Below are 55,204 nucleotides of genomic sequence, written 5' to 3'. Positions count from 1 at the left end.
GCGAGCGGGCTGAAGTGGGCGGTGGCGAGCGAGGCGGCCAGACCGGAGTTCTGCATCCCGACCTCGAACGCCATCGCCCGGCTCGCGGGCTTCCCGAGCCGGGCCGCCTTGCCGGCACCGTAACCGAGCAGCAGGCCGAGGCCGTTGTGCAGGACGACGGCCAGCAGCACCATGGCCGCCGCGGACTTGATCGCCGCCGCGCTGCCCGAGACCACGATCACCACGATGACGGCGATGGCGGCGGCCGAGAGCCAGGGCAGGGCGCTGAGCACCCGGTCGACGTACCGGCCGGCGAAGTACCGTACGGCCAGACCCGCGAGGACGGGCAGCAGCACGGTCTTGAGGATGTCGGTCACCATCGCGCCCGCGTCGACGTGCAGGTACTCGCCCGCGAGCAGCAACGTCAGCGGCGGAGTGACCAGCGGCGCCAGGACGGTCGAGACGGTGGCCACCGAGACGGACAGGGCCACGTCACCGCGCGCGAGATACGTGACGACATTGGACGCCGTGCCGCTGGGAGCGCAGCCCACCAGGATGACGCCGGCGGCCAGTTGGGGCGAGAGATTCAGCGCGTGGGCGATGAGCCAGCCCAGGCCCGGCATGATCACGTAATGGGCGACCAGACCGAGCCCGACGGCCCACGGGCGCTTCATCACGCCCTGGAAGTCCACGGCGGTCATCGTCAGTCCCATGCAGAACATGACGACGCCCAGGAGGTACGGGACGGAGGTCTTCCACCCCGCGAAGGTGTCCGGGGTGGCCAGGCCCGCCGCCCCCGCGGCGAGGACGAGGACCGGGAAGACGGTGACCGCGCGGCGGGCCGCGCGGTCGGTGGAGTCGGGGGCGGTACGGGGTATCGCTTGATCAGTCTGCACGGCGCGATGCAACGCCTCCGCCCTACCGCCGCGCAACCGCGTCTCGTTATGTGGTCCCTACACCGACTGCTCGGCGGCCGGGGGAGTGGGCGGCAGCGGAAGCGGCAGTCCCGGGAGGCCGTCGATGCTGGTCGCGATGTACTCCTTCTTCTGGAAGTACGCGTCCAGCTCGGCGTCGTCCCGGCGCGCGAAGTACTGGCCGTGCAGATCACGGTCCTCGTCGTACGACATGAAGGGCACGGCGTAGCCACAGGTGTCCCTGACCAGCTCGGCGGTGACGACGATGATGGCGCGCAGCCCGTTGCGGGACGTGTCGATGCCGGGGAAGCGGGCGAGCAGCTCCGGGAAGCGCGGGTTGTCGCGGAAGACCGGCTCGCCGCGGCCGTGCACGCGCACGATGGTCGGCGGACCGTCGAAGGCGCACCACATCAGAGTGATCCGCCCGTTCTCGCGGAGGTGGGCCACGGTCTCCGCGTTGCTGCCGGCGAAGTCGAGGTAGGCCACGGTGAGTTCGTCGAGCACGGCGAACGATCCGTTGAGGCCCTTGGGGGAGAGGTTGACCGTGCCGTCGCCCGACAGGGGCGCGGTCGCGGTGAAGAATATGTGCTGCGCCTCGATGAAGGCGCGCAGTCGTCCGTCTATGCGCTCATACGTCTTTCCCATGCCTGGGATTGTCCGCCCTCGGGGTCCCGGGTGATCGACCGTCCCACTCCGTGGAATTGACGAAACATACGGAGGAGTGCATAGTTATGCCTATCGTTGAATGCATCGTACGGAGGAACCCGCTGTGAGCAGCAACACCGGTGACGTCAGGCTCTGGGGCGCACGCTTCGCCGACGGTCCGGCCGAGGCGCTGGCCAAGCTGTCCGCCTCCGTCCACTTCGACTGGCGGCTCGCTCCGTACGACATCGCGGGCTCCCGCGCCCACGCCCGCGTGCTCCACAAGGCGGACCTGCTCACCGCGGACGAACTGACCCGTATGCTCGCGGGCCTCGACCAGCTGGAGACGGACGTCGACGCCGGTACGTTCGTCGGCACCGTCGCCGACGAGGACGTGCACACCGCCCTGGAACGCGGTCTCCTGGAGCGGCTCGGCGCCGACCTCGGCGGCAAGCTGCGGGCCGGCCGGTCTCGCAACGACCAGGTCGCGACACTCTTCCGGATGTACCTGCGCGACCACGCCCGGACCATCGGCGGTCTGATCGCCGACCTCCAGGACGCCCTGGTCGGCCTCGCCGAGGCCCACAAGGACGTCGCCATGCCGGGCCGCACCCACCTCCAGCACGCCCAGCCGGTGCTCTTCGCCCACCATGTCCTGGCCCATGTCCAGGCGCTGTCCCGGGACGCGGAGCGGCTGCGGCAGTGGGACGACCGGACGGCCGTATCCCCTTACGGATCCGGTGCGTTGGCGGGTTCCTCGCTCGGCCTGGACCCGGAGGCGGTCGCCGCGGACCTCGGTTTCGAGCACGGTTCGGTCGGCAACTCCATCGACGGCACGGCCTCGCGCGACTTCGTCGCCGAGTTCACCTTCATCACCGCGATGATCGGCGTCAACCTCTCCCGGATCGCGGAGGAGGTCATCATCTGGAACACGAAGGAGTTCTCCTTCGTCACCCTGCACGACGCCTTCTCGACCGGCTCCTCGATCATGCCGCAGAAGAAGAACCCCGACATCGCGGAGCTGGCGCGCGGCAAGTCGGGCCGTCTCATCGGCAACCTCACCGGACTCATGGCGACGCTGAAGGCGCTCCCGCTCGCGTACAACCGCGACCTGCAGGAGGACAAGGAGCCGGTCTTCGACTCCTGCGACCAGCTCGAGCTCCTGCTGCCCGCCTTCACCGGCATGATGGCCACCCTGACCGTCCACCGCGAGCGCATGGAGGAACTGGCCCCGGCCGGCTTCTCGCTCGCCACCGACGTCGCCGAGTGGCTGGTCAAGCAGGGAGTGCCGTTCCGTGTCGCGCACGAGGTCGCGGGCGAGTGCGTCAAGGTGTGCGAGCAGCACGGGATCGAGCTCGACCAGCTCACCGACGAGCAGTTCGCGAAGATCTCGGAGCATCTGACACCCGAGGTGCGTACGGTGCTCAACGTTCCCGGCGCCCTCGCCTCGCGCAGCGGCCGCGGCGGTACGGCACCCTCGGCGGTCCGGACCCAGATGGTCGAGATGAAGGCGAACTTGATCATCCAGCACGCCTGGGCGACCGCCAAGGACAAGAAGTAGCCCGTACGGAAACAGCTGAGGGCCCGGACGCGACCGCGTCCGGGCCCTTCGCCGTACGTCAGCTCCTGGCGCGCTTGCCGCCCGCGTAATTGCCGAGGTCGAGCAGCAGCCCGAGGATGACGAACAGCCAGCCGATGCCGCTGACATGGAAGACGGGGCTCCAGGAGAGCACGTACATCAGCGTCGTGAACGGCAGGAAGGCCAGCCCGATCAGCGGCACGATCCAGCTGTCGAAGGGCCGGGTCACCATGTTGGTGAACAGCCACAGGAAGAGCAGAGCCAGACGCGGTGCGAATGCTCCGAGCAGGACGACGAAACACATGACCCAGTCGTAACACCGGGCGGCGCGTTCCGCGCGCGGAGAAGGAGACAAGCGGAGACAAACGGAACCGCCCCGGCGAGACCGAGGTCCGACCGGGGCGGTGACGTACGGCGTGAGGTCAGGCGAGCGTCGCGATGGCCTGGTTGAACGTGGCCGACGGGCGCATGATCGCGGCCGCCTTGGCCGGGTCGGGCTGGAAGTAGCCACCGATCTCGGCGGGCGAGCCCTGGACCGCGATCAGCTCGGCGACGATGGTCTCCTCCTGCTCGGCCAGGGTCTTGGCCAGCGAGGCGAAGGACTCGGCGAGCGCCGCGTCGTCCGACTGCTGCGCCAGCTCCTGCGCCCAGTACAGGGAGAGGTAGAAGTGGCTGCCGCGGTTGTCGATGCCACCGAGGCGACGGCTCGGCGACTTGTCCTCGTTGAGGAAGGTCGCGGTCGCCCGGTCCAGGGTGTCGGCGAGCACCTGGGCGCGCGCGTTGCCCGTGGTCTGCGCGAGGTGCTCGAAGCTCACCGCGAGCGCGAGGAACTCGCCCAGGCTGTCCCAGCGCAGGTAGTTCTCCTTGACCAGCTGCTGGACGTGCTTCGGGGCGGAGCCGCCGGCGCCCGTCTCGAAGAGGCCGCCGCCGTTCATCAGCGGGACCACCGAGAGCATCTTGGCGCTGGTGCCGAGCTCCAGGATCGGGAACAGGTCGGTGAGGTAGTCACGCAGCACGTTGCCGGTCACCGAAATGGTGTCCTCGCCGCGGCGGATGCGCTCCAGCGAGAAGGCGGTCGCCTCGACGGGGGAGAGGATCTCGATCTGCAGGCCCTCGGTGTCGTGCTCGGCGAGGTACGTCTTGACCTTGGCGATCAGCGTCGCGTCGTGCGCGCGCGTCTCGTCCAGCCAGAACACGGCCGGGACGCCGGTCGCTCGGGCGCGGGTGACGGCGAGCTTGACCCAGTCCTGGATGGGGAGGTCCTTGGTCTGGCACATGCGGAAGATGTCACCGGCGCCGACCGTCTGCTCGAGGACGACGTTGCCGGCGGCGTCGACGACCCGCACCGTACCCGTGGTCTGGATCTCGAAGGTCTTGTCGTGGCTGCCGTACTCCTCGGCCTTCTGCGCCATCAGACCGACGTTCGGGACGGAGCCCATGGTCGAGGGGTCGAAGGCGCCGTGCGCGCGGCAGTCGTCGATGACGACCTGGTAGACGCCGGAGTAGCTGGAGTCCGGGAGGACGGCCAGGGTGTCGGCCTCGCCGCCGTCCGGGCCCCACATGTGGCCCGACGTGCGGATCATGGCCGGCATCGACGCGTCGACGATGACGTCGCTCGGGACGTGCAGGTTGGTGATGCCCTTGTCGGAGTCGACCATCGCCAGCTCGGGGCCCTCGGCGAGCTCGGCCTCGAAGGAAGCCTTGATGGCCGCGCCCTCGGGCAGCGCCTCGAGTCCCTTGAGGATGCCGCCGAGACCGTCGTTCGGGGTGAGACCGGCGGTGGCCAGCGTCTCGCCGTGGGCGGCGAAGGTCTTCGGGAAGAAGGCGCGCACCACGTGACCGAAGATGATCGGGTCGGAGACCTTCATCATCGTGGCCTTGAGGTGCACGGAGAAGAGGATGTCCTCCTCCTTCGCGCGGGCGATCTGCGCGGTGAGGAACTCGCGCAGGGCGGCGACACGCAGCACGGAGGCGTCGACGACCTCGTTCGCGAGGACGGGTACGGACTCACGCAGGACGGTGGTGGAGCCGTCGTCCCCGGAGAGCTCGATGCGGAGCGAACCGGCCTCGGTGATGACCGCGGACTTCTCGGTGGAACGGAAGTCGTTCTCGCCCATGGTGGCGACATTGGTCTTGGAGTCGGCCGTCCAGGCGCCCATGCGGTGCGGGTGCGTCTTGGCGTAGTTCTTGACCGAAGCGGGGGCGCGGCGGTCGGAGTTGCCCTCGCGCAGGACCGGGTTGACGGCGCTGCCCTTGACCTTGTCGTAACGGGCGCGGACGTCCTTGTCCTCGTCGGACTTCGGGTCCTCGGGGTAGTCCGGGAGCGCGTAGCCCTGCGCCTGGAGCTCGGCGACGGCTGCCTTCAGCTGCGGGACGGAGGCCGAGATGTTCGGAAGCTTGATGATGTTGGCGCCGGGCGTCTTGGCCAGCTCGCCGAGCTCGGCGAGGGCGTCCTCGATGCGCTGGTTCTCCTGGAGACGCTCGGGGAAGCTGGAGATGATGCGTCCGGCCAGGGAGATGTCACGGCTCTCGACGGTGACACCTGCCGTCGAGGCGTAGGCCTCGACCACGGGCAGGAACGAATACGTCGCCAGGGCCGGGGCCTCGTCGGTGTGCGTATAGATGATGGTCGAGTCAGTCACCGGGTGCTCCGCTCCAGGTCTGCAACATTGCTTGACATCAAGATATCTCCTGCGCGGCCCGGCGGGGACAGGGCCCTGCCCTCCCTTGCCCGAGGGGCTTGACGGTGGGGCTGCCGGAGCATGTGTGAGACATCAGTGTCTCATTCGGGCTATGGTTGTCTCATGACAGTCGACCGGGACCAGGTGCTGCGCGCCGCCGCCGTCCTTCTCACCCGCAAGGCGACGTCCACCATGGACGAAGTCGCCAAGGCGGCGGGGATCGGCCGCGCCACCCTGCACCGCCACTTCGCCGGCCGCGAAGCCCTGGTCAGGGCCCTGGAGAATCTGGGGATCCAGGAGTTCGAGGCCGCCATCGGCGCGGCCCGGCTCGACGAGGGCCCCGCGGGCGACGCCCTGCGACGGCTCATCGGCGAGGTGGAGCCCGTCGCCGGTCTGCTCGCCTTCCTTGTCACCGAGAACCAGCTGTTCGAGGGTGCGCAGATAAACGACGGCTGGGCCCGGCTCGACGCCCGCGTCGCCACCCTCTTCAAGAGGGGCCAGGAACAGGGCGAGTTCCGGATCGATCTGACCCCCGCCTGGCTCACCGAGGCGCTGTACGGACTGATCGGCAGCTGCGCCTGGGCCATTCAGGACGGCCGGGTCGCCCCCAAGGACTTCCAGTACATGATCGCCGAGTTGCTGCTCGGCGGCGCACGACGGAGCGTGGAGCAATGACCAGCACAGATCAGCGGGCCAACGACAGCGAGGCACTGCGCAGCCCCGGCCGCTGGCTGGCGCTCGCCGTGCTCGTACTCGCCGTGCTGCTGGTCGCCGTCGACGCGACGGTGCTCGGACTCGCCACGCCCTTCCTCAGCGAGGACCTCAAGCCGTCCGGCACCCAGCTGCTCTGGATCGGTGACGTCTACTCGTTCGTCATCGCGGGTCTGCTCGTCTCCATGGGCAGCCTCGGCGACCGGATCGGCCGCAAGAAACTGCTGCTCGTCGGCGCCGTCGCCTTCGGCGCGGTCTCCGTACTGAATGCGTACGCATCGAGCCCCGAGATGATGATCGCCGCGCGGGCGCTGCTCGGTGTCGCCGGCGCGACCCTCATGCCCTCGACCCTCGCGCTGATCCGCAACATCTTCCACGACCCCAAGGAGCGCAGCCTCGCCGTCGGCATCTGGGGTGCCGCGGCCTCCGCCGGCGCCGCGGTCGGTCCGGTGGTCGGCGGATTCCTCCTGGAGAACTTCTGGTGGGGATCGGTCTTCCTGATCAACCTTCCGGTGATGGCTGTCCTGGTCGTCGTCGGCATCAAGCTGCTGCCGGAGTCGCGCGACCCGAACCCGGGACCGTGGGACCTCATCAGCGTCGTGCTCTCCCTGGTCGGCATGGTCGCCGTCGTCTATGCCGTGAAGGAGGCGGCGGTGGACGGCTTCCGCTGGGACATCGCCGCATCCGCGGTGGTCGGCCTCGCCGCCCTGCTCTGGTTCGTCAGGCGGCAGTTGACGCTCAGATCACCGCTGCTCGACATGCGGCTCTTCCACCACCGGGGGTTCTCAGGAGCCGTACTGGCCGATCTGCTGACCATCCTCGGCCTCTCCGGACTGGTCTTCTTCCTCTCGCAGTTCCTCCAACTGGTGCAGATGCGCTCGCCGCTCCAGGCAGGACTGATCGAACTGCCCGCAGCGGTCGGTGCGGTGGGCGCGGGGCTGGCGGCCGGGTACATCGCCCGGCGGGCATCGGTGCGCAGCGCGGTCTCCGGCGGACTCGCCGCGGTCGGCTTCGCACTGGCCGCCTGTATGGCGCTCAGCGCCTCCACCGGCATCTTCGCCCTGGGTGCCGCGCTCTTCCTCGGCGGTCTGGGCGCGGGTCTCGCCTTCACCGTCACCGCCGACGTCATCCTCTCCAGCGTTCCCAAGGAACAGGCGGGCGCGGCCTCCGCGGTCTCCGAGACGGCGTACGAACTGGGCGCGGCCCTCGGCATCGCCCTGCTCGGCACCGTGGTGACCGGCATCTACCGGGGCTTCACCGTCCCGGCCGGAGTCCCCGCCGACACCGCGGACGCGGCCCGCGACTCGCTCGGCGGGGCGGTCGAGTCGGCGGCGCAACTCCCCGCCGACCAGGGAGCGGCCCTGATCTCCTCCGCCCAGGGAGCGTTCACCGACGGTTTCCAGACAGCGGCGGGTGTGGGCGCCGGGGTGCTGTTCGCCACGGCGATCGCCGCCTGGTTCCTGCTGCGGGGCCAGAAGCTGGAATCGTAGACAAAGCCGTCGTACGCCGAAGGGCCGCACCCCCGACCGGGGTGCGGCCCTTCGGTGAATTCCCTCTGCCTCAGGCGGCCTTGGCCTTGGTGGCGTACATGTCGACGTACTCCTGGCCGGAGAGCCGCATGACCTCGGCCATCACCGAGTCGGTCACCGCGCGCAGGACATAGCGGTCGCGGTCCATGCCCTCGTAGCGCGAGAACTCCATCGGCTCGCCGAAGCGGACCGTGACCTTGCCGGGGCGCGGCACGCCTGCGCCGCCCGGCTGGATCTTGTCCGTACCGATCATGGCGAACGGCACCACCGGCGCGCCCGTCATCAGCGTCAGGCGCGCGATTCCGGTGCGCCCGCGGTAGAGACGGCCGTCGGGGGAGCGGGTGCCCTCCGGGTAGATCGAGAAGACCTTGCCGTCGTCGAGCACCTGGCGGCCCGTCATCAGCGCCGCGACACCGCCGCGTCCGCCGTCGCGATCGACCGGGATCATACCGACGCCGGTGAAGAACCAGGCCATGAGGCGGCCCTTGAATCCCTTGCCCGTGACGTACTCGTCCTTGCCGATGAAGTAGACCCGGCGGTCCAGGCAGATCGGCATGATCATCGAGTCGATGAACGTGAGGTGGTTGCCCGCGAGGATGACCGGTCCCGTCCCCGGAATGTTCTCGGCGCCCTCCACCCGGGGGCGGAACATCAGGCGCATGACCGGTCCGAGCACTGCCTTGATGAGCGCGAGACGGGACAACGGGTCCTCCGGGGTCGTGGGCAGTGCCGTGGATGCGGGCGGGGAGTGTCGGGAAGTGTGCAGGTGAGGACGATACTCGCGCGTCCTCCTCGATCGCACATCGGGTTCATCAAGTGGATACGCAGTGTTGACGTGCGCTTGCACTGTGTTCCATCCAGTCAACCCGGGTGTCATCCGTTTCGGTAGGGATCGGACCGGGTGAGCAGGGTCACCCCGAAAGCTTGTCAAAGGGGGTGAGTTGTCCATGACTTCTCGCAGGCATGTGTTCGACACCTGGGAGCCGCGCCGTGTTGTGTCCACGCTCTCCCGTACGTAAGGCGTGGCTGCCTACCATCGGGCACTTCGCTTTGACAGGTGCGGGACATCACACGAGGAGCGGTTATGACACAGGGCGCGGAGAAGAACCCCGGCCGGCGGACCGTACTGGGAGCGGCAGTGCTCTCCACAGCCGTACTCGGTCTGCCAGCGGCGGCGGCAAGAGCCGACGAGCGCAGCGGTGGCCACGGGGCCTCGTACAAGGAACTGCCCCACCCGACGGTCATCGGGCACCGCGGGACGGCCGGGTACCGCCCGGAACACACCTTCGGCTCGTACGAGCTCGCCCTCGAACTCGGCGCGCACCTCATCGAGCAGGACCTGGTGCCGACCAAGGACGGGCACCTCGTCTGCCGTCACGAGAACGACATCACGGCCACCACGGACGTCTCCGCCCACCCGGAGTTCGCGGCGCGCAAGGCCACCAAGACCGTCGACGGTGTCGCGATCACCGGCTGGTTCACCGAGGACTTCACGCTCGCCGAGCTGAAGACGCTGCGCGCCAAGGAGCGCATCCCGGGCAACCGGCAGCGCAACACGCTCTACGACGGACGGTGGGACATCCCGACCTTCGAGGAGGTGCTGCGCTGGGCCGAGAAGGAGGGCCGCAAGCGCGGCAAGCCGGTCTGGCTGTACGTGGAGACCAAGCACCCCACCTACTTCCGCTCCATCGGTCTCGGCCTGGAGGAACCGCTGGTCAAGCTGCTCCGCAAGTACGGCCGCGACCACCGCAACTCCCCGCTGATCCTCCAGTCCTTCGAGCCGACCTCCATCCAGCGGCTCTCCCGGCAGGTCTCGACGCCGGGCGTCGTGCTGCTCTCCGGCGCGGGCACCCGCCCGTGGGACTTCGTCGCGACGGGCGACCCGCGCACGGTGGACGACCTCGTCACGCCCGCCGGGCTGAAGTGGATCGCCTCGTACGCCCAGGGCATCGGGCCCACCCTGGACCTGATCATCCCCAAGGACGCGTCGGGGAAGCTCACCCAGCCGACGACGCTGGTGCGCGACGCCCATGCGCAGGGGCTGATCCTGCATCCGTACACGATGCGCAACGAGAACAGCTTCCTGCCCGCCGACTACAGGAAGGGGACCGACCCGAACGCCTACGGAGACGCATTCGGCGCCTTCCAGCGGTACTTCGAGACGGGTATCGACGGGGTCTTCTCCGACAACGCGGACACGGCCCTGCTGGCCGCCGCGGACTTCAACCGGCGTTGACCGGCTCTTCTCGTACGGGTGAGATGCGGCCCCCGCGGAAACCGCCGCCCGCGGCCGCCGCGTCCCGCCCGGCATGAACCTCGTAGAAGAACTGACTCCGCTTCTGTCCGCCGAGGCCGCAGCCGAGGCCTCGGCGGCCGGGATCGAGGCGGCCGACCTCGAACAGGCCGTCTGGGTACGGCTGCTGGAGCAGGCTCCGGCGGAGCCCAGGCGCTGGGTGCGCTCGGCGGTGCGGGCCGAGGCGCGGCGCGCCCGGCGCCAGGCCCTGCGGGAACTCCCGTACGCCGTCGAGCCGTCCACGGCGCCCGAGGCGGGCCCCGACCACCGCGCGCTCACGGCGGAGAGGCGGCGCGCGGTGCGCGCGGCCGTGCGCAGGACACCGGGCCGCTGTCCGGAACTGCTGGCCGCGATGCTGGCGCCGGAGGATCCCACCTACCGTGAGATCGCAGGGGAGTTGGGAATGTCACAGGGGAGTCTTGGCCCGGTTCGTTCCCGTTGCCTGGGATGCCTGCGCAGAATGCTGGCGGCGGAGGTTGCAGCTCCTGAAGTCCGGGGAATGGAGCGTTAGACAACCGGCGGACCAGGTGAGCGGGAGGCATGCACACATGGGCATGAGCGTGACCATCCATGCGGCAACTGCGCAGGACGCCGAACAGATTCTGAAGCTCCAGTACCTGTGCTATCAGAGCGAGGCAGAGCTCTACGGCGACTACGCCATCGAGCCACTGACCCAGACCCTGGAGGGCCTGCGGGCCGAACTGACCGACGGGTACGCCCTGGTGGCCCGCCTCGGTGACGAGGTGGTGGCATCGGTGCGCGGCAAGGTCGATGCCGCGAACACGGCGCAGATCGGCAAGCTGATCGTCCATCCGCGGATGCAGCGCCACGGCCTGGGAGGCCGGCTGCTGCACGCCATAGAGGCCCATTTCGCCGCAGAGCCGGCGGCCAAACGCTTCCAGCTGTTCACCGGCCACCGCAGCGAGCACAACCTGCGGCTGTACCGGAGCCACGGCTACGTCCAGATCTCCACGCGCGAGGCGAGCCCGGCCCTGACGATCGTGACCCTGGAGAAGGAGGCGGAGTCGGGCGCGTACGCGACGAGTGCCTAGGGGCGGATCAAGGCCCGCCGCCGACGACCTCTAGCGCTTGGCCCTCCGCAGCCACAGCATGCCGAGCACCGGCAGGATCACCGGGATGAACAGGTACCCCATCCCGTAGTCCGACCACACCGTCGCGTCCGGGAAGGCGGACGGATCGGCCAGCGTCCAGGTCCCGACGACGAGCACGAAGACCAGCTCGGCGGCACAGCACACCAGTGCCGCCCTGCGGGCCTTCTCGCCGCCCCGCACCAGGGAGTACGTGATGAATCCGTACACCACGGCCGCCACGGCCGACAGCGTGTAGGCGAGCGGCGCCTTGCCGAAGTCCATGATCATCTGGACGATCGAGCGGGATGCGGCGGCGACGGTGAAGACGCCGTAGAACCAGACCAGGACGCGTCCGGGCCCGGTGCCCAGCTGGTACGCCGGCTTCTCCTCAGCTGCGGTCATCGTCAGCCTCCCCAGATGTCGTAGAGCCGTACTTCGAGCACGGCGAGCACCACGGCCCCCGCGGCGACCGTCACCGAACCCCAGCGGGTCCGCTCGGACAGCGACAGCACCCCGGCCGCGGGAACCGCCGCGAACGCGCCGATCAGATAGGCGACGAAGACCGCCGTGCCCTGCTCCGGCCGCTCACCGCGCCCGAGCTGCACAAAGCCGATCACCATCTGCACCAGGGCGAGGACGGTGACCACGGCCATGCCGATGAAGTGCCAGTCCTTGGTGGGCTGGTCCCGGTAGGCGGCGAAACCGCACCAGGCGGCGAGTACGAGCGCGGCGACGGCGACCGCGATCGTGAGGGCGTCAAGCATGACGTCGAGGGTATTACGGGCCGAAAGACCCGATGCGCGCGGCCCCACGACCGCACGTAGGGTCGACGACCATGAAGATCTACGCCGATGCCCTGCTGTTCGACAACGACGGCACCCTCGTCTCCTCGCTGGAGTCGGTGAACCGCTGCTGGACGCAGTGGGCCCAGGAGTACGGCGTCACGGCGGACGACTTCGCCAGGATCGGACTGCACGGGCGCCCCGCCGCCGAAATCGTCGCCGATCTGCTGCCCGCGGACATCGTGCCCGAGGCACTCGCCCGTATCGAAGACCTCGAAGTCGCGGATGTGGCCGGGGGCGTCGAGCTCCTTCCCGGCACCGCCGCGCTCCTCGCCTCGCTGCCGGCGGACCGCTGGGCCGTCGTCACCTCGGCGGGCCGCCGCCTGGCGGAAGCCCGCCTCGCCGAGGTCGGCATCGCCCCCAAGGTGATGATCGCGGCCGACGACATCACCCGGGGCAAGCCCGACCCCGAGCCCTATCTGCTCGGCGCCGCCCGCCTGGGCGTGGACCCGGCACGCTGCGTGGTGTTCGAGGACGCCCCCGCCGGACTGCGGGCCGGGCGCGCGGCGGGTATGCCGACCGTGGCCTTGGCCACAACGCACGACCGCGCAGAGCTGGTCGCCGATGTCGTCCTGTCCGATCTCTCCGAGGTATCGGTGCAGGTCGTGGCGGGTGGGCTGGAGATCACCACGGCCGGCTGACGTGAGACGAGGATGTCCGCTATACGGACATCCTCAGCTGTCCCGTACTCACGTCTGGTTTACTTGCGAGCATGACCACGACGAGCAGCCGCACCCTTGCGACCGAGGCGATGATGACGCCCGGTGCTCGCTGTATGTGTCGAATGCGCGCCTTCTGAGGGCCCCCGCCTGAGCCTTGCGGCCTGAGCCTCGCGCCCCGAAGCGAGACGAAGAGCCTGCCCCGCGCACGATGTGCCTCCCGGTAGCAACTGCCGTGGCCGTGCTGCGTTTCCAGACGAATGCCCCGTGCCCGGCGGACATCGCGCCGTGCACTCGACAGTGACGGAATTTCTGTGATCACCACCACCGGCCTGACGAAGGTCTATGCCTCGCGCGGCCGTGAGGTCACCGCCCTGGACGGCGTCGACCTCCATGTGCGTGAGGGCGAGGTGTACGGCGTCATCGGCCAGAGCGGCGCCGGCAAGTCCTCCCTGATCCGCTGCATCAACCTCCTCGAGCGCCCCACCGCCGGCACCGTGAGCGTCGACGGCGTCGACCTCACCGCACTCGCCGGACGCGGTCCGCGCGCCGGCAAGGAGCTGCGCGCGGCACGCACCCGTATCGGCATGGTCTTCCAGCACTTCAACCTGCTGTCCTCGCGCACCGTGCAGGACAACGTCGAACTGCCGCTGGAGATCCTCGGAGTCACCGGCCGCGAACGCACCCGCAAGGCCCTCGAGCTCCTCGACCTGGTCGGCCTCGCCGACAAGGCGAAGTCCTACCCGGCGCAGCTGTCGGGCGGCCAGAAGCAGCGCGTCGGCATCGCCCGCGCACTGGCCGGCGACCCGAAGGTCCTGCTCTCCGACGAGGCGACGAGCGCACTCGACCCCGAGACCACCCGCTCGATCCTGCACCTGCTGCGCGACCTCAACCGCCAGCTCGGCCTGACCGTTCTGCTCATCACGCACGAGATGGACGTGGTCAAGACGGTCTGCGACTCGGCCGCCCTCATGCAGCACGGCCGCATCGTCGAGTCCGGCACGGTCGGCGAGATCCTCGCGACGCCCGGCTCCGAACTGGCGCGCACCCTCTTCCCGGTCGGCGGCGAAGCGTCCGGGACCGACCGCACGGTCGTCGACGTCACCTTCCACGGTGAGGCCGCCACGCAGCCGGTCATCTCGCAGCTCTCCCGTACGTACAACATCGACATCTCCATCCTGGGCGCCGCGATGGACACCGTCGCCGGCAAGCAGATCGGCCGGATGCGGATCGAACTGCCCGGCCGCTTCGAGGACAACGTCGTACCGATCGGATTCCTGCGCGAGCAGGGGCTCCAGGTCGAAGTGGCGGGCGAAGACGCGCCCGTGCTGGTGAAGGAAGGTGCCAAGTGACCTGGTCCGAGATGCAGCCGCTGCTGTCCGAGGGTTGTTGGGACACCCTCTACATGGTCGGCTGGTCGGCACTCATAGCCGTCGCCGTCGGCACACCTCTGGGCGTGTTCCTGGTCCTCACCGACCGCGGCGGACTGCTGCAGAACACTCCGGTCAACAAGGTCGTCGGCTTCGTCGTCAACGTCGCGCGGTCCTTCCCCTTCCTGATCCTCCTCGTGGCGCTGATCCCCTTCACCAAGATGGTCGTCGGCACCAGTCTGGGTGCCGAGGCGATGGTTGTTCCGCTCGCCATCGGCGCGATCCCCTTCTTCGCCCGGCTCGTCGAGACCGCGGTGCGCGAGGTGGACCACGGACTGGTCGAAGCCGTGCAGTCCATGGGCGGCTCCACCTGGACCGTCGTACGCAAGGTGCTGCTCCCGCAGTCCCTGCCCTCGCTCGTCTCCGGCATCACCACGACGATCATCGCCCTCATCGGCTACTCCGCCATGGCGGGCACGGTCGGCGGCGGCGGACTCGGCGCACTGACGATCAGTTACGGCTACCAGCGCTTCGAGACCGACTTCATGCTCGTCACGGTCGCCCTGCTCGTCGTCCTCGTGGTCCTGGTCCAGCTCGCCGGTGACCTCGTCGTGAGCGCACTGGCCCGGCGCGGCACCGGACGGGCCCCGACCCGGCTGCTCCGCCGCCCCCGCGGCGCGGAAGCCGAACCGGTCGCCTCCTAGAACGTCAACTCCCCTGAGCCCGGACCCTTTGCCGGGCGGATCCATCCCGCACCATCCGCAAGAAAGGCACTCTTCGTGCGTACTTCTGTCAAGCTCACCGCCTCCGTCGCCGCCGTCGCGGCCCTCTCCATCGGTCTGACCGCCTGCGGTTCGGACAAGGCCGGATCGTCCCCGGACGACGCCCTGATCGTGGGCGCGAGCCCCACCCCGCACGCCGACATCCTCAAGTTCGTCAAGGACAACCTCGCGGCCAAGGCCGGCCTCAAGCTGGAGGTGAAGGAGTACACGGACTACGTGACTCCCAACACCGCCCTCGAGGACGGCGACATCGGCGCCAACTACTTCCAGACGGCCGCGTACCTCAAGGACTTCAACGCCAAGAAGGGCACCCACATCGTGGGTGTCGAGAACGTCCACGTCGAGCCGATGGGTCTCTACTCCAAGAAGGCCGAGAAGGCCTCGGAGCTCAAGAGCGGCGACACCGTCGCCATCCCCAACGATGCCGTCAACGAGGGCCGCGCACTCCAGCTGCTCGCCGCCAACGACATCATCACGCTCAAGGACGGCGCGGGCGCCCTCGCCACCGTCTCGGACATCAAGGACGCCAAGGGCCTGAAGTTCAAGGAGATCGAGGCGGCCCAGACGCCTCGCGCCCTGGACGATGTGAAGGCTGCGGTCATCAACGGCAACTACGCCCTCGCCGCGAAGCTCAAGCCCTCCGAGGACGCCCTCGCCCTGGAGTCGGGCACCAACAACCCGAACGCCAACTTCCTCGCCGTCAAGAAGGGCAACGAGAGCGACCCGCGCGTCAAGAAGCTCGAAAAGCTGCTCAACTCCGCCGAGGTGAAGGCGTACATCGAGAAGACGTACGCCGACGGCTCGGTCATCCCCTCCTTCGGCGCCGTCAAGTCCTGACGCCCGCAAGGCTCTTGTGGCCGAAGGCCCCGTACGCCCCCACCACGGGCGTGCGGGGCCTTCGCCGTACCCACCCGCCCATGCACACCACCGTCCACATGCTGCATGCTGTGCCTTTACGACGCGACGGTCCCTGCCCCATGGAGCAGCACATGACGAGCACCTTCCCGGACATCTCCATCAGTACGGACCGGCTCGTGCTGCGCCCGTTCGAGGAGGCGGACATCCCGTCGCTGACCGACATGATGAACGACGAGATGGTCACCGCCTGGACCTCGGCCCCGCACCCGTACCGCCAGATCGACGGCGAACGCTGGGTCCGCAGGATCGCCCCCGCCGAGCGCACCGCGGGCCGCGGCATCGTCCTGGCCGTCACCGAGTTCCTCACCCAGCGCCTCGTCGGCACCGTCCACCTCCGCGCCACCAACTGGCGCACCCTGGCCACCGAGGTCCGTTACGTCACCGCCCCCTGGGCCCGCGGCGAGGGGTACGCCACCGAATCGGTCCTCGCCGTCGCCCAGTGGCTCTTCCGCGACCAGAGGTTCGAGCGCATCGAACTGCGCACCCCCGCCGACAACACCGCGTCCCAGCAGGTCGCACAGAAGATCGGCTGCATCAGCGAGGGGGTCCTGCGCAACGCCTGGATAGCGCGCAGCCGCACCGAGAACGGCACCGACGGCGGCTGGACCGACATCCGCACCGACCTCATCGTCTGGAGCCTGCTGCCCGAGGACCTCGACGGCGTCCCGGACCTGATGGCCGACGCCAACGGCTACGGAACCTTCCCCGACTGGAACTGACCCTGTGCACGGCCGCCGCCGCAGCAGGTAGTCTCACGGTCCTGCCCCGCCCCACCTGCGACGACTCCAGGAGACTCACGACGATGGCCGACCGTGTCACGGTGATCGGCTGGGACGGTTCGCCGCTCACCGACGCCGCCAGGTCCGCCCTCTCCGCCGCCACCCTGGTGGCCGGGGCCGCACACCACCTGGCGCTTCCCGAGGTCCCGCCGGGCGCCGAAAGGATCCGCCTGGGCAGCGTGGACCTCGCCGCGCGCCGGATCGCCGGACACCGCGGCAGCGCGGTCGTCCTCGCCGACGGGGACCCCGGATTCCACGGCGTCGTACGCACCCTGCGCGCCCCCGAGCACGGCCTCGAGGTCGAGGTCGTCCCCGCGGTCTCCTCGGTCGCAGCCGCCTTCGCGCGCGCCGGAATGCCCTGGGACGACGCTGAGGTCGTCGTCGCCCACCCGCGCACACTGCGCCGCGCCGTCAACGTCTGCCGCGCCCACGCCAAGGTCGCCGTCCTCACCTCGCCGGGCGCGGGCCCCGCCGAGCTCGCCCTCCTCCTCGAAGGCGTCCACCGCACCTTCGTGATCTGCGAGGAGCTGGGCACCGAGCGCGAACAGGTCACCGTCCTCACCTCCGACAAGGTCGCCGACCACGCCTGGCGCGACCCCAATGTCGTCATCGTCATCGGCGGTACGGGCCTGCGCGACACCGCGCCGGTACGCGGCTGGGCGCTGCCCGAGGCCGAGTACGGGGAGAACCTCGGCGAGGGCGAGTCGGCAGGACTGCGCGCCGCCCAACTGGCACGTCTGGGCCCGCGCACCGGCGACCTGGTCTGGGACATCGGCTGCGGCAGCGGCGCACTGTCCATCGAGGCGGCCCGCTTCGGCGCGGCCGTGATCGCCGTCGACGCCGACTCGGGCGCCTGCGCACGGACGGAGGCCGCCGCCCGGCGCTTCGGCGTACAACTGCAGGCGGTTCAGGGCCGCGCACCGCACGTACTGGAGCGGCTGCCCGAGCCGGACGTGGTCCGGATCGGCGGTGGGGGCGTGGCAGTTGTCACAGCCTGTGCCGACCGAAGGCCCGAGCGAATCGTGACGCACGCCGCCACGCGCGACGAGGCGGAGGCGGTCGGAGCGGCCCTCGCAGAGGGCGGATACACCGTCGAATGTGCCCTGTTGCAATCCGTCGACCTGGACACTCACGCCTGGACCGAGCGCGAGCGCTCCGTCGTCTTCCTGGTGTCCGGGCGTCGAGACGGTTCCTCCCCCTGACCCTGCCCCAGTACGGCGCGGGGTAGGCTGGCCGACTGTTGTACCGCGGCTGGACGTTCGGCATTTCATACGCCAATGTCCTGAAAAAGGGCCCCTATTGGGGTCCCGGTGTGGTACGGCGGTACTGAAAGAGCGCTAGTCGATGGGCGAGGGGTACGCATGACTGACACCGGCCAGATCCCGGGCGAGGGACAGCCGGAGAACGCAGGCATGGTGGAGCAGCCGGGCATCCCCGCCCCCGGCGCCTACACCTTCCTCGACCCCTCCGAGAACACCGCCGAAGACGACGATCTGCTCCTGATGCCCGCCTCGGCCGGCGCCTGGAGCGATCCGCAGCCCGTCGCCGCCGCTGCACCGGCACCCGGCTCCGAGTACGGCGCCCACGAGGCGGGCGGCCGGGACTCCGGCTCCGTGGACCTCAGCGACGTACGCGCCCAGTTCCAGGCGGTCGCCCCGGCCACCACCTCGGCGCCGACGCCTCCGCCGGCCCGCAGGCCGCTGCACATGGGCCCGCCGGTCCCCGACGCGTCCGCCGGTGTGGTGCGCTCGCTGGCCGACCGCGGACCCACCGCGACGCCGGCGAACCCCGTTCCCGTACGCAACCCGGGGCCGCCGACCACAGGACCGGAGTACTTCGACATCCCCGCCGAGGGCGAGCTCGGGCTGCCCGGACCGCAGCTCGGCGAGATCCCGTCGCAGGCCCCGGTCTGGACCCCTGAGCCGCAGCCGGTCCCGGCCCAGGCGCAGGTCCACACGCCCGCGCCGGTACAGGCCGCGACGCCGCCCCAGTTCACCGCGGACCCGGTGGTCACGGGAGTCCCGGCAGCATCAGCAGAAACGGTCGTTCCCGAACCGGTCATGGCCCGGACGCCTGTGCCCGTCGCGGCCGTGCAGCAGACGCAGACGCCCGCCGAGCAGCCCGCTCCGCTCGCGGCACCCGTGACACCGGTGGCCCCTGTGGTCCCCGAGCCGGCACCGGCCCCCGCAGCCGTAGCCGCTGTGGCGGAGACGCCGACGCCGTTCGTGGCAGAGCCCGTCCAGGCCCAGCCCCAGGCCCCGGCCCAGTCCCAGCCCCAGGCCCAGTCCTCGGGCCAGTTCGTGGCGGTCGAGGGATCGCTCCCGTCCACTCCCCACCTCGCCCCGACGCCGGTGGCCGTCATGACCATGCCGGAGCCCGAGCCCGTACAGACGCCGGAGCCCGAGCAGGAACCGATCGTCGAGCAGCAGGTGGCCCCGGCTCCCGAGCCGGTCGAGATGCCCGCACCCGCGGAAGCCCCTGTCGCCGCCCCCGCTCCTGCTGCCGAGCCCGACGCGGCAGCGACCGTTCCGGCGCCCCGCGACGGCGGCCCCGCGACCCAACTTCCCGTGGCCGAGGAGCCGGAAGCGGCGGAGGCGACCGCACCCGAGGCCGAGCCCGCGCCCGTCGAGCCCGAGCAGATCGCCGAACCGCCGGTGGCCGAGGAGAGCGAGTCCGTTCCCGCTCCCGCCCCTGCCTACGACGACGCCGAGCGCGAAGCGGTGCTGCGCGTCATGCGCGAACGCCGCGACATCCGCAACGGCTTCCGCAGCGACCCCATCCCGCACGAGGTGCTGCTGCGCGTCCTCGAAGCGGCCCACACCGCCCCGAGCGTCGGCCACTCCCAGCCCTGGGACTTCGTCGTCATCCGCTCCGCCGAGACCCGGCGCACCATGCACGAACTGGCCCAGCGCCAGCGCGATGCGTACGCCAAATCCCTCCCCAAGGGCCGGGCCAAGCAGTTCAAGGAACTGAAGATCGAGGCCATCCTCGACACCCCGGTCAACATCGTCGTCACGGCGGACCCCACGCGCGGCGGCCGCCACACCCTCGGCCGGCACACCCAGCCGCAGATGGCCCCGTACTCCTCGGCACTCGCCGTCGAGAACCTCTGGCTCGCCGCCCGTGCGGAAGGCCTCGGCGTCGGCTGGGTCAGCTTCTTCGACGAGCGCGAGATGGTGAGGTCCCTCGGCCTCCCCGAGCACCTCGAGGTCGTGGCCTACCTCTGCGTGGGCTACGTCGACGAGTTCCCCGAGGAGCCTGAACTGATGCAGGCGGGCTGGTCCAAGCGCCGCCCGCTCTCCTGGGTCGTCCACGAGGAGACGTACGGACGCCGGGCGCTCCCCGGCGAGGAGCCGCACGACCTCGTACAGGAGACGATCACCAACATCCGCCCGCTGGACGCCAAGGCGCTCGGCGAGGCGTGGGAGCGCCAGAAGCGGATGACCAAGCCGGCCGGTGCGCTCGGCATGCTGGAGATCATCTCCGCTCAGCTCTCCGGCCTCTCCCGGATGTGCCCGCCGCCGATCCCGGAGCCCGCGGCCGTCGCGATCTTCGCGGGCGACCACGGAGTGCACGCCCAGGGCGTCACGGCCTGGCCCCAGGAAGTGACCCAGCAGATGGTCGCCAACTTCCTCGGCGGGGGAGCGGTCTGCAACGCCTTCGCCAACCAGGTCGGCGCCGAGGTCTGCGTCATCGACGTGGGCGTCGCGGGCGAACTCCCGGCCACCCCGGGCCTGTTGCCCCGCAAGGTCCGGCCCGGCACCGCCGACTTCACCACGGGCCCCGCTCTCACCCGCGACGAGGCACTCTCCGCGATCGAGGTCGGTATCGAGACGGCCCGCGACCTGGTCGCGGCCGGCAACAAGGCGCTGATCACCGGTGAGATGGGCATTGCCAACACCACGGTGTCCGCAGCCCTGATCAGCGTCTACACCGGCCAGGACCCGAGCGAGATCACCGGCCGCGGCACCGGCATCAACGACGAGATGCACGCCCGCAAGGTGGACGTGGTCCGCCGCGCCCTGGAGCTCCACAAGCCGGACCCGGCGGACCCGATCGGCGTCCTCTCGGCGGTCGGCGGCCTGGAGCACGCGGCGCTGGTCGGCTTCATCCTCGGCGGTGCGTCTCTCCGTACGCCGGTGATCCTGGACGGAGTCAGCGCGGGAGCCGCGGCCCTGGTGGCCCGGGCGATCGCCCCCGAAGCCCTGGCCGCGTGCATCGCGGGCCACCGCAGCGCGGAGCCCGGCCACGTGGCGGCCCTGAACAAGCTGGGCCTGCGTCCCCTGGTCGACCTGGACCTCCGCCTGGGCGAGGGCACAGGCGCACTGCTGGCACTCCCGGTGGTGCAGAGCGCGGCGCGGGCCATGCACGAGGTGGCGACGTTCGACTCGGCGGGCGTGACGGAGAAGTAGCCTCCGCGACCGAGCCCGGCGCAGGGACAGAGGTGCCCGCCAGACCATCTCTGTACGCCTGCGCAATCGAGCGCGCGCCGGGCGAAATCCAGCGCACGCCAACCAAATTCAAGCCCCTCCGGCGATTGAGGAGCGGGGGCCCGGGGGGCTGTGCCCCGCCCCCCCGACCCTGGCCAGGGGGCCCGGGGCACAGCCCCCGGTTTCGGGAAGGGGCGGGCCAGGGGAGTCCTCCTCACGACCCGGCCCCACCCCACCGGAGCTCCCCGAAACACCGCGCCCACCCGGCCCCCGTAAGGTAAGCCGCACCGCCTCCCACCAGCACACAAACACACGCACGCACCCCCGCCCGAGGAGCCCCGCCATGGCCGACCACCCCGCCTACCCCGTCGGACTCCGCCTCGACGGCCGACGCGTAGTCGTAGTAGGCGGCGGCCAGGTGGCCCAGCGCCGGCTCCCGGCGCTCATCGCGGCCGGCGCCGACATCGTCCTGATCTCCCCCTCCGCGACCCCCTCGGTCGAAGCGATGGCGGCGTCGGCCGAGATCCGCTGGGAGAAGCGCCCGTACCAGGACGGCGACCTCGCCGACACCTGGTACGCACTGATCGCCTCCACCGACACGGAGGCGAACAACGCCGCCTCCGCCGAGGCCGAACGCACCCGCACCTGGTGCGTCCGCAGCGACGACGCCGAAGCGGCCACCGCCTGGACCCCGGCAACGGGCCGCAGCGAGGGCGTGACCGTCGCCGTCCTCACCGGCCGCGACCCCCGCCGCTCCGCCGCGGTCCGCGACGCGGTGGTCGAGGGCCTGCGCGACGGCACCCTCACGGCCCCTCACCACCGCACGCGCACCCCCGGTGTCGCACTGGTCGGCGGCGGCCCCGGCGACCCCGACCTGATCACGGTCCGCGGCCGGCGTCTCCTCGCCGAGGCGGACGTCGTCATCGCCGACCGCCTGGGCCCGCGCGACCTCCTCGACGAACTCCCGCCGCACGTCGAGGTGATCGACGCGGCCAAGATCCCCTACGGCCGCTACATGGCCCAGGAAGCGATCAACAACGCCCTCATCGACCACGCCAAGCAAGGCAAGGCGGTGGTCCGTCTGAAGGGCGGCGACCCCTTCGTCTTCGGCCGCGGCATGGAGGAGGCCATCGCCCTGGAGGCCGAAGGCATCGCGTACACGGTCGTCCCCGGCATCTCCAGCTCGATCTCCGTACCGGGCGCCGCCGGAATCCCGGTCACCCACCGCGGTGTGGCCCATGAATTCACGGTGGTCAGCGGCCATGTCGCCCCCGACGACGACCGCTCCCTCGTCGACTGGCCCTCCCTGGCGAAGCTCCAGGGAACCCTGGTGATCCTCATGGGCGTCGACAAGATCGGCGCGATCGCGCAGACGCTCATCACCCACGGCAAGTCGGCCGACACCCCGGTGGCCCTCGTCCAGGAGGGCACCACGGCCGCCCAGCGCCGCGTCGACGCCACCCTGGCCACGGTCGCCGAGACGGCGAAGTCCCAGGACGTACGCCCCCCGGCCGTCATCGTCATCGGCCCGGTCGTGAACGTCGGCCCGGCACACACCGAACCGCACCCCCACGCGTAACCCGCAGTAACCGACTCTGCTTCCCGCATTGGCACCACACCCAGGACAAGGCAGTATCACCCCGTGGCTGATCTCATCACTGTCGAGGACCCGGACGACCCGCGCCTGCGCGACTTCACGGGCCTGACCGACGTAGAACTCCGGCGCAAGCGCGAGCCCGTCGAGGGTCTGTTCATCGCCGAAGGCGAAAGGGTCATCAGACGGGCCAGGGACGCCGGCTACGAGATGCGCTCGATGCTGCTCTCCGCCAAGTGGGTCGATGTCATGCGCGACGTCATCGATGAGCTTCCGGCGCCGGTCTACGCGGTGAGCCCCGAGCTCGCCGAGCGCGTCACGGGGTTCCACGTGCACCGCGGAGCCCTCGCCTCCATGCAGCGCAAGCCGCTTCCCACGTCCGACGAACTGCTCCGGACGGCCCGCCGGATCGTCGTCATGGAGTCGGTCATCGACCCCACCAACATCGGCGCGATCTTCCGCAGCGCGGCGGCCCTCGGCATGGACGCGGTGCTGCTCTCCCCGGCCTGCGCGGACCCGCTCTACCGCCGCTCGGTGAAGGTCTCGATGGGCGCGGTCTTCTCGGTCCCGTACGCCCGCCTCGAGTCATGGCCCCGGGACCTGGAGACGGTACGGGAAGCCGGCTTCCAGCTCCTCGCGCTGACCCCCGACGAGAAGGCCTCGGACATCGACGACGCCGCCCCGCACCGCCTGGACCGGGTCGCGCTGATGCTCGGCGCGGAGGGTGACGGCCTCTCCACGCAGGCGCTGGTCGCAGCCGACGAATGGGTACGCATCCCGATGGCGCACGGCGTCGACTCGCTCAACGTGGGAGCGGCCGCGGCAGTGGCCTTCTACGCGGTGGCGACGGGCCGCCCCACCGCCTGAACGGACGGGCCGCTCAGAGCTTCTGAGCGGCGGCGATCCCCAGCAGCACGATCAGCGTCACCACGACGAACACGATCAGTCGCTGCCGCATCATCCGCGGGCTGGGCCCCGTCCGCCGCCCCGAAGCCGTAGGCCTGGTCGTACCCGGGCGGCTGCCGGCGGGGCGCGCCCCGGTGCGCGCCGAGGTGTCACGGGGGGCCGGCGGGCGGGCTCCGTTGCGGGACGAGGAGGGCCGCGGGGCCTGCGGCGCCTGCGAGCGGACCCCGGACCCGGACGTTCCGTTCGTACGCCGCTGCGTCTGCTGATGCTCTTCCGTGTAGCGCTCGGTGAGCCGCCCCGTGGGCCGGTCGAGCTGCGACTCGCGGCGCTGTGCCGGCGGCCGCGTCTCGGAGAGCCCCTGGGCCTCGCGGGCCGCGATCTCCTTGAGCCGCATGGAGAGTTGGAGCGTGCTGGGGCGGTCCCCGGGGTCCTTGGCGAGACAGGCGCGCACCAGAGGTTCGAGCGCGTCGTGGACCTCGTACAGATGAGGCTCCTCGTGCACCACCCGGTAGAGCATGACCTCTGAACTGCCGTGCCCGAAGGGCGAGTCCGCGGTGGCGGCGTAGGCCAGCGTGGCGCCCAGCGCGAAGACGTCCGTCGCCGGGGTGACCATGGCGCCGCGCACCTGCTCGGGCGCGAGGAATCCGGGAGAGCCCACGGCCGTGCCGACATGCGTCAGGGTGCTTGCCCCGGTCGCCCACGCGATGCCGAAGTCGATGATCCGCGGCCCCTTGGGCGACAGAAGAATATTGGACGGCTTCAGATCCCGGTGGACCACACCGGCCTCGTGCACCGCCACGAGCCCTTCGGAGAGCGCCGCCCCGATCGAGGCCACCTCGGCGGCCGACAGCGGCCCCTCGTCATTGACCTTGTCGTGCAGTGAGGGCCCGGGGACGTACTGCGTGGCGAACCAGGGCCGGTCGGCCTCGAGATCGGCGGCCACCAGCCGTGCCGTGCACCCACCGCGGATCCGCCGGGCGGCCGAGACCTCCCGCGCGAACCGCGACCTGAACTCCTGGTCCTCCGCGAGATCAGGGCGGATCACCTTCAGCGCCACCCGCTGCCCGCGCCGGTCGGAGCCGAGGTACACCACCCCCATGCCGCCCGCGCCCAGTCGTCGGTGAAGCCTGAACGAACCGACGACACGCGGATCCTCGCGCCGGAGCCGCATCATCGCCATGTCCATCCCCGCTGCCCGGTCCGTCTGACGAGGCACAGCTTACGTACCCGTGGCCCGGTGTGCTCATAGGCCGCGCCCTCACGTCCCGACCGATTGTCAGTGCCGGGTGGGAAACTTGAAGAGTGGTCAGGAGGCCGGGGATCCAAGGCCCCTTGACCCGGGCGAGAACTCAATGATGCGTCGCAGAAGGGGGATTGGGACGATGAAGGGTGACCGCGTGGAGATAGTGGTGGACGCCGGAGATACGACGCGTACGTACGAGGTGGTGGCCAGCAGGGCGGGACGCCGGGTGGAGACGGCGGTCCGCAGAGGGGTGGTGGAAGTGAGCGAAGTCACCCGCAGCGGCTCGGTGGTGCGCACCGCGCGCTTCATGGCCACCCGGGTGCTGGCCCTGGTGGAGCAGCCGGTCCCCAGGGAGGACTCCTCCGAGCTGGAGGCCCGACCCCTCAGGGAAGACCCCAAGTCCTAGCGCCCGCTCTCCACCCTGGGGAGTACGCCGGTAGTACTCGGCTCATCCTCCTGGAGGCCCGGGAATCGGTACGAGGGCATGACGCCCGGGGCGCACGGCGCGCCTAGATTTGAAGTCAAGCGGCGGGTGCAGCACTCGTCCCCCGAGGTCAGACACCCGCCGCTTGCCAACTCGACAGGAGAGGGACCATGGCCGACACGGCATCGCGGACGATGATCCGCACGCAGGGACGCAAGGCGTACGCCGCGTTCGGCACCCGCCGTTCCGGCACCCGCCACCCCTTGGTGGCGGCCGTCATGGTCCTTCCCCTGGCGGTCCTGCTCCTTTTCGTCTTCGGCGGCTGGGAAGCAGTGTCCACACAAGCGTCGTCCGTGGGCGTGATGCTCGGGCGCTGAGCGGCGTCCAGGATCCGGGAGAGCGGCCCGGGCCAAGAACATCCGGCCAACAACCCCGTGGGGACGGGGGTGCGGCGGACGGCAGCGTTTGTCCGGTCAGCTGGGGAGCTGACCGGACATCGCGCTTTCCGGCACCGTTTTTTTGATGCGGTGCTCGCACCGTGCGGCGCTGGCGCGCCTCACGGGCTTCGGCCCGCTGCGCCGGGCACCGTTTTTTGATGCGGACCTCGCACCGTGCGGCGCTGGCGCGCCCCACGGGCTTCGGCCCGCTGCGCCGGACTCCGTCCGGCGAGGGTGGGGCCCGGCGTCGCGCAGAGAGCCACCGCCGGGCAGCATGCCCGCCTGCGCGTACGCTCCCCCGAGGGGACCGCATCGCACCAGCACCGGGGGAGACCATGACCGCATCCGCCGATGCCCGCGCGCTGTACGCCGCCGCCGAGGCGGCCGCCCACCGCCCCACGCCGCACGTGCCCTGCCACGCCTGCGCGAACGGTGCCACCATCCTGGCCGACCGTCCCGACGGCGCGGTCGTCCGGCATGGCGACGCCGTGGCCAAGTCCCATGCCCCCGATACGGATCCCGGCGCTCTTGACACCCGCGTGGCCGTCGCCGCGCACCTCCTCCTCGCCGGCATCCTGCTGCCCCCACTGGCGCCGCCAGTACCGGCCGCCCGGCCCGTCACCACCTGGCCCTACGGCGCCCCCGTGGACCCGGCCGACCCCGAAGCCGCCCCTTGGGAGGAGGCCGCGGCCCTTCTGGCCCGCCTCCACGCCGTCGACCCGGCAGCCCTCCCCGGCCCGCTTCCCCCGATGCGGGGCCCCGCCAAAGCCGCGCGGGCTCTGGCCCGTATGGCAGCGGCAGGAGCCGACCTGTCCGCCGCCGAGCCCGTTCTGCGGGCCTGGCGGGCCCTCCCCGCCTGGGCCAGGGACGAGGTCAGGGCGCCCGGGCCCTCGTACCTCTGTCACGGTGACCTCCACCTGGGACAGCTCGTCAGGCATCCCGCACCCACCGGCCCCTGGCAGTTGATCGACATCGACGACCTCGGCCTCGGCGACCCCGCCTGGGACCTGGCCCGCCCGGCGGCCTGGTACGCCGCAGGCCTGCTCCCGCCGGACACCTGGACCCGTTTCCTGGACGCCTACCGCGCCGCCGGTGGCCCGGCGGTTCCCCCCGACGGAGATCCCTGGCCCCTGCTCGACGTGCCGGCCCGCGCGCTCACCGTCCAGACAGCCGCCCTCGCCCTGGCCAAGTCGACGGCCGAGCGGCGCGAACTCGACGAAGCGGAGCGGGCGATGCTCGCATCCTGTGTCCGAATTGCCGCTCTCCCGCCCGAGTTGGCGCGCGATCCGTCATCGTAAGGTGAGCAGGTCACGTACCGACGGCGAGGAGTTGAGCCGAGCATGCAGTGTCCCAAGTGCCATGCACCGATGCACACGTACAACCGCAATGGCGTCCAGATCGAGCAGTGCAGCGGCTGCCGGGGGATATTCCTGGACTACGGGGAGCTCGAGTCGCTGACCCGCCTCGAGTCGCAGTGGGGCCAGCAGGCGCCGCCTCCGCCGCCCGCCCCGCAGGCGTACCCGTCAGCGCCGGCACCCGCCTGGGGCGCCCCGCAGCAGCACGGCGGCGGCCACTACGGCGGTCACCACGGCGGGCACCACCGCAACAAGGGCTTCGGCCACATGCTGTTCTCCTCCTGACCGGGAGGAACGACGAAGCCCCGGCCGTCTGGGACGGCCGGGGCTCCGGTGCTTCACGTGCGCGATACTGGGATTGAACCAGTGACCTCTTCCGTGTCAGGGAAGCGCTCTCCCGCTGAGCTAATCGCGCGGGTGACCTGCGAAAACATCCAGGCTTTCTACTGAACTGCGTGCGCGATACTGGGATTGAACCAGTGACCTCTTCCGTGTCAGGGAAGCGCTCTCCCGCTGAGCTAATCGCGCGGGACGATCCTTGCGGACCGGTAATGCATCCTACTGCGTGCGCGATACTGGGATTGAACCAGTGACCTCTTCCGTGTCAGGGAAGCGCTCTCCCGCTGAGCTAATCGCGCAAAGAGGTGGAGACGGGATTTGAACCCGTGTAGACGGCTTTGCAGGCCGTTGCCTCGCCTCTCGGCCACTCCACCAGGAGTGAATACGGGGGTTCGGGAAGATCCCCCACATCGAGCGGACGACGAGACTCGAACTCGCGACATCCACCTTGGCAAGGTGGTGCTCTACCAACTGAGCTACGTCCGCTTGTCGTTTCCGTTTCGCTTGCGCGTCCCGGCGACGTGTTGAACTCTAGCGGATTCCGGGGCCAGTACAAAAACGCGTTTGTGCAGCGTGCTGCGGTGCGTTACCTCCGGAGCGGCAGCCCGGCGCCCGCTCTAGACTCTCACCCGTGCACGACCTCGCTCCTTTGGCCCGCTTCGGCGGCCGTGTCGCCTGTGACCTGCGTGATGTCACCAGCGACCCCACAGCTCTCGACTCCTCAGGCTTTTGGGCCGTCGCCGCGGACTTCGAGGGGCGTCTGGTCTGTGCCCGCTTCGGGGACGTTCGTACGGAAGCGGTGCCGGCCCCGGGACCGGGGCGCTGGCGCGGTCCCGCGACCGGGGACTGGGCGTCCTCGCTGGACCGGGACGCCTACATCGCCGGTGTCCGGACGATCCGGGCCCACATCGCGGCGGGCGAGGTCTACCAGGCCAACCTCTGCCGGGTGCAGAGCGCCCCGCTGCCCGACCCGGACCGCGCCGACGTCGACGCCCTGACCGCGCTGCTGGCCAGGGGCAACCCGGCGCCGTACGCAGGGACAATCCGGCTGCCCGCACACGGAGTGGAGATAGCGACGGCTTCCCCCGAGCTTTTTCTGCGCCGCGACGGCCGCACCGTCGAGTCCGGCCCGATCAAGGGCACCGGCCGGACCGCCGATGACCTGCTCGAAAAGGATCACGCGGAGAACGTGATGATCGTGGACCTGGTCCGCAACGACCTGGGCCGCGTCTGCACCCCCGGTTCCGTCACCGTCCCAGCACTCTGCGCGATCGAACCCCACCCAGGTCTCGTCCATCTTGTCTCGACCGTCCGCGGCGAGCTCGAGGAGAAGGCCGGCTGGCAGGACATCCTGGACGCCGCCTTCCCGCCCGGCTCGGTGACCGGAGCGCCCAAGTCCAGCGCGCTGCGGATCATCGAAGCGCTGGAGACCGCACCGCGCGGCCCCTACTGCGGGGCGATCGGCTGGGTCGACGCCGACCGGGGCACGGCGGAACTGGCCGTCGGGATCCGCACCTTCTGGATCGACCGCGCCGAGGACCGCGGACCGCTCCTGCGGTTCGGTACGGGCGCGGGCATCACCTGGGGCTCCGACCCCGTACGGGAGTGGGAGGAGACCGAGCTGAAGGCCTCCCGGCTGCTGGCTGTAGCGTCGGGCGCGTACACAGCGAGCGGGAGGACCACGGCATGAAAATCTGGGTCAACGGCGGTCTGCGGGACGCGGCTGCGGCGACGGTCTCCGTCCTCGATCACGGGCTGACCGTCGGCGACGGCATCTTCGAGACGGTCAAGGCGACCGAGGGCCGGACCTTCGCTCTCACCCGCCACCTCGACCGGCTGACGCGCTCCGCGCGCGGACTCGGACTGCCCGACCCGGACCTGGACGAGGTACGGCGCGCGTGTGCGGCGGTACTGGAAGCCAACCCCGTCCCGCTGGGCCGGCTGCGCATCACGTTCACCGGCGGGCTCTCCCCGCTCGGCTCCGACCGCGGCGACGCGGGCCCGACCCTCGTGGTCGCGGTGGGAGAGACGTCGCGCAGGCCCGACACCACCGCCGTGATCACCGTCCCCTGGACGCGCAACGAGCGCAGCGCGCTCGCCGGACTGAAGACGACGTCGTACGCGGAGAACGTCGTCGCGCTCGCCAGGGCGCATGAACAGGGCGCGTCCGAGGCGCTGTTCGCGAACACCGTGGGGCAGCTCTGCGAAGGGACGGGCTCCAACGTCTTCGTCGTACTGGACGGCGAACTGCACACCCCGCCCGTCGCATCCGGCTGCCTGGCCGGTATCACCCGTGCCCTGGCCGTCGAATGGGCCGGAGCCAAGGAGACCGACCTGCCGCTGGACGTCCTGGACCGCGCCGAGGAGATCTTCCTGACCTCGACCCTGCGCGACGTCCAGGCGGTCGTCCGCGCCGACGGACGTCTGCTGGAGCGGGAGCCGGGTCCTGTGACCGCCAAGGCGATGCGGATCTGGGACGAGCGCGCCGCGGACGACCTGGACCCGTAAAGCCGGGAATTTCAGATGACGCCTGGTTTCGGGGCGGGTACAACTTCCCTGATGACCACTACCCTGCGGCCGACCGGACCGCTCCAGACCGGCAACGACGGCACGAGGTCTCGTCGTTACGAAGTGTGCGTGAACAGCCGCTCCGTCGGGGCGGTCAAACTCTCCACCGACGGGGATTTCGGCCCCACTTGGGCCCGCATCAGCGGTCTGCGGATCAGTGAACCGGACCGCAGGCGCGGCCGCGGCACGGTCGCCGCGCTCGCGGCCGAGGAGGTGCTGCGCGGCTGGGGGTGCGGGCAGGTACGGATCACGGTGCCCGCCCACGCCGTCGCCGCGCTGCGGATGGCGGACGCCCTCGGCTACACCGAGCGCAATCGCGCGATGCTCAAGCAACTCCCGGAGCGGCCGCCCGAGCTTCCGCAAGGGACGCGGAGCCGGGGGATGACCGAGGAGGAGTTCGTGGTCTGGAAGGCGGCGGACCTCGTCACGTATGCCCGGACCTGGATCGAGCGCGGAGTGGCGGAGCCGCAGGCCAGAGCCAAGGCCGAGGCCGATCACCGCCGGTTCCTCCCGGACGGCCTGGCCACCCCCGGAGCCTCCATCACGGTGCTGGTCGCCGGGGGTGCGCCCGTGGGGCACGTCTGGAGTGCCGTGTCCCCGGACGGCACCGGCCAGTTTGTCTACGACATCGCGGTCGACGAACAGCACCGCGGCCGGGGCCACGGCCGCACGCTGATGCTCATCGCCGAACACGAGGCGCTGGCGGCAGGTGCGACCCGGCTGGGGCTGAACGTCTTCGCGGGCAACGACCCGGCCGTCCGGCTCTATGAGTCGCTCGGTTACGAGACGACCTCGCGCCACTTCACCAAGCAGCTGCTCTAGCTTTCCGCGAGCGCCCCGTCGACGATCTCCTCGATGCGCTGCCGCAGGCCGTCCTGGCTCTTTCCGCCGTCCAGCCGCTCCTCGCCGACGACGTACGTCGGGGTGCCGGTGACGCCGATCGCCTTGCCCTCGGCCTGGTCCGCGTCGACGATCAGCAGATGCCGGCCGTCGATCAGCGCGGTGTCGAACTCCTCGGCGTCCAGGCCGAGTTCACGCGCGATCTCCAGCAGCAGGGGCTCGCCCTTCGACGCGAGCTCCTCGGTGCGGGCGAGCACGGCTTCGACGTACGGCCAGCCCTGACCCTGTTCGAACGCCTCCTCGGCGGCCTGGGCGGCCGCGTACGCGTGCTTGTGCTTCTCCAGCGGGAAGTGGCGCAGCCGCAGCTCCACGCGGTCGCCATAGCGGGCGCGCAGGGCGCGGACGTCGTCCAGGGCGCTGTGGCAGTCGGGGCACTGGAGCTCGCACCAGACGTCGAGGACGACGGGGCGGGCGGGGGAGGCGGGGGTGGAGTCGCTCATGGGCCCAGTCTCCCAGTACCCGGGAAGGACGCCTCACCGGGACCTGAGGAGGATCGTTTCCCGGAGATGTCCCTGAGGTCGTACCGGAACGTGGCATATGTGCGGGCGGCCGGTGCAGGATGGAGGGACAAGACCCCACGGCTGGAGGAGACCGGATGATTGCCGAGACCGTCGCATCCGCGGTGTCCGTGGCCGGGCTGGGCATCGCCGCGGTCACCGCGTACCGCAAGCGCTTCCTGTCGGCGACGCGCATCGCCGCCTACTCCCTGGTTCCGATCGGACTGGTGATGACGGGCGTCGTCGGCTGGGTGTCCGACATGGTGTTCAAGCCGTCGGTCTGGGCGGGATTCGGCGTGCTGGGGATCGCCTGGCTGCTCTTCGTGGCGACCAGGGCCGTCGAGCGCAAGGACGGCGGTACGCGCAAGGAACGCAAGGCCGCCAAGGCGGCGCAGCGCGAGGCGGTCGCCCCCGCCGCGTCCGCGCCCTCGCTCGGACCCGCCACCCGGCCGGCGGCGCAGCCCGCACCCAGGGCGAAGGCCGCCGCACCGGCCGAGGACTTCACCGACATCGAGGCGATCCTCAAGAAGCACGGCATCTAGCTCCCGCAGGTCAGGCCCCCCAGCCCGCCTGGGTGCCGCCCACGCGCTCCGCCGCGATCCGCTCCTGGCGCCCCGAGGCCAGATAGGCGGCGAACGGGTCCGGATGCAGTCCGGACTCCTCGCGGATCCCGGCGAGCAGCGGCCGCACATCGGTGTTGTAGGCATCCATCAGCACGGCGTTCGCAGCGAGTACGTCGCCCGAGCGCTGCGCGGCGGACAGGGCGGCGGCGTCGACGAGCAGCGCCTTGGCGGTCGCCTCCTGGACGTTCATCACGGACCGGATGACCGCAGGGACCTTGGCCTCGATGTTGTGGCACTGGTCGAGCATGAAGTTGACGCCCGCCTCGGGGGCGAGCCCGCCGTTCTGTACGACCTCGTGCATGATCCGGAACAGCTGGAAGGGGTCGGCGGCCCCGACCATCAGGTCGTCGTCGGCGTAGAAGCGCGAGTTGAAGTCGAAAGCCCCGAGCCGCTTCGCGCGCAGCAGCAGTGCGACGATGAACTCGATGTTGGTGCCCGGCGCGTGATGTCCGGTGTCCACGACGACCTGGGCCTTCTCGCCGAGGTTGAGGCAGTGGGCGTAGGCCGTCCCCCAGTCGGGGACGTCCATCGTGTAGAAGGCGGGCTCGAACAGCTTGTACTCGATGAGCATCCGCTGGTCGTCGCCGAGTCGCGCGTAGACCTCTTCGAGCGCCTCGGCGAGCCGGTCCTGACGGGCCACCACATCGTCCTGCCCCGGGTAGTTGGTGCCGTCGGAGAACCACAGCTTCAGGTCGGCCGATCCGGTGGCATCCATGATGTCGACGCAGTCCAGGAGGTGGGCGACCGCCTTGCGGCGCACCTTCGGATCGGGGTGGGTCACCGATCCCAGCTTGTAGTCGTCGTCCTGGAAGACATTGGAGTTGATCGCGCCGAGGGTCAGCCCGCGCTCCTTGGCGTACGCGGCGAGCGCGGCGTAGTCATCGACCCTGTCCCACGGAATGTGCAGCGAGACCCTCGGAGCGACCCCGGTGAACGCGTGCACCTGCGCGGCGTCGTCGAGCTTCTCGAAGGGGTCGCGCGGTACGCCGGCCTGCGCGAACACCTTGAAGCGGGTTCCGGAGTTCCCGTAGCCCCAGGACGGCGTCTCGATCGCCTGCGCGGCCAGTGCGGCCTTCACGGCCCGGAGGTCAGACATGGACAGCCCCTTGGTGAACAGTCGTGAATCGATTCATTCCGCGGTGAAGCTAGCCCCGCCGCCCAGCTCCGTCAACCCTTGACGCACCGACGGGGACGATCTAGCTTCCAGCTGGTTTGCTCTGAATCAATTCACCGAACGAGAGGCCGGATGTGCAACGCATCTGTTTCGTCCTGAGGGTCCGCCCCGACCGGCTCGACGAGTACCGGCTGCGCCACCGCGACATCTGGCCGGAAATGCGCGAAGCCCTCGCGGCCACCGGCTGGGGCAACTACTCACTGTTCCTGCGCGAGGACGGCCTCCTCGTCGGCTATCTGGAGACCGAGGACTTCGACCGGGCCCGCGCGGCGATGGACGCCACCGAGGTCAACGCCCGCTGGCAGGCGGAGATGGCGGAGTTCTTCGAGTCGCTCGACGGCAGCGCCCCCGACGAGGCGATGGAACCGCTCAGTGAGGTCTTCCACCTCGCCTGAGCCCCGACGACCGTACGATGGGCCGATGTCCGACGGCCGCGCCGGACCCGTGAATCAGGTGGGACAAGGTGGCAGGAATCAAGGACGTGGCCCGTCGCGCGGGCGTCTCGGTGGGCACCGTCTCCAACGTCATCAACCGGCCGGCGTCCGTCTCGCCCGAGACCCGGGGCAGAGTCCGGGCCGCGATCGACGAACTCGGTTACGTACGCAGCGAATCGGCCCGCCAACTGCGGGCCGGCAGCAGCCGGATCCTGGCGCTGCTCGTGCTCGACATGGGCAACCCCTTCTTCGTCGACGTCGCCCGCGGCGCCGAGCGCGCGGCCCGCAAGGCCGGGCTCGGCGTGATGGTCTGCAACAGCGACCAGAACCCCTCCGAGGAGGCCGACTACCTCGCGCTCTTCGCCGAACAGCGGGTCGCAGGCGTACTCGTCACCCCCGCCGACCCCACGGGCCGCAGCCTGGAGGCCTTCGGCCGGCACTCCATCCCGTTCGTCCTGGTGGACCGGGTGGCATCGGGCGCGGCCTCCTGCGCGGTCTCGGTCGACGACGTCCAGGGCGGCACTCTGGCCGTACGGCACCTGGTCGCGGCCGGCCATCGGTCGATCGCGTACGTCAGCGGCCCGCCCGAGCTGCGCCAGATCCAGGACCGCCGCCGGGGCGCCCTCGCGGCCCTCGCCGAGGCGGGCCTGCCGGCCGACGCGCTGGTGGAGATCGCCACCCACCGCCTCGACGTGGCGGCGGGCCGGGACGCGGGCGCGCGCCTGGTCGGCCTGGTGCCCCGCCCGACCGCCGTGTTCTGCGCCAACGACCTGCTGGCGCTCGGCGTCCTGCAGTCTCTCTACGCGGCCGGGGTCAAGGTCCCGCAGGAGATGGCCATCGTCGGCTACGACGACATCGAATTCGCCGCGGCGGCCGCCGTCCCCCTCACCTCGGTGCGCCAGCCCGCCGCGCTCATGGGACGGATGGCGGCGGAACTCCTGCTCGAGGAGTCGGGTCACATCGGCGACGGCGAGCATCTGCACCGCAATGTGCTGCTCCAGCCCGAACTCGTGGTCCGCGCCTCCAGCGTCCTGCCCCGCTGAGATCCCGCTTCTCAACGCATACGCACGCACGTCCGGACACCCACGAGATCCGGCGAACTCCCGCGGATTTCACGCGTGTTGGTCACGGAAACCGTATGCCGTGCGTCATCATCACCCCGAGATGCTCGACACATCGCGGGACGAAGTCACCGCCCCCACCACAGCCCCCGACACCTCGGCCACCGAGCCGCGGGGCTGCCTCTACGCCCTCTCCCAGCCACCCCTGATGATCTTCCTGGGGGTGGTCGGCGGCCTGCTGCTGATGGCTGCCGTGCACGACCTCTTCATGCTGTGACCGGCGCTCCCGCCGTCGGCCGCCTCAGGCGGTCGCGGCCTTGCGCCGGGCCCGGTACGCCGCCACGTGGAGCCGGTTGCCGCAGGTGCGGCTGGAGCAGTAGCGGCGAGAGCGGTTGCGCGAGAGGTCGACGAAGGCGTGCCCGCAGTCCGGCGCCTCGCACCGGCGCAGCCGCTCCTGCTCGCCCGCCACGACGAAGAAGGCCAGCGCCATCCCGCCGTCGGCGGCCAGGTGGTCCGCCATCGAGGCGCCGGGCGCGAAGTAGTGCACATGCCAGTCGTAGCCGTCGTGATCGGTCAGCTGCGGAGTGGTGCCGGCCGAGGCGACGAGCTGGTTGACCAGGTCGGCGGCTTCCTGTGGCCCCGGCGCCGCGAACACCCCCGCGAAGCGCTCTCGTACCTCGCGTACCGCTTTGAGGTCCTGCTCTCCGAGGTCGCCGACGCCGCTGATGTCGAAGGCCTGCACAAAGCCGTACAGCGCCTTCAGGTCCATGAGATTGTCCGGCTCGTCGCTCAGTGGGGCGGTGTTCACCAGGCCGACCACTGCGTCGAGGGCAATGCGGGTGTCGTGGGGGATCAGCACGATTCGCTCCCTGGGCTGCAACGGGCGGCTACCCGCCCGGATGCTGGCCGACTCTAGCGGCTCGCCCCCACAGCGCACCGGCGCCGTCCGCACGGTGGATTCCGTGGGACGGCGCCGGTGACTGCCGTATGTGGTTGTCTGCGCGGTGCCGTCGCCCCGAGTCGGACGGCACCGAGCATCTCGCGTGCTGGCTCAGTTCTCGGCCAGGATGTGCGAGAGCTCCGTGTCGAGATCGAAGTGACGGTGTTCGGTGCCCGGTGGCACGGCGGCGTCGGTCCGCTTCAGGAACGACTCCAGAGCCCGTGCCGGGGCTTCGAGAAGGGCTTCCCCCTCCGGGGAACTCAGGGCGATGCAGACAACGCCCTGACCGTGGCTACGGGACGGCCAGACTCGGACGTCTCCGGTGCCCGTGGGCCGGTGCAGGCCCTCGGCGAGGAGATCGCGGGCGAAAACCCACTCGACAGTCTCCTCGGCTCCGGTGTGGAAGGTGGCGTGCACGGCATAGGGATCGGCCGTGTCATAACGCAGGCCCGCGGGTACAGGCAGTGAGGACTCGCTCGACACAACGAGGCGCAGGTGCAGCTCGCAGCTGACCGTGGTGTTCATAAGCGCCAGGGCCTTTCGCTCAGTGTGCGCTCGGGGATTCGCACGTCGGCGAAATCGACATGCCACCTACGGTGCCGTTGTAAACCCCTCTGACCGGTTTGTGCGTCTTCGGGCCACTCGTACGGCCGAGTATCACTTTGTGCAATGCGTCCATTCCAGCGACTCCTACCGGTCCGGTAGGTTGGGCCACATGAATGCGGAGAGTGACGAGCGGAAATCGGCCGCCGTACCGGCGCCCCGAGACCCCGCCACGGGGGACGTGGCCGGAGCCGAGCCGGAGCTGGGGTCCAAGGCGCCCCAGTTCATCAAGGCGTCCAGGGCGCTGCACCTGAGCTGGCAGGTGGGCGTCTTCGTGGTGGGGCTCGCGGTCGTGGCCGCAGGCATCGTGATGCTGCCCCTGCCGGGGCCGGGATGGCTGGTGATCTTCGGCGGCATGGCGATCTGGGCGACCGAGTTCGTCTGGGCGCAGCTGGTGCTGCGCTGGACGAAGCGCAAGGTCACCGAGGCGGCGCAGAAGGCGCTCGATCCCAAGGTGCGCCGGCGCAACATCATCCTGACCGTGATCGGTCTGGTGATCATCGCGGTGCTGGTCGGGATCTATGTGTGGAAGTTCGGGATCGTCATGCCGTGGAAGATCAACGAGTGACCTCGGGGTGGTCGGGGGGGCCTGTGGGCATGCGGTAATGTTTGCGCTGCACCCGGGCGATTAGCTCAGTGGGAGAGCGCTTCGTTCACACCGAAGAGGTCACTGGTTCGAACCCAGTATCGCCCACCACCCGGACCGACGGCCCGGAGGCTTCAAGCCTCCGGGCCGTCGGTGTTTCGCTTCCGTTATCGAAACGTTTCGATGAGTTCCGTTCCAGCCATTGACGCGCCCGCCGACGCTCTCTAGCTTTTCCCGGCAAGCGCTTTCCTAAAACGATTCAATGTGCACGTGGAGGTCGGACTGTGGGTACCACTGGGAGTGTTGACCGGCGCAGCCTGCTCAAGGTGGCGGGGGCCTCGGTGGCCACGCTCGGCCTGGCGGCCGCAGGCTGTGGGGGCGGGAGCGGTTCGGGCGACGGGCCGGTCACCATCCGGTACGCGTGGTGGGGTGCCGACGACCGGGCGAAGAAGATCAACCAGACCATCGCGCTCTTCGAGAAGAAGTTCCCGAAGATCAAGGTCAAGACGGACTTCCAGCCGTACGCGGACTTCTGGACCAAGTTCCAGACCCAGGCCTCAGGCGGCAACCCGCCGGACGTCTTCCAGAACGCGATCGGTTTCCTGCGCAAGTACAACGACAAGCACGTCCTGCTGGACCTCAACGCCCAGGTGAAGGCCGGGAATCTGAGCATGGACGGCTTCCGGGCCGGGCTGGAGAAGTTCGGCGAGGTCGACGGCAAGCTGCTCGGCATACCCGTCGGCTCCAACTCGATGGCGCTGGTCATCGACAAGGACGCGTACGCGAAGGCCGGGATCAAGCCGAGGATCGGCTGGACCTGGGACGAGTACTACGCGGGTCTTGAGAAGATCCACGCGGAGCAGAAGATCGCCGGTGACACCGGGCCGATGGGGATCATGTACCTCTACGACCTGGTGCTCCGGCAGAACGGCAAGGCGTTCTTCACCGACAAGGGGCTCGGCTTCACCGAGGCCGACCTCACCGACTGGTGGACCAAGGGGCTGGCCAGGACCAAGTCCGGGATCTTCGCCGACGCGAAGAAGGTCGACCAGATCAAGCCCAAGGCGGGGCTCTCCGACGGGCTTTCGGCCGGCGAGTTCACCTGGGACAACTTCTCGGTCCGCTACACCGCCGAGGGCAAGGGCAACTACGGCCTCGCGCCGATCCCCTCCACCGACGGCAAGACCACGGGCCAGTACCTCGGCTCCCTGATGCTCAGCGGCTCGGCACGCACCAAGCACCCCAAGGAAGTCGCCCAGTTCATCAACTTCATGGTGCACGAGCCCGAGGTCGCCAAGATCATGGGCTTCGACCGGGGCGTCCCCTCCACCACCGCGCAGTTCGACGCCTTCAAGCCGACCGACGCCGTCGCGCTCGGCATCCAGGCGTACGAGACCGAGATCGCCAACGCCCGGATCCTGCAGACCATCACCCCGCACCCGGCCGGCGCCGACATCTGTGAGGCCGCCCTCCTGCGCATCGCCGGTGACATCGCTCTCGGTTCGCTCTCGGTCGACAAGGGCGTCAAGCAGTTCTTCTCCGAGGCGAAGACCGCACTCGGTTCTTGAGGGGATCAGCTGTGACACACATCCAGGACGCTGCTTCCGAGAGGCTCGTGAAGAGCTCCGGTGCGCAGGACGGTCCGGGAGCGCCTGTCGTCTCCGCCGCGTTCAAGCGGCGGGGACGGCGGGAGAACCTGGCCGGTTTCCTCTTTCTTTCCCCGTGGGTCGTGGGGCTGGTGGTGCTCACGGCCGGGCCGATGCTCGCCTCGCTCTATCTGGCCTTCACGGACTACAACCTCTTCGACTCGCCGAAGTGGATCGGGCTGCAGAACTTCACCGACATGTTCGGCGACCCCCGCTGGCAGAAGTCGGTGCGCGTCACGCTGCAGTACGTGGCCATCGGCACGCCCCTGAAGCTGCTGCTCGCACTCGGGGTCGCGCTGCTGCTCAACCAGAACCGGCGCGGACAGGCCTTCTACCGGGCGGCGTTCTACGCACCCTCGCTGGTCGGGGCGAGCGTCTCCATCGCCATCGTGTGGCGGGCGCTCTTCTCGGACGATGCCGTCGTCGACCGTACGCAGCAGCTGTTCGGTATGCAGGCGGGCGGCTGGATCAGCAATCCGGACATGAAGATCTACTCCCTGGTGCTGCTGACCGTCTGGCAGTTCGGCGCCCCGATGGTCATCTTCCTCGCCGGTCTGAAGCAGGTGCCCGGCGAGCTCTACGAGGCGGCCGAGGTCGACGGCGCGGGCGCCTGGCGGCGGTTCTGGAACATCACCCTGCCGATGATCTCCCCGGTCCTGTTCTTCAACCTGCTCCTCGAGACCATCCACTCCTTCCAGGTCTTCGGCTCCGCCTATGTCCTCGGCAGCCAGGGCTCCAGCTGTGGTCCCGCGGACTCCGTCCTCGTCTACACCTGTTACCTCTACGACCAGGGCTTCGTCGGCGGCCGTATGGGCTTCGCCTCGGCCATGGCCTGGCTGCTGCTGGTCACCATCGGCCTGGTCACGGCCGTTCTGTTCTGGTCCCAGAAACGCTGGGTGCACTACGAGGAGGCCACCCGATGAGCGCGCTCACCGGCTACCGCAGGAAGAGTGCCGGCTCGCTGGTCTGGCACATCGGCGCGTTCGTCGTCCTGGCGGTCGTTCTGTATCCCGTGCTGTGGGTGATCGGCGGCTCGCTCAAGCCGAGCAGCCAGATCGTCGGAAGCCTGGACCTCTTTCCCACGAGCCCGATCACCAAGAACTACACCCGGCTGACCGAAGGCATCGCGGACATCCCGATCTCCACCTTCTTCGTGAACTCGCTCGTCCTGGCGGTCGGTTCGGTGGTCGGCGTGCTGATCTCCTGCTCGCTGGCCGCCTATGCCTTCGCAAAGATCAAGTTCGCCGGGCGCAACGCCCTGTTCGCCGTGATGATCGGCACCCTGCTGCTGCCGTACCACGTGCTGCTGATCCCGCAGTACGTGCTGTTCCAGAAGCTGGACCTGATCAACACCTACACCCCGCTGCTGCTCGGCAAATACCTGGCCACCGACGCGTTCTTCGTGTTCCTGATGATGCAGTTCATGCGGAACCTGCCGAAGGAGCTGGACGAGGCGGCCCGCCTCGACGGCTGCGGGCATCTGCGGACGTACTGGCTGATCGTGCTGCCGCTCTGCCGACCCGCCCTGATCACCAGCGCGATCTTCACCTTCATCAACTCCTGGAACGACTTCCTCGGTCCGCTGATCTATCTCAACGAGCCCAGCAAATACACCGTTTCGCTGGGCCTGAAGATGTTCGTCGACCAGGACGCGGTCGCCGACTACGGCGGGATGATCGCCATGTCGCTGGTCGCGCTGCTTCCCGTGCTCGCCTTCTTCATGGCCTTCCAGCGCTATCTGGTCGACGGCATGGCCACCTCCGGGCTGAAGTGAGGTCGCGCAAGGGCCGCGGCCGGCCCAACTCCGCCGAAGCCGTGCTCCATTCGCGGTTCGCGATCCTCGCCGAGTCGCTGCTCACCGGAGTCTGGCTGACCCTCGCCGCGCTGCCGCTGGTCACGCTGCTGCCCGCTTTCGCCGCAGGGTGCGCGCATCTGCGCCGCCACCTGGACAGCGAGCCTTCCGGCTGGCGGGAGTTCGTCGCCGATGTGCGCGAAGCGACGCGCACCGGGCTGCGGTTCTCGCTGCTGTGGTGGGCCGGCGTCGCCGTGCTCGCCTTCGACTGGCGGGTGGCCGGCAGCGGGCTGCTGCCGGGCGGGCCGCTGCTGGTGGCCGTGGCCGTGGTCGGGCTGCTCGCGCTGGCCGTCACCGGATTGCGTACGGCTGCGGCCTGGCGGCCCGGCGGTTCCTGGGCGCTGGTCCGCAGCGCCGACGTCGGCGGATCCCTGCTGCTGGTGGGGGGATTCGCCGCGGTCGCCGCCACCGCCTGGCAGATCCCGCCGCTCGCGGCTCCGGCGGCGGGCGCGCTGGCCGCTGCCGCCGTCGCTCTGGAACGGCGCGCCGCGCTGCGCTGAGGCGTACGGGCGCGCGGTCCTCTCTCACCCCCACACCTACCTCTGTCATGCCCATGTCCCTGTGAAGTGGAGTGCAGATGTCCCCGATTCCCCGTCGCAACATCCTCAAGGCGGCTGCCGCAGCAGGTGTCGCCGCCCAGTTCTCCTGGGCGCTGGGATCCCAGGCCCAGCCGGCCGCGGCCGCCGAGCAGGCCGCCGACAGCCCCGTCGAGCTCACCTGGCTTGAAGACGGTGGGCTCGGCGCCGCGCCCGGCTCCACCGTCGGAGTGCCGTGGCCGAGAGGTACGTACGCGAAGGGCCAGGAGTTCTCCGTCGCGACCGCCGACGGCAAGCAGGTCCCCGTACAGACCTGGCCCCTCGCGCAGTGGCCCGACGGGTCCCTGAAGTGGACCGCGCACGCCCTCGGACAGGGCGTCGGCGACGGGAAGCTCACCCTGTCCGCGGGGAGCCCGGCCGCTCCCGCGAAGAAGGTGAGCGTCTCCACGAGCGGCGGCACGGTCACCGTCGACACCGGCGTGGTCGTCACCAAGCTCGGGAAGTCCGGATCCACCCTGGTGAAGACGGTGCTCAGGGGCTCCACCGAGATTGCCAAGGACGGGCGGCTCGTGCTGCTGCGGCAGGGCGAGATCGAGGACGGCGACCAGGGCGAGCAGAAGTACGAGCGGTTCGAGAGCGTCATCGGCGAGACGGTGGTCGAGCAGGAAGGTCCCGTGCGTGCCGTCGTCCGCATCGACGGCAAGCACCGCAAGGGGAACCGGAGTTGGCTGCCGTTCTCCGTCCGCTTCTACTTCTACGCGGGCGCCGAGTCCTTCCGTATGGTGCACACGATCACCTACGACGGCACCCAGGATCCCGGCAAGGCGTCCGGTGACTTCATCCGCGGGCTCGGCGTGCGCTTCACCGTCCCGATGCGCGACGCGTCCTACGACCGGCACATCCGAATCGGCGGCGAGGGCACCGGCATGATCCGGGAGGCGGTCAAGGGCATCACCGGACTGCGCCGCGACCCGGGCGCCGCCGTGCAGGCCGCGCAGTTCGCGGGCGAGAAGCTGCCCGACCCCGCCACCTGGGACCAGCGCGTCACGACGCGGCTGCAGTACATCCCCGAGTGGGGCGACTACACGCTCTCGCAGCTCTCGGCGGACGGCTTCACCCTCCGCAAGCGTACGAAGCAGGGGCACGGCTGGATCGCCGCGGGCGGCGGGCGCAGGGCGAGCGGATTCGGCTACGTCGGCGGACCGAGCGGCGGACTCTCCTTCGGGCTGCGGGACTTCTGGGAGAAGCACCCCTCGGGCCTGGACATCCGCGACGCGCACACCGACGAGGCCGAGGTCACGCTCTGGCTCTGGTCGCCCGAAGCCCAGCCCATGGACCTGCGCTTCTACCACGACGGCATGGGCCAGGACACGTACCCCGAGCAGGCCGAAGGCATCCAGATCACCTACGAGGACTACGAGCCGGAGTTCGGCACGCCGTACGGCATCGCCCGCACCTCCGAACTCCTCTTCTGGGCCAACGAGTCGACCCCGGCCCCCGAAGCCTTCGGCCGGCAGGTCGATGCCGTACGCGTGCTTCCCCAGCTCGCCGCGCCGCCCAGGCAGCTCATCAAGGCCGGCGTCTTCGGCCCCGGTCTGTACTCCGAGCCGGACCGCTCCACACCCGCCAAGGCCAAGATCGAGGACCACCTCGACTTCCTCTTCACCTACTACAAGGACCAGGTGGAGATGCGTCGTTGGTACGGCTTCTGGGACTACGGCGATGTGATGCACTCCTACGACCCGGCGCGCCACCAATGGCGCTACGACGTAGGCGGCTACGCCTGGGACAACTCCGAGCTCTCGCCCGACATCTGGCTCTGGTTCGCCTATCTGCGCTCGGGCCGCGCCGACATCTTCCGCTTCGCCGAGGCCATGACCCGCCACACCGGCGAGGTCGACGTCTACCACCTCGGCAAGTGGGCCGGGCTCGGCACCCGGCACGGCGTACAGCACTACGCGGACAGTGCCAAGCAGCAGCGCATCGCCAACACCACCTACCGGCGCTACTACTACTTCCTCACCGGCGACGAGCGCGTCGGCGACCTGATGGCCGCCAACGTCGACTCCGACGAGACGTTCCTGGTCCTCGACCCGCTCCGCAAGATCCGCACCGAGCCCTACACCCCCGACCGGCACGCACTGTCCATCGGCTTCGGCACCGACTGGAGCGGACTCGTATCGGCCTGGATGACCGAGTGGGAGCGGCGCGGACCCAAGTGGGAGAAGGCGCGCGACCGGGTCCTGTCCACCATGGAGACCATCGCCGCCCAGCCCAACGGCTTCGTCCAGGGCAGTGGCCTCTACGACCTGGACACGGGCCGTTTCGCGGTCGCCACGACCCCCGTGGTCGGCGTGTCGCACCTCTCGGCGGTCTTCGGCCTCAACGAGCTCTGCGCCGAGCTGATCGACATCATCGACATGCCCGCCTTCAAGGCGGCGTACCTCGACTACTGCCGCTACTTCAACGCGAGCAAGACCGAACAGGCCGCCCGCTACGGCAGCAACTTCGGCTCGCTGCTGCTCTTCCAGGGCCACTCGCGCCTGGACGCGTACGCCGCCGTGCAGACCGGGGACGCGGCGCTCGCCGCCCGTGCCTGGACGAAGTTCTACAAGAGCGACGGCTACACCGAAGCCTCCCCGTGGGTCACCGAGAAGCTCAGCGGCCCCGTCACCCTGGTGCCGGGCAGCGAGGCCAACTGGGTCTACACGAACGACACTTCGCTCTACGGGCTCGCGGCGATCGAGAACCTCGCCCTGCTCGGGGACAAGATGCCCGGCTGAACCTGAGCGTGTGAGGTCAGCGCATGCGCGCCAGCCGCTCCCGCAGCCGGCGCGCATCGCGCATCCGGTGCTCGTACGTCGCTCCCACGGCCAGCAGCAGCAGACCGGCGAGGGCGGGCACCACCCAGCGGGGGAGTGCGTCCACGACCTGGACGATGTACGGGGCGAGCTCGTGCAGCGCGTCCAGGGCCAGGACGCTCCCCCCGATGACCAGCAGCGCCTGCAGACGGGAGCGCGCCCCGAGCAGGGTGACGGCCAGCGCCGCGGCTCCGAGCAGCAGCGGCCGCAGCCAGTGACTGTCGCCCCAGACCGCGACGAGGCTCGGCAGCATCGTCGCGGCGAGCCCGGGGGCGTACGCCGTCCAGGACGAGGTCTTGGGGTCGCGGCGCCGCCGCAGCACACCGATGGCCAGGGCGGGAACGGTCACCGGAAGCGTGTACGCCTCGGGCGTGGTCACGTCCCAGGCCGCCAGCCGCGCCCAGGAGGCCAGCACGAACAGCACAGGTGCGGCGTAGCCGACGGCCCGGCGCTCGGGGCGCAGCGCGGTGCCCGCGGCGATCACCCCGCACAGTGCGAGCACCAGGGCGAGCGAGGTGATGTCCATCGCCGCCATCACGACCGCGAGGACCGCGGACGCGGCGGAGGTGATCTCCAGAGGGACCGCGACGGGGTGGCGCCGCAGCCGGGCCCCGATCAGGGCGATCACGGCGGGAACGGCCAGGACGAGCAACGCGGTCCGGTACAGCGGCAGTTCGCGCGCGGCACCGGTGGCGCAGGCCAGCGCGGTCGCGTAGACGACGGCAGGTGCGGCCGACACCGTACGGACCAGACCGGCCCGGGCGGCACAGGCCCCGGCGAACAGGACGAGCAGCGCGCCGAAGACGGCGAAGGTCGCCGCCTCGGTCGCCAGCGCGAGCAGCGAGACGCTGACGGCCCCCGTCAGCGCGCAGGTGAGAGCGGTCGTGCAGAGCGCACGCTGCGAGCGCACCGTGTAGGCGGCGGCCACTGCGGTGGTGGTCAGAGCGGTCTGCACCGCGACCGCGGTGGCGAAGGGGAGCCCAAGAGCCGCGGGAGCCACCAGGATCGCCGCCCACATCAGGGCGAGGGCGGCGCACGCCGCCGGGCGACGCCAGGAGGCTTCCGCGTCCGAGACCCGGTGGATGCCCGCGACGACCCCGGCCAGCAGCGCGAGCGTCACCGGCACCGCGGACGGCTCGGGCCACGGCAGGTCCATGGACCCCGGGCCCCCCGACCACGCCTTGAACGCCCAGGCGCCGGGCGCCACCAGTGCGAGGGCCACCGCGGGCAGCGCCCAGATCGCGGCCAGCGCGTGCACCGCGCCGGACGCGGCGGCCAGGCCCTGCCGCAGCGGGCGGGGCAGTGACGTACGGAGCGAGAGCAACACGGTGGAGGCGCAGAGCAGTTGGGCTGGCACGGCCCAGGCGTCGGGCAGTGCGGTGCGTACGACACCGGCGACCGCCGCGATCGCGGCGAGGCCCGCGACCGCCGCGGGGACCGGCGAGAGGCTGCGCCAGGCGGCGAAGAGCGCGAGCCCGGCCGCTGCGACGAGCAGCGCACCGGGCGCGGCCGCCCCGGCCGGCGTGCCGGCGGTCACCGAGAGCGGGGCGGCCGTCAGCAGAGCGGCCCCGCCCGTGGCGCAGGCCCCGGCCCAGGCGACGACGCGCACCACCCGTCCGGGTCCCCACAGCGCGAGCAGCACATCGAGCCCGGCGGTCAGCAGGAGCGCCCAAGCGGTGGGCAGAGCGCCGGCGTCCGAGGCCAGGGCCGCGAGCGGCAGCGGGAGTTGGGCGAGGATCACGGCGGCGGGCAGCGGCAGCCGCAGCCGGCTCACCGCCATCCCGTACGCGGCCCAGAGCCCTGCCAGCACGGCGGCGGCACCCGCGGTGTACGCCAGCGGATCGGTGTCGGCGGCGGCCACCTCGTGCAGGGCGTACGCGTCGAGCACCGTCAGCACCAGACCGAGCCCGGCCACCGACTCCGCCGTCGACGCCAGGGATCGGCGCAGCAGCACGACCGGAGCCCCCAGGGCGGCGAGCGTCACGGCGGCGAGCACCGTCGCCCGCCCGCCGATGCCCAGATGGCCCCAGCTGACCAGGGTGAAGGCGAGGGCGGCGACCGTCAGCAGGACGGCGCCGAGCGTGAGCAGGACGTTCTGCGCGCCGGGCGGCGAGGTCTCCGCGCCGGGAGGCGAGGGCTCCGGGTGCGAACGGGGCTGCGGAGCGCCCCAGGGGTGCGGCGGAGGCGGCTGCAGCACACTGAGCAGCCAGGCCCTGCGGGCCAGCAACTGGTGCCTGCGCGTTTCGATGTGAGCGAGCTCGCGGTCGAGGAGCGTGAGCTCTTCGGCTGGCGGCGGAACGTGTCCCATGAGCAGGAGTGTGGTCGCGGACACGGCTGCGGGGATGCGCGCGGATACTCAGATCCGGCGTGAGTACGCGCAGACTCGGAGGATGGACTGGAGTCTCTACCGCTTCCGCAGTGTCTGGGATCTGCCCGCCGACCCCGACGCGGTCTACGCCGTACTCGAAAAGGCCGACGCCTATCCGCAGTGGTGGCCGCAGGTCAGGTCCGTCACCCCGGTCGACGACCGCACGGGCACGGCCCGCTTCCGGTCGGTCCTGCCGTACGAACTCGTCGTGACCGCCCGCGAGAAGCGGCGCGATCCCGTGGCCCGGGTGCTCGAAGTGGAGATGACGGGAGACCTCCAGGGCTGGGCGCGCTGGACGGTCGGGGGGCGCGGTGAGGGGGCGCGTGCCGTCTACGAACAGGAGGTGGAGGTCCGCAAGCCGCTGATGCGGCGCCTCGCCGTACCCGGGCGCCCCGTCTTTCTCGCCAACCACGCGCTGATGATGCGCGGCGGCCGGCGCGGACTGACTGACCTGCTGCAAAGAGTTTGAAAGCACCCGGCGAAGCCCTGTATGGTTCAGTCCGTTCCCGGGCGATTAGCTCAGCGGGAGAGCGCTTCGTTCACACCGAAGAGGTCACTGGTTCGAAACCAGTATCGCCCACAGGGGAAGGCCGGTCCGTCACAGACGGACCGGCTTTCTTGTTGCGCGCGTACGGATCAGGCCGCCGCGCTGAGTGCCGGACGGGGGCGCAGCGGCCACGACTGGTCGACCGCCTCCGGGGTGCCCTGCCGGGCGAACCACGCCTGCAGGCCACGTGCCTGGGCCGCGTGCCAGCCGGTCTGCAGCGAGTGCAGCTCGGTCGGCGAGAGCCGCTCCAGACGGGCGGAGAACCGGCGGCCGATCGCCCGTACGACCTCCAGCGATGCCGCCGCGTCCGCCGCCGCGTCGTGGGCGCCGTCCAGGACCACCTCGTACTGCGAGCAGAGATCGGTGAGCGTACGGCGGCCCTTGCGGTAGCGGTCCAGATGCTTGTCCAGGACCCGCGGGTCCAGGACGCGGAGCGGCGTGCCGCCCAGGTAGTGCTCCAGGGACGAGGCGCGATGGCGCCTCAACTCCCGGTCGAGCAGCGTCAGATCGAACGGCGCGTTCATGACGACCAGCGGCCGGCCCGCCGCGCACTGCTCGGCCAGGGCCTTGGCTATCTCCTCCACCACAGGGGCGGGCCAGCGGCCGTTGCGCTGCAGATGCAGGTCGGTGAGCCCGTGGATCTCGGTGGCGCCGGGCGGCACCGGGATGCCCGGGTTGACCAGCCAGCGCGTCGCCCGCGGCCTCATGCCCGAGCCGTCCTGGACGACGATGGCGGCCGAGACGATCCGGTCTCCCTCGACGTCGACGCCTGTCGTTTCCGTATCAAATGCGGCCAGGGGGCCTTCGTACCAGCACGGCATGTTCCAACTCCTCGCGCTCACATGGCAGATGGTGTGCGTCCCCTGCCCGATTCGGTGATACCCGGGCTGTTTGCGACATACGCCGGAAGGAGACAACACAGGTGACGGGCTTGGAAATTGTTTGCCCGTCGCGGGGATACTGATCAGCACAGTCCGGAAGGCGCACCACAGCCATGGCGCTTTCGCAGCCCGACCCGGCCGTGCCGGGAGGCAGCCTGCTGCCCGAGCGGATCGCACCGCTGCGCGGCTCACTCGCCACCACCGCCTGTATGGAAACCCTTCAGGTGGGTTACCTCCATGCCGTCGCGGCAGCGGCGGGATGCTCGTTGTCGCAGCCTTTTCCGGACAACGGCATCGACTGGCATGTGAGCCACGGAGCTCGCGCGCACACCGTTGATGACGAAGTGACGATAAAAGTGCAGCTCAAGTGCACCTACCAGATACCGCCGCATCCGCCGGGCGGAGCCTTCTCCTTCACGCTCGACAACCCGCACCTGGAGAAGCTCGCGCGCACACCGGTCTCGGTGCACAAGATCCTGGTGGTGATGCTCGTACCGAGAACGCAGGACGAATGGCTGCGCGCCGGACACGACCGCCTCGATCTGCGGCACTGCTGCTACTGGACCAATCTGGCCGGCCACCCGGTGACGGGGAGGCGCAGGACCACCGTACGGATCCCGACCTCGCGGATATTCGACGACCGAGCGCTCTGCGAGATCATGACCCGTGTCGGGGCGGGAGGGAGACCCTGATGCAGCACCGCCCGATCGACGAGCCCGTACGTGCCCATCCGAGCGAGCTGCCCGGAGTGTGGGACGGCGGCGAGGGCCCCGATCCCTCGCGGGTCGACCCCGCCGTGCTCGGGGCGCTCCTGGAGAGGCACGGCTGGCGGCGGCGCGGCGGCGCGGCCGGGCGCTACGCGCGCTGGACGCCGCCAGGGCCCGGGAACGGCTCCGTGAGCCTGCTCGTGCCGGAGAGCCGCGCCTTTCCCGACAGCGACGAACTCCTCGGCGAGGCACTCACCGCACTCCAGCGCTGCGCGGCGCCGTCGGCCCGCGAGGTGCTGGTCTCGCTGGCCGTGCCGAGCGACGAGATCCGCTGGTGGCGCGATGTGCCCGAAGGTCCTTCGGGGGCCGCCTCGTGGACCGCCCAGGAGCAACTGCGCGGCGCGGCACGGCAGATGCTGCTCGCGGGCGCCCTCGCCGCACGCGGCCAGGCCGGCTACCACGGAGCACGCCACCGGCGGCAGGCGCAGGCCGCGCTGGAGGGTGTGCTGGTCGGCAACGCTCCGGGCGGGCGGGGGCTGACGGCCTTCGTGCCGGTGGAGCGGGGACGTACCGCTGTCGTACGGCTGCACCACGCACTGCACGCCGCCCGCGAGGCGGCCGACTACCAGCGGGCGACCGGCGGCATGGAGGCCTTCGACGCGGCGGTCGACGCGGGCGTGAGCCGGGAGCTGACCGAGGCGGTCATCGCGCTCGTACGGGGCTCGGAGGGCGTCGCCGTCACCCTGGCATGGGCGCCCGCCGCCGGAGTCCCCGACCACTGCGCGGCCCGGCCCGAGCCGGTGGAGTTCTCGCCCGGCGACCTGCCCGCGCTGCGGGAGGCGGGCGCCAGGTACATGCAGGACGAGCCCTCCCTTCCGGTACGGATCACGGGCGCCGTGGTGCGGCTGCGGCGCTCGTCGCCGCGCGGACCGGGGACCGTGCGGCTGCGGGTGCTGGCCGGGGCCGAGATCGCGCACGTGCGGATGGTGCTCGACGAGGAGGCGTACCGGATCGCGGGCCATGCCCATCTGGTGGGGCTGCCGATCCGGGTGCACGGGAGGCTGGAGAGCCGGGGCGGATTCCGCAGGCTGACCGGGGCGGACGGCGTCGTGCCCGTACAGGTGGACGAGGCGGAACGCGACCGGCTGATGAAGTCGCTGCACGAGAACCTCGACTTCTTCGAGGAGGCGTGCAGCGGCGAGGACTGAGGACCAGGGGCCGGAGCCGGGGCTGCGGCAAACCGTTTCGCGTCGGGCCCGGCAGGCTCGGTAAGCTGCGGGGCGTACGCAGCGAAATGCTGCGCGACCCCCTCAGTCAGGAGAGACCGGTGTCAGACGTCCGTGTGTTCATCCATCGCGATTCCGAGCGGGAAGAGCGCGTGGTGACGACGGGCACTACGGCAGCGGAGCTCTTCCCCGGCGAGCGCACCATCGTGGCCGCCCGGGTGGCCGGCGAGCTGAAGGACCTCAGCTACGCCGTGGCCGACGGCGACGAGGTCGAGCCCGTCGAGATCACCTCCGAGGACGGCCTGAACATCCTGCGCCACTCCACCGCGCATGTGATGGCGCAGGCGGTCCAGGAGCTCTTCCCCGAGGCGAAGCTGGGCATCGGTCCGCCCATCAAGGACGGCTTCTACTACGACTTCGACGTCGAGAAGCCGTTCACCCCCGAGGACATCAAGGCCGTCGAGAAGAAGATGCAGGAGATCCAGAAGCGCGGCCAGCGCTTCTCCCGCCGCATCACCACCGACGAGGCGGCCCGCGAGGAGCTCGCGGACGAGCCGTACAAGCTGGAGCTCATCGGCCTCAAGGGCAACGCGGCCCAGGCCGCCGACGGCGCGGACGCGGAGGTGGGCGGCGGAGAGCTGACCATCTACGACAACCTCGACGCCAAGACCGGCGACCTGTGCTGGAAGGACCTCTGCCGGGGCCCGCACCTGCCCACCACCCGCAACATCCCGGCCTTCAAGCTGATGCGCTCGGCGGCTGCGTACTGGCGCGGCAGCGAGAAGAACCCGCAGCTCCAGCGGATCTACGGCACCGCGTGGCCGACCAAGGACGAGCTCAAGGCGTATCTCGACTTCCTCGTCGAGGCCGAGAAGCGCGACCACCGCAAGCTCGGTGCCGAGCTGGACCTGTTCTCCTTCCCCGACGAGCTGGGCCCCGGCCTCGCGGTCTTCCACCCCAAGGGCGGCATCGTCCGCAAGGAGATGGAGAACTACTCGCGGCGCCGTCACGAGGACGCCGGGTACGAGTTCGTGAACACCCCGCACATCTCGAAGGAGCACCTCTTCGAGACCTCGGGGCACCTGCCGCACTACGCGGAGGGCATGTTCCCGCCGATCGAGTTCGACGGACAGAACTACCGCCTCAAGGCGATGAACTGCCCGATGCACAACCTGATCTTCAAGTCCCGCGGGCGTTCCTACCGTGAACTGCCGCTGCGGCTCTTCGAGTTCGGCACGGTCTACCGCTACGAGAAGTCCGGCGTCGTGCACGGCCTGACCCGCTCGCGCGGCTTCACCCAGGACGACGCGCACATCTACTGCACCAAGGAGCAGATGGCGGACGAGCTCGACACGCTCCTGACCTTCGTGCTCGACCTGCTGCGCGACTACGGCCTGGACAAGTTCGAGCTGGAGCTCTCCACCCGCGACGACTCCGACAAGTTCATCGGGACGGACGAGGACTGGGCGGAGGCCACCGAGGCGCTGCGCCAGGCCGCCGAGAAGCAGGGTCTGCCGCTGGTCGCCGACCCGGGCGGCGCCGCGTACTACGGCCCGAAGATCTCGGTGCAGGTGCGCGACGCGATCGGCCGGTCCTGGCAGATGTCGACCCTCCAGGTCGACTTCAACCAGCCCAAGCGGTTCGGCCTGGAGTACACCTCGGCGGACGGTTCGCGCCAGCAGCCCGTCATGCTGCACCGTGCGCTGTTCGGCTCCATCGAGCGGTTCTTCGGCGTGCTCCTCGAGCACTACGCGGGCGCCTTCCCGGCCTGGCTGGCCCCGGTCCAGGCGGTCGGCATCCCGATCGGCGACGCCCACATCCCCTACCTCCAGGAGTTCGCCGACCAGGCGAAGGCCAAGGGGCTGCGGGTGGAGGTGGACTCCTCGTCCGACCGTATGCAGAAGAAGATCAGGAACCACCAGAAGGCCAAGGTTCCGTTCATGATCATCGCGGGCGACGAGGACATGGAGGCCGGCGCGGTCTCCTTCCGCTACCGCGACGGTTCGCAGGAGAACGGCATCCCGGTCGAGGACGCCATCGCCAAGCTGGTGAAGGTCGTCGAGGACCGCGTCCAGGTCTGATGTGCGACGGCGGGCCCCCGGGGAGCGATCAGCTCCCCGGGGGCCTTTCCGTCTCCTCGTCCTCGCGGTCGAAGACCTGCAGCAGCCAGGACGAGAAGGACCCGGTGACCGCACCGAGCAGCGCGAGCCCGCACGCCATCATGGCGACGGCGACCGTACGCCCCCAGGGCGTCACCGGTGTCACGTCGCCGAATCCGACGGTCGTGAGCGTGGCGCAGGTCCACCACACCGCGTCCCCGAAGCTGCGGATCGTCGCGTCGGGTGCGGAGCGCTCCGACTGCCAGACGGTGAGCGCGCCGGCGAAGCCGAGCAGCCCGGCGGTCAGGCCCGCGTACGTCATGACGCGGACGTGCAGGCTCAGCCGCGGCTCCCCGCGCCGCTTCTGCAGGGCCGTGTAGACCTTCACCATCCGCAGTGGGCGCAGCAGGGGCAGGACGACCACAGCCGTGTCCAGCCAGTGCGTACGCAGGAAGCGCAGTCGCTGCCCGCTGAGCACCAGGCGTACCGCGTAGTCCGCCGCGAACAGCACCCAGGTCGCCAGGGTCACGGCCAGCGTGAGGTCGTGCCAGAACGGACGGGTCCCATCGGCCAGCACGTGGAAGGCGTAGCAGCCCAGAAAGAGGAGCGACGCGACGAACAGCGGCACCTCCATGCGCTGCTCCCAGCGGTCCAGCCGGGCCGTACGGGCGGAATCAGGGACGTCCATCGGGTCAGCATCGCCGCAGTGCGGGCCGGTGCGCCCCGGCGACACGTCGCGAACGGGGGAAGCCATATGCTGCACAACATGACGAGTGAGCCGGAGCAGCAGATCGGACCGGTGGGCGAGCCGGACGGATTCGGGCGCCTGTGGACGCCGCATCGGATGGCGTACATCCAGGGCGAGAACAAGCCCACCGGGCCCGGCGCCGACGACGGCTGTCCGTTCTGTTCCGCACCGGGCCGCAGCGACGAGGACGCGCTGATCGTCGCGCGGGGCGCGAGCGTCTTCGCGATCCTCAACCTCTACCCGTACAACGGCGGCCACCTGATGGTGCTGCCCTACCGGCACGTCGCCGACTACACCGACCTCGACGACGCGGAGACCGCCGAACTCGCGGTGTTCACCAAGCGGGCGATGGTCGCGCTGCGCGCCGCCTCGGGGGCGCACGGCTTCAACATCGGCATCAACCAGGGTGTCGCGGCGGGCGCCGGTATCGCCGCCCACCTGCACCAGCACATCGTGCCGCGCTGGGGTGGCGACACCAACTTCATGCCGGTCGTGGGACACACCAAGGTGCTGCCCCAACTCCTCGCCGACACACGGAAGATGCTCGCCGACGCCTGGCCCGCACCGGCGTCGGCGTAGCACTCACGCGTCGTATACGTCCGCCTTGCGCGGCGCCGGGTCCTGGACGAGGCCGCTCAGTATCACCGAGCGGTTGCCGAAGCGCTCGGTGTCCACACCGTGCTCGTCCAGCACGCGCATCGCGGCCGCGTGCACCGCGCGCAGTACGGGGGTGGCCGCGCGCATCGCGTCGTCGGCCATGAAGCGGTGGCGCCAGGGCTTCTCGGCCCAGGCGTGCCGCACCCCGAAGGGCTCGGGCAGGACGAGCTTGCCGCCTGCCCAGTCGAGGAGGCCGGGGAACCACGTCAGCGGGGCGCGCAGGGCGATGCGTACGACGTCGTCGGCCGCTATCAGCGACAGCTCCCGCTCGTGCGTCTCCCAGAACTTGACCGTCCCGCTGACCTCGACGGTCTTGGGCTTGGGCTTGCTGGTGAACAGGGAGTGCACCGGGCCCAGCGCATGGCCGGTGACCTCGATGCGCAGCGTCTCGTGGAGCACGGTGACGGTGATCAGCATCGTGATGACCAACTGGCCGTCCCAGAGCGTGAACTGGACGCCCAGGTAGTGGCGGTTGCCGGCACCGAACTGCTGCTCGTTGCAGATGCGCTGTATCTCGTGGCCCTTGATCTGGAAGGCGTCCACGTCGGTGCCGGTGGGACGGCTGACCTCCTTGGCGTTCTCGCCGACCGGGGAGACGATCCAGTGCTTGACGTCGGGGGTCGGGAAGCCGTTGGTGTGCAGCGGGCTGCGCTCCAGGAGCTTGACCCGGTCGTGGATCGCGCGGATCACGTCCCAGCTGCGGAAGCCGTGGATCTCGGTGTCCTTGTCGCGGGGGACCAGTTCCTCGGCGAGCTGCCAGCTGCCCCAGCGCGTACCCATGCCCAGGATTCCCTTGGGGCCCGCGTAGAAGACCGCGTTGGACTGCTGCTCGGCGGTGAGCTTGGCGAGGTTCTGGCGCAGTTGCTCGGCCGCGGTCTCGGTCGGATTGCGCGGTACGGCCTCGGGGATCTTGGCGCCGACGCCGCCGCCCGAGAGGAGGTTCGTCCAGCGGGCCCGCAGGTCCTTGGCGGTCTTCTCGCAGATCTGCTTGGCCCAGAGCCAGCCGATGACCGGCGCGACGATCATCGCGCGCAGATAGAGCGCCGGCAGACCGCTGAACGGCAGCTTCAGCAGGAAAAGCACGGCCAGTCCGCCGGCGGCTATCAGCAGCGCGGTCCCCAGGGCGCCCGTGCGCCTGTCCTTGGAGTCCTTGAGGGCGCGCCGCAGCGCGAACACGCCCAGCCAGAGCAGCAGTCCGGGGAGGAAGATCAGCCCGAAGACGACCATCACGATCGTGAGGCGGGTGTCCCGCTCCTTGCGGATACGGGTCGCCGCGAGGCAGTGCTCGACCACGGTCTGCGGTTCGGTGCCGAAGGACTGGATGAGCGCCTTGCGGGCGCCGCCGAGCATCCGCACCTGGACGGACCGCGAGAAGGCCTCACCGAGGTCGGGCTCGAGGAGCTTGAACTTGCCTTCCTTCACCTTGGATTCGTGCCACTCGCTGTTGGCCTCGAGGATCGTGTGCACGTCGCTGTCGCGGTACGCGGCCGAAGCCAGGGCATGGGTCGCCGCGGTCTGGCCCGCAGATCCCTGGAGCGGGATCTGGGCCCCGGGAATGAAGTCGAATACGTCGTCCGCCATCGCTGCCCCCATCGCCGCACGCAACCGCTGTTGCGGCCTGTGCCCAACTACCGCACCCTGCACACCTTCTGAGCTGGGATCACAGCGTATCCGTGCTGTCCACTCTCCGTCAGGGGACAGCGGAATGCCGCCCACCGCAAGCGATTTGGGCGGACGGCATCGCGAGTGACCTCTCAACTACGTGCCGGATTCCGCCTGTTCGCGTAGTTTGTCGGACAGTTGGGGAGGCATCGGTTCATGGCGGGCGTACGAGCGGCTGAAGCGGCCCGTGCCGTGCGAGATCGACCTCAGGTCGACGGCGTACCGCCCGATCTCGATCTCGGGGACCTCCGCCCGCACCAGCGTGCGGCCAGGACCCGCCTGTTCGGTGCCGACCACCCTGCCCCGGCGCCCGGAGAGATCGCTCATGACCGGGCCCACGTAGTCGTCGGCGACCAGCACCTGCACCTCGGCCACCGGTTCGAGGAGATCGATCCGGGCGTCCACGGCCGCCTCGCGCAGCGCCAGGGCTCCCGCCGTCTGGAAAGCCGCGTCGGAGGAGTCCACCGAGTGCGCCTTCCCGTCGAGCAGGGTGATCCGTACGTCCACGAGCGGATGCCCCGCCGCCACTCC

54 protein-coding genes and 7 tRNA genes (2 of these 61 cut by a window edge) are annotated in these 55,204 nt (G+C 70.2%); 39 read left to right on the top strand and 22 right to left on the bottom strand.

Annotated features, from left to right (window positions below):
• Window positions 1-875, bottom strand: the 5' portion of a protein-coding gene (locus AB0H78_RS15445) for a bile acid:sodium symporter family protein (RefSeq protein ID WP_363234878.1). The gene continues 103 nt to the left of window position 1, outside the view; only the first 875 of its 978 coding nucleotides appear in the window; it begins with the start codon at window positions 873-875; its stop codon lies off the left edge, out of view.
• A gap of 57 nt (window positions 876-932) precedes the next feature.
• The gene (locus tag AB0H78_RS15440) at window positions 933-1,538 is read right to left on the bottom strand and encodes a pyridoxamine 5'-phosphate oxidase family protein (protein WP_363234877.1); all 606 of its coding nucleotides are present in this window, start codon (window positions 1,536-1,538) and stop codon (window positions 933-935) included.
• Between the two features lie 124 nt (window positions 1,539-1,662).
• Between AB0H78_RS15440 and argH the strand changes: the two genes are divergently transcribed.
• Window positions 1,663-3,096, top strand: coding sequence for an argininosuccinate lyase (gene argH / locus AB0H78_RS15435; protein WP_363234876.1), 1,434 nt, complete (start codon window positions 1,663-1,665; stop codon window positions 3,094-3,096).
• A gap of 58 nt (window positions 3,097-3,154) precedes the next feature.
• Here the strand turns inward: argH and AB0H78_RS15430 are convergent, their stop codons facing one another.
• Both AB0H78_RS15430 and AB0H78_RS15425 read right to left on the bottom strand, forming a co-directional pair.
• Window positions 3,155-3,418, bottom strand: coding sequence for a hypothetical protein (locus AB0H78_RS15430; RefSeq protein WP_363234875.1), 264 nt, complete (start codon window positions 3,416-3,418; stop codon window positions 3,155-3,157).
• 118 nt (window positions 3,419-3,536) lie between these two features.
• Window positions 3,537-5,756: an NADP-dependent isocitrate dehydrogenase gene (locus AB0H78_RS15425; RefSeq protein ID WP_363234874.1), complete on the bottom strand. Its 2,220-nt coding sequence runs from the start codon at window positions 5,754-5,756 to the stop codon at window positions 3,537-3,539.
• 162 nt (window positions 5,757-5,918) lie between these two features.
• Here AB0H78_RS15425 and AB0H78_RS15420 point away from each other — a divergent pair, with 162 nt between their 5' ends.
• The gene (locus AB0H78_RS15420) at window positions 5,919-6,470 is read left to right on the top strand and encodes a helix-turn-helix domain-containing protein (protein ID WP_363234873.1); all 552 of its coding nucleotides are present in this window, start codon (window positions 5,919-5,921) and stop codon (window positions 6,468-6,470) included.
• The gene (locus AB0H78_RS15415) at window positions 6,467-7,996 is read left to right on the top strand and encodes an MFS transporter (protein ID WP_363234872.1); all 1,530 of its coding nucleotides are present in this window, start codon (window positions 6,467-6,469) and stop codon (window positions 7,994-7,996) included. Before AB0H78_RS15420 ends, AB0H78_RS15415 begins: the two co-directional genes overlap by 4 nt.
• A gap of 70 nt (window positions 7,997-8,066) precedes the next feature.
• On the opposite strand, the gene AB0H78_RS15410 is transcribed toward AB0H78_RS15415, so the two are convergent.
• Window positions 8,067-8,738 (bottom strand): lysophospholipid acyltransferase family protein, encoded by a 672-nt coding sequence (locus tag AB0H78_RS15410; RefSeq protein WP_363234871.1) that lies wholly within the window; start codon window positions 8,736-8,738, stop codon window positions 8,067-8,069.
• Between the two features lie 381 nt (window positions 8,739-9,119).
• Here AB0H78_RS15410 and AB0H78_RS15405 point away from each other — a divergent pair, with 381 nt between their 5' ends.
• The 3 genes from AB0H78_RS15405 to AB0H78_RS15395 all read left to right on the top strand — a co-directional run bounded on the left by AB0H78_RS15405 (window position 9,120) and on the right by AB0H78_RS15395 (window position 11,380).
• On the top strand, window positions 9,120-10,271 hold the full coding sequence (locus AB0H78_RS15405) for a glycerophosphodiester phosphodiesterase (protein WP_363234870.1): 1,152 nt from the start codon (window positions 9,120-9,122) through the stop codon (window positions 10,269-10,271).
• Between the two features lie 73 nt (window positions 10,272-10,344).
• Window positions 10,345-10,839 (top strand): sigma-70 family RNA polymerase sigma factor, encoded by a 495-nt coding sequence (locus AB0H78_RS15400; protein ID WP_363234869.1) that lies wholly within the window; start codon window positions 10,345-10,347, stop codon window positions 10,837-10,839.
• Window positions 10,840-10,876: 37 nt separating this feature from the next.
• Window positions 10,877-11,380 (top strand): GNAT family N-acetyltransferase, encoded by a 504-nt coding sequence (locus AB0H78_RS15395; protein ID WP_363234868.1) that lies wholly within the window; start codon window positions 10,877-10,879, stop codon window positions 11,378-11,380.
• Window positions 11,381-11,410: 30 nt separating this feature from the next.
• Here AB0H78_RS15395 and AB0H78_RS15390 read toward each other — a convergent pair whose 3' ends face one another.
• A complete protein-coding gene (locus AB0H78_RS15390; RefSeq protein WP_363234867.1) occupies window positions 11,411-11,821 on the bottom strand; it encodes a hypothetical protein in 411 nt (136 codons plus the stop codon).
• A 2-nt stretch (window positions 11,822-11,823) separates the two neighbouring features.
• Complete coding sequence (locus AB0H78_RS15385) at window positions 11,824-12,183, bottom strand: hypothetical protein (protein WP_363234866.1); 360 nt, start codon at window positions 12,181-12,183, stop codon at window positions 11,824-11,826.
• A gap of 71 nt (window positions 12,184-12,254) precedes the next feature.
• Here AB0H78_RS15385 and AB0H78_RS15380 point away from each other — a divergent pair, with 71 nt between their 5' ends.
• The 9 genes from AB0H78_RS15380 (at window position 12,255) to AB0H78_RS15340 (ending at window position 23,660) form a co-directional block, all read left to right on the top strand.
• The gene (locus AB0H78_RS15380) at window positions 12,255-12,902 is read left to right on the top strand and encodes an HAD family hydrolase (protein WP_363234865.1); all 648 of its coding nucleotides are present in this window, start codon (window positions 12,255-12,257) and stop codon (window positions 12,900-12,902) included.
• Window positions 12,903-13,234: 332 nt separating this feature from the next.
• Window positions 13,235-14,272, top strand: coding sequence for an ATP-binding cassette domain-containing protein (locus AB0H78_RS15375; protein ID WP_363234864.1), 1,038 nt, complete (start codon window positions 13,235-13,237; stop codon window positions 14,270-14,272).
• Entirely contained in the window at window positions 14,269-14,994 is a 726-nt protein-coding gene (locus AB0H78_RS15370; protein ID WP_363234863.1) for a methionine ABC transporter permease, read from the top strand. Before AB0H78_RS15375 ends, AB0H78_RS15370 begins: the two co-directional genes overlap by 4 nt.
• Before the next feature lie 75 nt (window positions 14,995-15,069).
• Window positions 15,070-15,909 carry a MetQ/NlpA family ABC transporter substrate-binding protein gene (locus AB0H78_RS15365; protein WP_363234862.1) on the top strand — a complete coding sequence of 280 codons (840 nt, stop codon included), beginning with the start codon at window positions 15,070-15,072 and terminating at the stop codon, window positions 15,907-15,909.
• A gap of 152 nt (window positions 15,910-16,061) precedes the next feature.
• Window positions 16,062-16,709 carry a GNAT family N-acetyltransferase gene (locus AB0H78_RS15360; RefSeq protein ID WP_363234861.1) on the top strand — a complete coding sequence of 216 codons (648 nt, stop codon included), beginning with the start codon at window positions 16,062-16,064 and terminating at the stop codon, window positions 16,707-16,709.
• A gap of 83 nt (window positions 16,710-16,792) precedes the next feature.
• Window positions 16,793-17,971: a precorrin-6y C5,15-methyltransferase (decarboxylating) subunit CbiE gene (gene cbiE, locus AB0H78_RS15355; RefSeq protein WP_363234860.1), complete on the top strand. Its 1,179-nt coding sequence runs from the start codon at window positions 16,793-16,795 to the stop codon at window positions 17,969-17,971.
• Between the two features lie 159 nt (window positions 17,972-18,130).
• A complete protein-coding gene (gene cobT / locus AB0H78_RS15350) occupies window positions 18,131-21,181 on the top strand; it encodes a nicotinate-nucleotide--dimethylbenzimidazole phosphoribosyltransferase (RefSeq protein WP_363234859.1) in 3,051 nt (1,016 codons plus the stop codon).
• A 361-nt stretch (window positions 21,182-21,542) separates the two neighbouring features.
• Window positions 21,543-22,778, top strand: coding sequence for a uroporphyrinogen-III C-methyltransferase (gene cobA, locus AB0H78_RS15345; protein ID WP_363234858.1), 1,236 nt, complete (start codon window positions 21,543-21,545; stop codon window positions 22,776-22,778).
• A 63-nt stretch (window positions 22,779-22,841) separates the two neighbouring features.
• Window positions 22,842-23,660, top strand: a complete 819-nt coding sequence (locus AB0H78_RS15340; RefSeq protein WP_363234857.1) for an RNA methyltransferase — start codon at window positions 22,842-22,844, stop codon at window positions 23,658-23,660.
• A 13-nt stretch (window positions 23,661-23,673) separates the two neighbouring features.
• On the opposite strand, the gene AB0H78_RS15335 is transcribed toward AB0H78_RS15340, so the two are convergent.
• Window positions 23,674-24,879 (bottom strand): serine/threonine-protein kinase, encoded by a 1,206-nt coding sequence (locus tag AB0H78_RS15335; protein ID WP_363235153.1) that lies wholly within the window; start codon window positions 24,877-24,879, stop codon window positions 23,674-23,676.
• A 202-nt stretch (window positions 24,880-25,081) separates the two neighbouring features.
• Here AB0H78_RS15335 and AB0H78_RS15330 point away from each other — a divergent pair, with 202 nt between their 5' ends.
• The 4 genes from AB0H78_RS15330 (at window position 25,082) to AB0H78_RS15315 (ending at window position 27,443) form a co-directional block, all read left to right on the top strand.
• Window positions 25,082-25,348 carry a hypothetical protein gene (locus AB0H78_RS15330; protein ID WP_329114506.1) on the top strand — a complete coding sequence of 89 codons (267 nt, stop codon included), beginning with the start codon at window positions 25,082-25,084 and terminating at the stop codon, window positions 25,346-25,348.
• Window positions 25,349-25,536: 188 nt separating this feature from the next.
• Window positions 25,537-25,743 (top strand): hypothetical protein, encoded by a 207-nt coding sequence (locus AB0H78_RS15325; protein ID WP_363234856.1) that lies wholly within the window; start codon window positions 25,537-25,539, stop codon window positions 25,741-25,743.
• A 395-nt stretch (window positions 25,744-26,138) separates the two neighbouring features.
• Window positions 26,139-27,101, top strand: a complete 963-nt coding sequence (locus AB0H78_RS15320) for a phosphotransferase (RefSeq protein WP_363234855.1) — start codon at window positions 26,139-26,141, stop codon at window positions 27,099-27,101.
• Between the two features lie 42 nt (window positions 27,102-27,143).
• Entirely contained in the window at window positions 27,144-27,443 is a 300-nt protein-coding gene (locus tag AB0H78_RS15315; protein ID WP_363234854.1) for a zf-TFIIB domain-containing protein, read from the top strand.
• Window positions 27,444-27,501: 58 nt separating this feature from the next.
• Here the strand turns inward: AB0H78_RS15315 and AB0H78_RS15310 are convergent.
• The 5 genes from AB0H78_RS15310 to AB0H78_RS15290 all read right to left on the bottom strand — a co-directional run bounded on the left by AB0H78_RS15310 (window position 27,502) and on the right by AB0H78_RS15290 (window position 27,983).
• Window positions 27,502-27,573: transfer RNA gene (locus AB0H78_RS15310), tRNA-Val, on the bottom strand.
• A gap of 41 nt (window positions 27,574-27,614) precedes the next feature.
• Window positions 27,615-27,686, bottom strand: a tRNA-Val gene (locus AB0H78_RS15305).
• Window positions 27,687-27,724: 38 nt separating this feature from the next.
• Window positions 27,725-27,796: transfer RNA gene (locus AB0H78_RS15300), tRNA-Val, on the bottom strand.
• A 4-nt stretch (window positions 27,797-27,800) separates the two neighbouring features.
• Window positions 27,801-27,871: transfer RNA gene (locus AB0H78_RS15295), tRNA-Cys, on the bottom strand.
• A 39-nt stretch (window positions 27,872-27,910) separates the two neighbouring features.
• Window positions 27,911-27,983: transfer RNA gene (locus AB0H78_RS15290), tRNA-Gly, on the bottom strand.
• 145 nt (window positions 27,984-28,128) lie between these two features.
• On the opposite strand from AB0H78_RS15290, the gene AB0H78_RS15285 reads away from it, so the two are divergent.
• The 3 genes from AB0H78_RS15285 to AB0H78_RS15275 are packed head-to-tail and all read left to right on the top strand — an operon-like array spanning window position 28,129 to window position 30,887.
• The gene (locus AB0H78_RS15285; protein WP_363234853.1) at window positions 28,129-29,187 is read left to right on the top strand and encodes a chorismate-binding protein; all 1,059 of its coding nucleotides are present in this window, start codon (window positions 28,129-28,131) and stop codon (window positions 29,185-29,187) included.
• The gene (locus AB0H78_RS15280; protein ID WP_363234852.1) at window positions 29,184-30,005 is read left to right on the top strand and encodes an aminodeoxychorismate lyase; all 822 of its coding nucleotides are present in this window, start codon (window positions 29,184-29,186) and stop codon (window positions 30,003-30,005) included. The genes AB0H78_RS15285 and AB0H78_RS15280 overlap by 4 nt, the downstream gene beginning before the upstream one ends.
• A gap of 51 nt (window positions 30,006-30,056) precedes the next feature.
• Window positions 30,057-30,887, top strand: coding sequence for a GNAT family N-acetyltransferase (locus AB0H78_RS15275; protein ID WP_363234851.1), 831 nt, complete (start codon window positions 30,057-30,059; stop codon window positions 30,885-30,887).
• On the opposite strand, the gene AB0H78_RS15270 is transcribed toward AB0H78_RS15275, so the two are convergent.
• The gene (locus AB0H78_RS15270) at window positions 30,884-31,405 is read right to left on the bottom strand and encodes a DsbA family protein (protein WP_363234850.1); all 522 of its coding nucleotides are present in this window, start codon (window positions 31,403-31,405) and stop codon (window positions 30,884-30,886) included. The genes AB0H78_RS15275 and AB0H78_RS15270 overlap by 4 nt on opposite strands.
• A 155-nt stretch (window positions 31,406-31,560) precedes the next feature.
• Here AB0H78_RS15270 and AB0H78_RS15265 point away from each other — a divergent pair, with 155 nt between their 5' ends.
• Entirely contained in the window at window positions 31,561-32,004 is a 444-nt protein-coding gene (locus AB0H78_RS15265; RefSeq protein WP_363234849.1) for a hypothetical protein, read from the top strand.
• A gap of 10 nt (window positions 32,005-32,014) precedes the next feature.
• Here AB0H78_RS15265 and rhaI read toward each other — a convergent pair whose 3' ends face one another.
• Window positions 32,015-33,181: an L-rhamnose isomerase gene (rhaI, locus tag AB0H78_RS15260; RefSeq protein ID WP_363234848.1), complete on the bottom strand. Its 1,167-nt coding sequence runs from the start codon at window positions 33,179-33,181 to the stop codon at window positions 32,015-32,017.
• Window positions 33,182-33,333: 152 nt separating this feature from the next.
• On the opposite strand from rhaI, the gene AB0H78_RS15255 reads away from it, so the two are divergent.
• The 3 genes from AB0H78_RS15255 to AB0H78_RS15245 all read left to right on the top strand — a co-directional run bounded on the left by AB0H78_RS15255 (window position 33,334) and on the right by AB0H78_RS15245 (window position 35,031).
• Window positions 33,334-33,654 (top strand): L-rhamnose mutarotase, encoded by a 321-nt coding sequence (locus tag AB0H78_RS15255; protein WP_363234847.1) that lies wholly within the window; start codon window positions 33,334-33,336, stop codon window positions 33,652-33,654.
• A 68-nt stretch (window positions 33,655-33,722) separates the two neighbouring features.
• On the top strand, window positions 33,723-34,736 hold the full coding sequence (locus AB0H78_RS15250; protein ID WP_363234846.1) for a LacI family DNA-binding transcriptional regulator: 1,014 nt from the start codon (window positions 33,723-33,725) through the stop codon (window positions 34,734-34,736).
• A gap of 121 nt (window positions 34,737-34,857) precedes the next feature.
• Window positions 34,858-35,031: a hypothetical protein gene (locus tag AB0H78_RS15245; protein WP_363234845.1), complete on the top strand. Its 174-nt coding sequence runs from the start codon at window positions 34,858-34,860 to the stop codon at window positions 35,029-35,031.
• 24 nt (window positions 35,032-35,055) lie between these two features.
• Here the strand turns inward: AB0H78_RS15245 and AB0H78_RS15240 are convergent, their stop codons facing one another.
• Window positions 35,056-35,613, bottom strand: a complete 558-nt coding sequence (locus AB0H78_RS15240; protein ID WP_363234844.1) for a CGNR zinc finger domain-containing protein — start codon at window positions 35,611-35,613, stop codon at window positions 35,056-35,058.
• A 192-nt stretch (window positions 35,614-35,805) separates the two neighbouring features.
• Window positions 35,806-36,219 carry an SsgA family sporulation/cell division regulator gene (locus AB0H78_RS15235; RefSeq protein WP_003987206.1) on the bottom strand — a complete coding sequence of 138 codons (414 nt, stop codon included), beginning with the start codon at window positions 36,217-36,219 and terminating at the stop codon, window positions 35,806-35,808.
• Between the two features lie 190 nt (window positions 36,220-36,409).
• Here AB0H78_RS15235 and AB0H78_RS15230 point away from each other — a divergent pair, with 190 nt between their 5' ends.
• From AB0H78_RS15230 to AB0H78_RS15200, 7 genes are all read left to right on the top strand, one after another.
• Window positions 36,410-36,865: a TIGR02611 family protein gene (locus tag AB0H78_RS15230; RefSeq protein ID WP_363234843.1), complete on the top strand. Its 456-nt coding sequence runs from the start codon at window positions 36,410-36,412 to the stop codon at window positions 36,863-36,865.
• A 54-nt stretch (window positions 36,866-36,919) separates the two neighbouring features.
• A tRNA-Val gene (locus AB0H78_RS15225) sits at window positions 36,920-36,994 on the top strand.
• A gap of 173 nt (window positions 36,995-37,167) precedes the next feature.
• Window positions 37,168-38,451, top strand: a complete 1,284-nt coding sequence (locus AB0H78_RS15220; RefSeq protein WP_363234842.1) for an extracellular solute-binding protein — start codon at window positions 37,168-37,170, stop codon at window positions 38,449-38,451.
• A gap of 47 nt (window positions 38,452-38,498) precedes the next feature.
• Entirely contained in the window at window positions 38,499-39,452 is a 954-nt protein-coding gene (locus tag AB0H78_RS15215) for a sugar ABC transporter permease (RefSeq protein ID WP_363235152.1), read from the top strand.
• Window positions 39,449-40,303: a carbohydrate ABC transporter permease gene (locus AB0H78_RS15210; protein ID WP_363234841.1), complete on the top strand. Its 855-nt coding sequence runs from the start codon at window positions 39,449-39,451 to the stop codon at window positions 40,301-40,303. The genes AB0H78_RS15215 and AB0H78_RS15210 overlap by 4 nt, the downstream gene beginning before the upstream one ends.
• The gene (locus tag AB0H78_RS15205; protein WP_363234840.1) at window positions 40,300-40,881 is read left to right on the top strand and encodes a hypothetical protein; all 582 of its coding nucleotides are present in this window, start codon (window positions 40,300-40,302) and stop codon (window positions 40,879-40,881) included. The genes AB0H78_RS15210 and AB0H78_RS15205 overlap by 4 nt, the downstream gene beginning before the upstream one ends.
• 77 nt (window positions 40,882-40,958) lie before the next feature.
• On the top strand, window positions 40,959-43,700 hold the full coding sequence (locus AB0H78_RS15200; protein ID WP_363234839.1) for a Tat pathway signal sequence domain protein: 2,742 nt from the start codon (window positions 40,959-40,961) through the stop codon (window positions 43,698-43,700).
• A gap of 16 nt (window positions 43,701-43,716) precedes the next feature.
• Here the strand turns inward: AB0H78_RS15200 and AB0H78_RS15195 are convergent, their stop codons facing one another.
• Window positions 43,717-46,086, bottom strand: coding sequence for a hypothetical protein (locus AB0H78_RS15195; RefSeq protein WP_363234838.1), 2,370 nt, complete (start codon window positions 46,084-46,086; stop codon window positions 43,717-43,719).
• 82 nt (window positions 46,087-46,168) lie between these two features.
• Between AB0H78_RS15195 and AB0H78_RS15190 the strand changes: the two genes are divergently transcribed.
• Complete coding sequence (locus AB0H78_RS15190) at window positions 46,169-46,615, top strand: SRPBCC family protein (RefSeq protein WP_363234837.1); 447 nt, start codon at window positions 46,169-46,171, stop codon at window positions 46,613-46,615.
• Between the two features lie 39 nt (window positions 46,616-46,654).
• Window positions 46,655-46,726: transfer RNA gene (locus AB0H78_RS15185), tRNA-Val, on the top strand.
• Window positions 46,727-46,782: 56 nt separating this feature from the next.
• Here AB0H78_RS15185 and AB0H78_RS15180 read toward each other — a convergent pair.
• The gene (locus AB0H78_RS15180; protein ID WP_363235151.1) at window positions 46,783-47,514 is read right to left on the bottom strand and encodes a 3'-5' exonuclease; all 732 of its coding nucleotides are present in this window, start codon (window positions 47,512-47,514) and stop codon (window positions 46,783-46,785) included.
• Between the two features lie 173 nt (window positions 47,515-47,687).
• Between AB0H78_RS15180 and AB0H78_RS15175 the strand changes: the two genes are divergently transcribed.
• From AB0H78_RS15175 to thrS, 3 genes are all read left to right on the top strand, one after another.
• The gene (locus tag AB0H78_RS15175; RefSeq protein ID WP_363234836.1) at window positions 47,688-48,266 is read left to right on the top strand and encodes a DUF4365 domain-containing protein; all 579 of its coding nucleotides are present in this window, start codon (window positions 47,688-47,690) and stop codon (window positions 48,264-48,266) included.
• A complete protein-coding gene (locus AB0H78_RS15170; protein WP_363234835.1) occupies window positions 48,266-49,489 on the top strand; it encodes a hypothetical protein in 1,224 nt (407 codons plus the stop codon). Before AB0H78_RS15175 ends, AB0H78_RS15170 begins: the two co-directional genes overlap by 1 nt.
• A gap of 119 nt (window positions 49,490-49,608) precedes the next feature.
• Window positions 49,609-51,588 (top strand): threonine--tRNA ligase, encoded by a 1,980-nt coding sequence (gene thrS / locus AB0H78_RS15165; RefSeq protein ID WP_363234834.1) that lies wholly within the window; start codon window positions 49,609-49,611, stop codon window positions 51,586-51,588.
• Between the two features lie 28 nt (window positions 51,589-51,616).
• Here the strand turns inward: thrS and AB0H78_RS15160 are convergent, their stop codons facing one another.
• Window positions 51,617-52,294 carry an ion channel gene (locus AB0H78_RS15160; protein WP_363234833.1) on the bottom strand — a complete coding sequence of 226 codons (678 nt, stop codon included), beginning with the start codon at window positions 52,292-52,294 and terminating at the stop codon, window positions 51,617-51,619.
• 66 nt (window positions 52,295-52,360) lie between these two features.
• On the opposite strand from AB0H78_RS15160, the gene AB0H78_RS15155 reads away from it, so the two are divergent.
• The gene (locus AB0H78_RS15155) at window positions 52,361-52,933 is read left to right on the top strand and encodes an HIT domain-containing protein (protein ID WP_363234831.1); all 573 of its coding nucleotides are present in this window, start codon (window positions 52,361-52,363) and stop codon (window positions 52,931-52,933) included.
• Between the two features lie 3 nt (window positions 52,934-52,936).
• On the opposite strand, the gene AB0H78_RS15150 is transcribed toward AB0H78_RS15155, so the two are convergent.
• Window positions 52,937-54,592, bottom strand: a complete 1,656-nt coding sequence (locus AB0H78_RS15150) for a hypothetical protein (protein WP_363234830.1) — start codon at window positions 54,590-54,592, stop codon at window positions 52,937-52,939.
• Window positions 54,593-54,769: 177 nt separating this feature from the next.
• Window positions 54,770-55,204, bottom strand: partial view of an elongation factor G-like protein EF-G2 gene (locus tag AB0H78_RS15145; protein ID WP_363234829.1) — the 3' end only. The gene runs 1,788 nt beyond the window's last position; only the last 435 of its 2,223 coding nucleotides appear in the window; its start codon lies beyond the right edge, outside the window; its stop codon occupies window positions 54,770-54,772.

This window comes from Streptomyces sp. NPDC050738 (assembly GCF_040654175.1).
Classification (GTDB): Bacteria; Actinomycetota; Actinomycetes; order Streptomycetales; family Streptomycetaceae; genus Streptomyces.
Note: the sequence above shows the minus strand (reverse complement) of the source record. Positions and strands in the feature narration are given on the sequence as shown.

Bases quoted from the DNA above. Each gene is read 5' to 3' on its own strand.
- AB0H78_RS15440 (WP_363234877.1), bottom strand. From the start codon at position 1,538: ATGGGAAAGACGTATGAGCGCATAGACGGACGACTGCGCGCCTTCATC.
- AB0H78_RS15430 (WP_363234875.1), bottom strand. From the start codon at position 3,418: ATGTGTTTCGTCGTCCTGCTCGGAGCATTCGCACCGCGTCTGGCTCTG.
- AB0H78_RS15420 (WP_363234873.1), top strand. From the start codon at position 5,919: ATGACAGTCGACCGGGACCAGGTGCTGCGCGCCGCCGCCGTCCTTCTC.
- AB0H78_RS15415 (WP_363234872.1), top strand. From the start codon at position 6,467: ATGACCAGCACAGATCAGCGGGCCAACGACAGCGAGGCACTGCGCAGC.
- AB0H78_RS15405 (WP_363234870.1), top strand. From the start codon at position 9,120: ATGACACAGGGCGCGGAGAAGAACCCCGGCCGGCGGACCGTACTGGGA.
- AB0H78_RS15400 (WP_363234869.1), top strand. From the start codon at position 10,345: ATGAACCTCGTAGAAGAACTGACTCCGCTTCTGTCCGCCGAGGCCGCA.
- AB0H78_RS15395 (WP_363234868.1), top strand. From the start codon at position 10,877: ATGGGCATGAGCGTGACCATCCATGCGGCAACTGCGCAGGACGCCGAA.
- AB0H78_RS15390 (WP_363234867.1), bottom strand. From the start codon at position 11,821: ATGACCGCAGCTGAGGAGAAGCCGGCGTACCAGCTGGGCACCGGGCCC.
- AB0H78_RS15385 (WP_363234866.1), bottom strand. From the start codon at position 12,183: ATGCTTGACGCCCTCACGATCGCGGTCGCCGTCGCCGCGCTCGTACTC.
- AB0H78_RS15380 (WP_363234865.1), top strand. From the start codon at position 12,255: ATGAAGATCTACGCCGATGCCCTGCTGTTCGACAACGACGGCACCCTC.
- AB0H78_RS15360 (WP_363234861.1), top strand. From the start codon at position 16,062: ATGACGAGCACCTTCCCGGACATCTCCATCAGTACGGACCGGCTCGTG.
- cbiE (WP_363234860.1), top strand. From the start codon at position 16,793: ATGGCCGACCGTGTCACGGTGATCGGCTGGGACGGTTCGCCGCTCACC.
- cobT (WP_363234859.1), top strand. From the start codon at position 18,131: ATGACTGACACCGGCCAGATCCCGGGCGAGGGACAGCCGGAGAACGCA.
- cobA (WP_363234858.1), top strand. From the start codon at position 21,543: ATGGCCGACCACCCCGCCTACCCCGTCGGACTCCGCCTCGACGGCCGA.
- AB0H78_RS15335 (WP_363235153.1), bottom strand. From the start codon at position 24,879: ATGGCGATGATGCGGCTCCGGCGCGAGGATCCGCGTGTCGTCGGTTCG.
- AB0H78_RS15330 (WP_329114506.1), top strand. From the start codon at position 25,082: ATGAAGGGTGACCGCGTGGAGATAGTGGTGGACGCCGGAGATACGACG.
- AB0H78_RS15325 (WP_363234856.1), top strand. From the start codon at position 25,537: ATGGCCGACACGGCATCGCGGACGATGATCCGCACGCAGGGACGCAAG.
- AB0H78_RS15320 (WP_363234855.1), top strand. From the start codon at position 26,139: ATGACCGCATCCGCCGATGCCCGCGCGCTGTACGCCGCCGCCGAGGCG.
- AB0H78_RS15315 (WP_363234854.1), top strand. From the start codon at position 27,144: ATGCAGTGTCCCAAGTGCCATGCACCGATGCACACGTACAACCGCAAT.
- AB0H78_RS15280 (WP_363234852.1), top strand. From the start codon at position 29,184: ATGAAAATCTGGGTCAACGGCGGTCTGCGGGACGCGGCTGCGGCGACG.
- AB0H78_RS15275 (WP_363234851.1), top strand. From the start codon at position 30,057: ATGACCACTACCCTGCGGCCGACCGGACCGCTCCAGACCGGCAACGAC.
- AB0H78_RS15270 (WP_363234850.1), bottom strand. From the start codon at position 31,405: ATGAGCGACTCCACCCCCGCCTCCCCCGCCCGCCCCGTCGTCCTCGAC.
- AB0H78_RS15265 (WP_363234849.1), top strand. From the start codon at position 31,561: ATGATTGCCGAGACCGTCGCATCCGCGGTGTCCGTGGCCGGGCTGGGC.
- rhaI (WP_363234848.1), bottom strand. From the start codon at position 33,181: ATGTCTGACCTCCGGGCCGTGAAGGCCGCACTGGCCGCGCAGGCGATC.
- AB0H78_RS15245 (WP_363234845.1), top strand. From the start codon at position 34,858: ATGCTCGACACATCGCGGGACGAAGTCACCGCCCCCACCACAGCCCCC.
- AB0H78_RS15235 (WP_003987206.1), bottom strand. From the start codon at position 36,219: ATGAACACCACGGTCAGCTGCGAGCTGCACCTGCGCCTCGTTGTGTCG.
- AB0H78_RS15230 (WP_363234843.1), top strand. From the start codon at position 36,410: ATGAATGCGGAGAGTGACGAGCGGAAATCGGCCGCCGTACCGGCGCCC.
- AB0H78_RS15210 (WP_363234841.1), top strand. From the start codon at position 39,449: ATGAGCGCGCTCACCGGCTACCGCAGGAAGAGTGCCGGCTCGCTGGTC.
- AB0H78_RS15200 (WP_363234839.1), top strand. From the start codon at position 40,959: ATGTCCCCGATTCCCCGTCGCAACATCCTCAAGGCGGCTGCCGCAGCA.
- AB0H78_RS15195 (WP_363234838.1), bottom strand. From the start codon at position 46,086: ATGGGACACGTTCCGCCGCCAGCCGAAGAGCTCACGCTCCTCGACCGC.
- AB0H78_RS15190 (WP_363234837.1), top strand. From the start codon at position 46,169: ATGGACTGGAGTCTCTACCGCTTCCGCAGTGTCTGGGATCTGCCCGCC.
- AB0H78_RS15180 (WP_363235151.1), bottom strand. From the start codon at position 47,514: ATGCCGTGCTGGTACGAAGGCCCCCTGGCCGCATTTGATACGGAAACG.
- AB0H78_RS15175 (WP_363234836.1), top strand. From the start codon at position 47,688: ATGGCGCTTTCGCAGCCCGACCCGGCCGTGCCGGGAGGCAGCCTGCTG.
- AB0H78_RS15170 (WP_363234835.1), top strand. From the start codon at position 48,266: ATGCAGCACCGCCCGATCGACGAGCCCGTACGTGCCCATCCGAGCGAG.
- AB0H78_RS15160 (WP_363234833.1), bottom strand. From the start codon at position 52,294: ATGGACGTCCCTGATTCCGCCCGTACGGCCCGGCTGGACCGCTGGGAG.
- AB0H78_RS15155 (WP_363234831.1), top strand. From the start codon at position 52,361: ATGCTGCACAACATGACGAGTGAGCCGGAGCAGCAGATCGGACCGGTG.
- AB0H78_RS15150 (WP_363234830.1), bottom strand. From the start codon at position 54,592: ATGGCGGACGACGTATTCGACTTCATTCCCGGGGCCCAGATCCCGCTC.